This window comes from Mesorhizobium sp. M7A.F.Ca.MR.176.00.0.0, from assembly GCF_004023165.1.
GTDB lineage: Bacteria > Pseudomonadota > Alphaproteobacteria > Rhizobiales > Rhizobiaceae > Mesorhizobium.
In genome coordinates this window covers 1-41,051 of record NZ_RZTC01000058.1, presented here as the reverse complement: position 1 = coordinate 41,051, position 41,051 = coordinate 1, and the positions used below count along the sequence as shown (strand labels likewise).

At 59.2% G+C, this 41,051-nt stretch carries 46 protein-coding genes; 23 read left to right on the top strand and 23 right to left on the bottom strand.

Annotated features, from left to right (window positions below):
• Positions 1-1,103 (bottom strand): NAD-dependent epimerase/dehydratase family protein (locus EOB59_RS19865; protein WP_164895693.1); only part of this gene is annotated, 1,103 nt, incomplete at its 3' end.
• A gap of 573 nt (positions 1,104-1,676) precedes the next feature.
• Between EOB59_RS19865 and EOB59_RS36460 the strand changes: the two genes are divergently transcribed.
• The 4 genes from EOB59_RS36460 (at position 1,677) to EOB59_RS19845 (ending at position 4,602) form a co-directional block, all read left to right on the top strand.
• On the top strand, positions 1,677-2,237 hold the full coding sequence (locus tag EOB59_RS36460; RefSeq protein WP_245481778.1) for a hypothetical protein: 561 nt from the start codon (positions 1,677-1,679) through the stop codon (positions 2,235-2,237).
• Between the two features lie 223 nt (positions 2,238-2,460).
• A complete protein-coding gene (locus EOB59_RS19855) occupies positions 2,461-2,748 on the top strand; it encodes a hypothetical protein (RefSeq protein WP_127396515.1) in 288 nt (95 codons plus the stop codon).
• A complete protein-coding gene (locus EOB59_RS19850) occupies positions 2,745-3,992 on the top strand; it encodes a hypothetical protein (RefSeq protein WP_127396516.1) in 1,248 nt (415 codons plus the stop codon). Before EOB59_RS19855 ends, EOB59_RS19850 begins: the two co-directional genes overlap by 4 nt.
• A gap of 64 nt (positions 3,993-4,056) precedes the next feature.
• Positions 4,057-4,602: a hypothetical protein gene (locus EOB59_RS19845; RefSeq protein ID WP_245481777.1), complete on the top strand. Its 546-nt coding sequence runs from the start codon at positions 4,057-4,059 to the stop codon at positions 4,600-4,602.
• A 4-nt stretch (positions 4,603-4,606) separates the two neighbouring features.
• Here the strand turns inward: EOB59_RS19845 and EOB59_RS19840 are convergent, their stop codons facing one another.
• From EOB59_RS19840 to EOB59_RS19830, 3 genes are read right to left on the bottom strand one after another with little or no spacing between them, the layout of a single operon-like run.
• Positions 4,607-5,071, bottom strand: a complete 465-nt coding sequence (locus tag EOB59_RS19840; RefSeq protein ID WP_128289057.1) for a GtrA family protein — start codon at positions 5,069-5,071, stop codon at positions 4,607-4,609.
• The gene (locus EOB59_RS19835) at positions 5,049-5,741 is read right to left on the bottom strand and encodes a class I SAM-dependent methyltransferase (protein ID WP_127396519.1); all 693 of its coding nucleotides are present in this window, start codon (positions 5,739-5,741) and stop codon (positions 5,049-5,051) included. Before EOB59_RS19835 ends, EOB59_RS19840 begins: the two co-directional genes overlap by 23 nt.
• Positions 5,716-6,753, bottom strand: coding sequence for a glycosyltransferase family 2 protein (locus EOB59_RS19830; protein WP_164873906.1), 1,038 nt, complete (start codon positions 6,751-6,753; stop codon positions 5,716-5,718). Before EOB59_RS19830 ends, EOB59_RS19835 begins: the two co-directional genes overlap by 26 nt.
• Positions 6,754-7,038: 285 nt before the next feature.
• Here EOB59_RS19830 and EOB59_RS19825 point away from each other — a divergent pair, with 285 nt between their 5' ends.
• Positions 7,039-7,470 carry a hypothetical protein gene (locus EOB59_RS19825; RefSeq protein WP_127807737.1) on the top strand — a complete coding sequence of 144 codons (432 nt, stop codon included), beginning with the start codon at positions 7,039-7,041 and terminating at the stop codon, positions 7,468-7,470.
• 259 nt (positions 7,471-7,729) lie between these two features.
• On the opposite strand, the gene EOB59_RS19820 is transcribed toward EOB59_RS19825, so the two are convergent.
• Together EOB59_RS19820 and EOB59_RS19815 are read right to left on the bottom strand one after the other, a co-directional pair.
• Positions 7,730-8,227, bottom strand: coding sequence for a metallophosphoesterase family protein (locus EOB59_RS19820; protein WP_127266460.1), 498 nt, complete (start codon positions 8,225-8,227; stop codon positions 7,730-7,732).
• A gap of 39 nt (positions 8,228-8,266) precedes the next feature.
• Positions 8,267-8,440 carry a hypothetical protein gene (locus EOB59_RS19815; protein WP_127395634.1) on the bottom strand — a complete coding sequence of 58 codons (174 nt, stop codon included), beginning with the start codon at positions 8,438-8,440 and terminating at the stop codon, positions 8,267-8,269.
• 592 nt (positions 8,441-9,032) lie between these two features.
• Here EOB59_RS19815 and EOB59_RS19810 point away from each other — a divergent pair.
• Both EOB59_RS19810 and EOB59_RS19805 read left to right on the top strand, forming a co-directional pair.
• Complete coding sequence (locus EOB59_RS19810; protein WP_127266462.1) at positions 9,033-9,341, top strand: hypothetical protein; 309 nt, start codon at positions 9,033-9,035, stop codon at positions 9,339-9,341.
• Between the two features lie 41 nt (positions 9,342-9,382).
• Positions 9,383-10,228, top strand: a complete 846-nt coding sequence (locus tag EOB59_RS19805; protein WP_127266463.1) for an SIR2 family protein — start codon at positions 9,383-9,385, stop codon at positions 10,226-10,228.
• Between the two features lie 245 nt (positions 10,229-10,473).
• Here EOB59_RS19805 and EOB59_RS19800 read toward each other — a convergent pair whose 3' ends face one another.
• The gene (locus EOB59_RS19800; RefSeq protein WP_127395633.1) at positions 10,474-10,983 is read right to left on the bottom strand and encodes a DUF892 family protein; all 510 of its coding nucleotides are present in this window, start codon (positions 10,981-10,983) and stop codon (positions 10,474-10,476) included.
• A 723-nt stretch (positions 10,984-11,706) separates the two neighbouring features.
• On the opposite strand from EOB59_RS19800, the gene EOB59_RS19790 reads away from it, so the two are divergent.
• From EOB59_RS19790 to EOB59_RS19750, 7 genes are all read left to right on the top strand, one after another.
• A complete protein-coding gene (locus EOB59_RS19790) occupies positions 11,707-11,952 on the top strand; it encodes a hypothetical protein (protein WP_127331622.1) in 246 nt (81 codons plus the stop codon).
• An 84-nt stretch (positions 11,953-12,036) separates the two neighbouring features.
• Complete coding sequence (locus EOB59_RS36455) at positions 12,037-12,528, top strand: hypothetical protein (RefSeq protein ID WP_245463550.1); 492 nt, start codon at positions 12,037-12,039, stop codon at positions 12,526-12,528.
• 724 nt (positions 12,529-13,252) lie between these two features.
• On the top strand, positions 13,253-13,453 hold the full coding sequence (locus EOB59_RS19775; RefSeq protein ID WP_127395631.1) for a hypothetical protein: 201 nt from the start codon (positions 13,253-13,255) through the stop codon (positions 13,451-13,453).
• 484 nt (positions 13,454-13,937) lie between these two features.
• Complete coding sequence (locus tag EOB59_RS19765) at positions 13,938-14,171, top strand: hypothetical protein (protein ID WP_127395630.1); 234 nt, start codon at positions 13,938-13,940, stop codon at positions 14,169-14,171.
• Positions 14,172-14,469: 298 nt separating this feature from the next.
• Positions 14,470-14,754 (top strand): hypothetical protein, encoded by a 285-nt coding sequence (locus EOB59_RS19760; RefSeq protein WP_127395629.1) that lies wholly within the window; start codon positions 14,470-14,472, stop codon positions 14,752-14,754.
• A gap of 97 nt (positions 14,755-14,851) precedes the next feature.
• Positions 14,852-15,808 (top strand): NAD(P)/FAD-dependent oxidoreductase, encoded by a 957-nt coding sequence (locus EOB59_RS19755; protein WP_245486676.1) that lies wholly within the window; start codon positions 14,852-14,854, stop codon positions 15,806-15,808.
• Positions 15,809-16,410: 602 nt separating this feature from the next.
• On the top strand, positions 16,411-16,599 hold the full coding sequence (locus EOB59_RS19750; RefSeq protein ID WP_128289055.1) for a hypothetical protein: 189 nt from the start codon (positions 16,411-16,413) through the stop codon (positions 16,597-16,599).
• 3 nt (positions 16,600-16,602) lie between these two features.
• Here the strand turns inward: EOB59_RS19750 and EOB59_RS19745 are convergent, their stop codons facing one another.
• The 3 genes from EOB59_RS19745 to EOB59_RS19735 form a co-directional block, all read right to left on the bottom strand.
• A complete protein-coding gene (locus tag EOB59_RS19745; protein ID WP_164895691.1) occupies positions 16,603-16,845 on the bottom strand; it encodes a hypothetical protein in 243 nt (80 codons plus the stop codon).
• Positions 16,846-17,075: 230 nt separating this feature from the next.
• On the bottom strand, positions 17,076-17,312 hold the full coding sequence (locus tag EOB59_RS19740) for a hypothetical protein (protein WP_127395628.1): 237 nt from the start codon (positions 17,310-17,312) through the stop codon (positions 17,076-17,078).
• Between the two features lie 19 nt (positions 17,313-17,331).
• A complete protein-coding gene (locus tag EOB59_RS19735; RefSeq protein ID WP_127807734.1) occupies positions 17,332-18,066 on the bottom strand; it encodes a Crp/Fnr family transcriptional regulator in 735 nt (244 codons plus the stop codon).
• A 1,107-nt stretch (positions 18,067-19,173) separates the two neighbouring features.
• Here EOB59_RS19735 and EOB59_RS19730 point away from each other — a divergent pair.
• The 4 genes from EOB59_RS19730 (at position 19,174) to EOB59_RS19715 (ending at position 21,736) form a co-directional block, all read left to right on the top strand.
• Positions 19,174-19,479, top strand: coding sequence for a hypothetical protein (locus EOB59_RS19730; protein WP_128289054.1), 306 nt, complete (start codon positions 19,174-19,176; stop codon positions 19,477-19,479).
• A 340-nt stretch (positions 19,480-19,819) separates the two neighbouring features.
• Complete coding sequence (locus tag EOB59_RS19725; RefSeq protein ID WP_127266475.1) at positions 19,820-19,993, top strand: hypothetical protein; 174 nt, start codon at positions 19,820-19,822, stop codon at positions 19,991-19,993.
• Positions 19,994-20,132: 139 nt separating this feature from the next.
• On the top strand, positions 20,133-20,342 hold the full coding sequence (locus tag EOB59_RS19720; protein WP_127266476.1) for a hypothetical protein: 210 nt from the start codon (positions 20,133-20,135) through the stop codon (positions 20,340-20,342).
• Between the two features lie 569 nt (positions 20,343-20,911).
• Positions 20,912-21,736 (top strand): Ku protein, encoded by an 825-nt coding sequence (locus EOB59_RS19715; RefSeq protein WP_127397210.1) that lies wholly within the window; start codon positions 20,912-20,914, stop codon positions 21,734-21,736.
• Between the two features lie 152 nt (positions 21,737-21,888).
• Here EOB59_RS19715 and EOB59_RS19710 read toward each other — a convergent pair whose 3' ends face one another.
• Positions 21,889-22,269 carry a hypothetical protein gene (locus EOB59_RS19710; protein ID WP_164895692.1) on the bottom strand — a complete coding sequence of 127 codons (381 nt, stop codon included), beginning with the start codon at positions 22,267-22,269 and terminating at the stop codon, positions 21,889-21,891.
• Between the two features lie 466 nt (positions 22,270-22,735).
• Between EOB59_RS19710 and EOB59_RS19705 the strand changes: the two genes are divergently transcribed.
• Positions 22,736-23,902, top strand: coding sequence for a beta-glucosidase (locus tag EOB59_RS19705; RefSeq protein ID WP_127397211.1), 1,167 nt, complete (start codon positions 22,736-22,738; stop codon positions 23,900-23,902).
• 75 nt (positions 23,903-23,977) lie between these two features.
• Here EOB59_RS19705 and glf read toward each other — a convergent pair whose 3' ends face one another.
• Together glf and EOB59_RS19695 are read right to left on the bottom strand one after the other, a co-directional pair.
• Positions 23,978-25,120, bottom strand: coding sequence for a UDP-galactopyranose mutase (gene glf, locus EOB59_RS19700; RefSeq protein ID WP_127397212.1), 1,143 nt, complete (start codon positions 25,118-25,120; stop codon positions 23,978-23,980).
• A gap of 2 nt (positions 25,121-25,122) precedes the next feature.
• Positions 25,123-26,295: a glycosyltransferase gene (locus EOB59_RS19695; RefSeq protein WP_128289053.1), complete on the bottom strand. Its 1,173-nt coding sequence runs from the start codon at positions 26,293-26,295 to the stop codon at positions 25,123-25,125.
• Between the two features lie 356 nt (positions 26,296-26,651).
• Between EOB59_RS19695 and EOB59_RS19690 the strand changes: the two genes are divergently transcribed.
• The 4 genes from EOB59_RS19690 to EOB59_RS19675 all read left to right on the top strand — a co-directional run bounded on the left by EOB59_RS19690 (position 26,652) and on the right by EOB59_RS19675 (position 29,951).
• The gene (locus tag EOB59_RS19690) at positions 26,652-27,569 is read left to right on the top strand and encodes a hypothetical protein (protein ID WP_164873692.1); all 918 of its coding nucleotides are present in this window, start codon (positions 26,652-26,654) and stop codon (positions 27,567-27,569) included.
• Positions 27,570-28,117: 548 nt separating this feature from the next.
• Positions 28,118-28,726 (top strand): DUF1206 domain-containing protein, encoded by a 609-nt coding sequence (locus EOB59_RS19685; RefSeq protein WP_127396345.1) that lies wholly within the window; start codon positions 28,118-28,120, stop codon positions 28,724-28,726.
• Positions 28,723-29,115, top strand: coding sequence for a phage holin family protein (locus EOB59_RS19680; RefSeq protein ID WP_127396344.1), 393 nt, complete (start codon positions 28,723-28,725; stop codon positions 29,113-29,115). Before EOB59_RS19685 ends, EOB59_RS19680 begins: the two co-directional genes overlap by 4 nt.
• A complete protein-coding gene (locus EOB59_RS19675; RefSeq protein ID WP_128289052.1) occupies positions 29,112-29,951 on the top strand; it encodes a DUF3618 domain-containing protein in 840 nt (279 codons plus the stop codon). The genes EOB59_RS19680 and EOB59_RS19675 overlap by 4 nt, the downstream gene beginning before the upstream one ends.
• 78 nt (positions 29,952-30,029) lie before the next feature.
• Here EOB59_RS19675 and EOB59_RS19670 read toward each other — a convergent pair whose 3' ends face one another.
• From EOB59_RS19670 to EOB59_RS19625, 10 genes are read right to left on the bottom strand one after another with little or no spacing between them, the layout of a single operon-like run.
• A complete protein-coding gene (locus tag EOB59_RS19670) occupies positions 30,030-30,446 on the bottom strand; it encodes a c-type cytochrome (protein WP_127318947.1) in 417 nt (138 codons plus the stop codon).
• A complete protein-coding gene (locus EOB59_RS19665; RefSeq protein ID WP_127807726.1) occupies positions 30,427-31,305 on the bottom strand; it encodes a cytochrome c oxidase assembly protein in 879 nt (292 codons plus the stop codon). The genes EOB59_RS19670 and EOB59_RS19665 overlap by 20 nt, the downstream gene beginning before the upstream one ends.
• A complete protein-coding gene (locus EOB59_RS19660; protein WP_127396341.1) occupies positions 31,302-31,643 on the bottom strand; it encodes a hypothetical protein in 342 nt (113 codons plus the stop codon). Before EOB59_RS19660 ends, EOB59_RS19665 begins: the two co-directional genes overlap by 4 nt.
• A 1-nt stretch (position 31,644) precedes the next feature.
• Positions 31,645-32,250: a cytochrome c oxidase subunit 3 gene (locus EOB59_RS19655; RefSeq protein WP_127331648.1), complete on the bottom strand. Its 606-nt coding sequence runs from the start codon at positions 32,248-32,250 to the stop codon at positions 31,645-31,647.
• Positions 32,247-34,217, bottom strand: a complete 1,971-nt coding sequence (ctaD, locus tag EOB59_RS19650) for a cytochrome c oxidase subunit I (RefSeq protein ID WP_128289051.1) — start codon at positions 34,215-34,217, stop codon at positions 32,247-32,249. Before ctaD ends, EOB59_RS19655 begins: the two co-directional genes overlap by 4 nt.
• Positions 34,214-35,206, bottom strand: a complete 993-nt coding sequence (coxB, locus tag EOB59_RS19645; protein ID WP_128289050.1) for a cytochrome c oxidase subunit II — start codon at positions 35,204-35,206, stop codon at positions 34,214-34,216. The genes ctaD and coxB overlap by 4 nt, the downstream gene beginning before the upstream one ends.
• Positions 35,207-35,220: 14 nt before the next feature.
• The gene (locus EOB59_RS19640) at positions 35,221-35,754 is read right to left on the bottom strand and encodes a c-type cytochrome (RefSeq protein ID WP_127268117.1); all 534 of its coding nucleotides are present in this window, start codon (positions 35,752-35,754) and stop codon (positions 35,221-35,223) included.
• Positions 35,751-36,620 (bottom strand): substrate-binding domain-containing protein, encoded by an 870-nt coding sequence (locus tag EOB59_RS19635; RefSeq protein WP_128289049.1) that lies wholly within the window; start codon positions 36,618-36,620, stop codon positions 35,751-35,753. The genes EOB59_RS19640 and EOB59_RS19635 overlap by 4 nt, the downstream gene beginning before the upstream one ends.
• Positions 36,601-38,481 carry a methanol/ethanol family PQQ-dependent dehydrogenase gene (locus tag EOB59_RS19630; protein ID WP_128289048.1) on the bottom strand — a complete coding sequence of 627 codons (1,881 nt, stop codon included), beginning with the start codon at positions 38,479-38,481 and terminating at the stop codon, positions 36,601-36,603. Before EOB59_RS19630 ends, EOB59_RS19635 begins: the two co-directional genes overlap by 20 nt.
• A complete protein-coding gene (locus EOB59_RS19625; RefSeq protein ID WP_127811240.1) occupies positions 38,478-39,182 on the bottom strand; it encodes a heme-binding protein in 705 nt (234 codons plus the stop codon). Before EOB59_RS19625 ends, EOB59_RS19630 begins: the two co-directional genes overlap by 4 nt.
• Positions 39,183-41,051: the final 1,869 nt, after the last annotated feature.

Below are 41,051 nucleotides of genomic sequence, written 5' to 3'. Positions count from 1 at the left end.
TCGCAGAACCGCCGCGTTGTGTCTAATTTGCGCGATGAGAGGGACGAGTCGTAGGTGGCAGCAGTTTTGCTTGTCATCGGAGGCCGTAGGCAGCTTTGTCCCCGTAAAGCAGACATGCCGGCGATAGCACTTGCCGCAGGACTGACCAAAGCGAGAAGTCGCATCGCCCAGTTTGGCATCTCAAATCGCGGCGCTTTTGCTCCATGAGCACCCAGCCGCGACCTGAGCACCCGGGCTATCTCGTATATGCTCATTGTTTCACCCGCTATTGCAACGAACCGCTCGCCATTTGCTGCAGGATCGGTCATAGCGCGAATGTGTAGATCGGCGACGTCGCGGACGTCCACGATCCCGTAGGAAAGCTTCGGAGCTAACGGCAGATTTCCGTCCAGCATACGTTGGATGAGTGAAATTGACGGAGAATAGTCGGGGCACATGACCGGCCCCAATATCACCGTCGGGTTTACTGCTGTAAGCTCTGGCCCACCTTTTCGCCTCACAAAATCCCAGGCATCTTTTTCGGCTAACGTCTTCGATCTGACGTAGGCGGTAAGAGTGGGAATGCTCAAGTCACTCCAATCGGCCTCAGTGAATTCAGCGGTGTCCATTTCGCGAGCGTAACTCATGGTAACGAATGACGATGTGATCACCAGCCGTTTAACCTTCGCTTCATGTGCTGCTCGCAACCCTCGTAGTGTGCCAGATCTGGCGATGCCGATGGTGTCAATATTGCCATCCTTTTGTCCAACGGAAAATGGAGAGGCGACATGTAGCACGTAGGAGCTACCGGCGGCGGCATCATCCCAATCGGGATCGGCACTCAAATCTGCCTCGATGAAGGAAAGAGAAGCGCCAATTGATGATGCGCCCATCTGCTCGAGTGTACGACGAACTTCTGGTTCGCGTGTCAGCGAGCGTACAGTGCATCTAACCCGGTATCCAAGATCGAGCAGCTGCAAAATACAGTACATACCGAGGAAGCCGGAACCTCCCGTAACCAGCACTTGTTGGGATTGCGTAGAACGTTTGAGAGGTCTGATCATCGGCATCTGAAGTTGCGGGATCTCCATCGCAGTTTGAGCACTGATTCGATAGCCGACCACGCCCTTTCCCGATACCTTGGTCCTCTCCCCGGAAAAGTACAATCTCATATAGCTGGAAGACATGCTGCCCGACGACTATGCAGAGTGGGTCAAACCACGTCCACCTCCTCCCCATCTGAGAGCAAACCGACCGGCGCTACTTCCTCAAGCTGATCAAATGCAGGCGCGCCGAATCATCGCACCGCGCGCGGGCGCAAAGCGGCTGGAATGCTTGGACCGCTTCAAATGCCCGCACTCAATCGCTTTTCCGGACCTTCGCGTAACGACAGTTCGGTTCGAGCCATGATAGGCTTTGCGCCTCGAGAATGGTGGCGTCATTGCGCGGCGAACGGCCTTCTTGCGTATCCGGCGAAGGGGTGACAAACTGGGCAGTCGGACTTTTTGAGAGGGTGACGATGGCGTTGGGGGGGCCCGCGGATGGCAAGCGCAGGCGCTTTGCTCGACACAACACGGCCGCCCGTCAGGCGATGAATCTTAGTGCCAGCGGGGTAGTTGGAGCGTTAGCATGCCTGGTCATCGGGCAAGTTTCCGTTCACTTGAACCCGGCGGGTGCTCCCGCAATAGCGGTTGGCGATGCATATTCTCGCCATCGTGATTGTGTTCGCTGTGCGCGAACCGTTCCGTTTGCCATCTTGCAGCACTTCTCGCCCACTCGCCAAGATGATTGCCGTTGGCTGCGTCCTCGTTCTCGCAGCCGCTCTTTATGTCATCGCGCTGGCAGACTTCCCCCACAGGGTTGATGGAGATGCAGCGGCGCAGGCGAACAACGCTATGGAATTTTTGGTGGGAAACGGTCGTCACTACGGGGGCGGCAACGTGGTGGAAGAGACGGCCGAGATCGATGACGGACATCTCGATCTCTATAGCTTGGAAATGACGAACCTCTGGAAACTGGCGCTGATGCTCCGCTCCTTCCGTTCTGGAACGCATGGCGCCTGGCGAGAGGTTCGGACGGCTAGGTGCGTCGAGTTCGACATCGAGACGGAGAAGCCGATGCCGGTCAACACCGATGGTGAGATCGTCACCTCGACACCAGCTCATTTCAAGGTCCACGCAAAGGCGATCTCGGTCTTTGCGCCTCCGCCCGTGGGCATTCGACGTCGCACAGAAGGAGCATTCGGTACGGACCTTTGATTTGTCGGGCGACCATCCCGGTGTCAAGGCTGCGCAATAGCTCGTCCGGCCGCCGAGGCATGCATGATTATCGTGTTCTCGACGCGCTTCAAAGGCGCCTTCCACGCACCGCGGGTATTCTCCAAACGCTCGCTTAGAAGCAGGGCCAAAGATTTGTTGCCCTTCGCCGCTCGAATATTAGCAACCTCTTGACGATCGCCAGCCGCGCTCCAGAATCCCTCACATGGTGCGGGAACAGACTGGCATCGGCTTTGGCCACGAGGTGACGATAGGCGTCACCCATCTGGAACTGCTCGACGACCGTCGGGCCAGCGTCAGCGTTGCGACCTACAACTTCCTCTTCTCGATCGACACGCCGAAGAAGGCAAAGGCGCCGGACAAGTTGAACCTCATCGGCCACGCCACGGCGGTCGATTATGAAGCTGGCAAGGCCACGGTCGGCGGTTTGGTCACAGTCGAAGCGGGCTCCCATCAGGGGGTGGAAACTCGCCGCGCCGGTGCTCCGCGATGAGAAAATCCGGGACTGACAATCTCGTCCCGGCCATCAAGAGCCCCGGCGATGCGCCGTCGATGAAGGGCGCAGAGCAGTTCGAGATTTTCCCCGACTACGGCCCGACGATCAACAAGCGCCACATGGTAGCGGCAGCGGTCGTGACAGTCCCGCTCCTGTTCGGTTTCACTGGCCTTGCTATTCGTTATGCCGCTGTTGCTTCAACGTTGGCGGAACCAGGCTTCGAGTCTTATGCTCGTGCGCTCTGCCGATGGGATTGCCACTGGTATCTGGATATTTCCGAACGCGGCTACGAGCGCTTTCCCATCCCAAACCAAAGCAACGTCGGACGATGGGGCTTCTTTCCATTCTATCCGATGCTGGTAGCGGTGATCCGGGCGATTTTCCCCTTCGCCACGATACTGGTCGCGACGATCACTTCGATTGCATGCAGCTACACCGCGTGTCTGGTGGCATGGCCGCTGCTGGAGAAGAACATGCGGGCCTATGTACTGTACTGCGCTTTTCTGCTTAGCGGCCCGTTATCCTTCCACTTCACAACTTTCCTTTCCGAATCTCTTTTCGTGCTCCTGACCTCGATTGTCTTCCTGGCACTCAAACGTTCCAGCTATCCCGTCGCTGGCATCTCGTCAGCGCTCCTCTCGGCAACGAGGCTCGTTGGGGTCCTCGTCGTCTTTGCGACCGTCATTCAAATGTTCCAGCAGCATCGCGAACGGGGCGGCTCACCACTCTCCTTTCCGCGTTGGGTGCTCGGTCGACCGGATCTGCTCGTCGCTATCTTTATCTCGCCTGCCGGCTTGTTTGCCTACATCCTGTTTTTGTATGTCACTGTCGGCGACGGCTTTGCATTTCTGCACGTCCAACGCGCCTTTGGACGAGTGGCTGGGAACCCGCTCCTGTTTCTATGGGACGGACTCTCAGCATTTCCCAAGACCGGGTGGCTGCCCACGGCGCCGCAATGGAGTGCGCTCGCAGCGATCATCGGGCTGGCGCTATCAGTCGTGCTGGTGGCTCGCAAGCAATATGGCGCTGGGGTCTTCTGCGCGATCTGCATTCTCGTGCCATTGATAACGAATCTGGCCTCCATGGTCAGATACGTCATTGGGCTGGCGCCTCTGATAATGTTGATGGCCGTCCTGTTGTCGGCGTCGAAACTGACCTGGCTGGCCGCTTTGGTTCTCTTCCTGGTCGCCTGCTATTTCATGACGGTGGCATGGATTGGGGGCTACCTTGCTTTGGTCTGACACCCTCAACCCCCATGGACGCGCTATCTCGCTTGGCGCTTACGCGCTCGCCGCGGTTCTGGCCGTGTCCGAACTCGCCATCCTTGCGCTGGCCCTCCATCCGAATGTCCACGCCGACTATCGTGCCTATTACATCGACCGCACGACGACATGCCTCAACCGCGATGCTATTGGCAGCTACTCACTCGGCCAGACAGTGTCCTTCCGGTCCGATGGCGCCAAACGGGTAGCCGGCATGAAAGTTTGTGGCTGGTCGGGGCCGGTAGCCGACGGCACGCATTCGCTGGGCGAGACCTCGCGGCTTCGCCTGCAGATACCGCCACTTCGCGACGGCCTTAAGGCAACGCTACAAATGGCCGCTGTCATTCGTCCGCCACAGATGACGCAGAGGGTGATAATCTCGGTGCATGGCGTGTCCGTGCATAAGGTCACACTGTCGGGCAAGCAACCGATAACCGTCTCGTTCGTCATTCCGCACGCAGCTTTTTCGGACGCCAGCACGTTCGAAATGACCTTTGACTATCTTGACGGGATCCCGCCCAGCCAGGCCGCCAGCGACATTTATAAGCGCTCCATCAAATTGGTGTCGTTTCGACTGGACGCCATTTAGAGCATTATTGCCTCTGGCGGGAGCGATTGCCGTGCCGACCGGGAATGCGTCCGGCAAAAACCCACCGGTCAAGCACGAAGAAATTGATGCCGGGGACAAGCAAGCACGTAATCAGCACGGGAATGATGAGCGGCAAGCCCAGCTTTACCGTCAGCAACGCCGGCGCCCCATAGGCAATGGCCAAGCCTGTTGCCGCCAGCAGGAGAAAACGCGGAGCTTCAGTTCGATGCGATCGGCTCGACACGAACGTCAGGGATTTGTGAGCCAGATACGAAAACAGGGTGGCTGCGGCATATGCCCCAAGCGAGGCATGGATGGGCGTTAAACCGAGCCATTCCGATTTGGAAAAAACAGCAACCAAAGCGGCATACAGAAGTGTGGCAGCGATGCCGACCAGGCCGAAGCGTGCCAGTAGCTTCAGGGCGTCGTCGCCGGCAGGCCGATGCTCATGCATGCGCACTACACGCATACTGTGCCCCCAGCGGCAGGGGGGCGAGCGCGCGCTCGACTTTTCGGGCCAAGGGCCCGCCCGACGGCAGCAGCAGGAAGTGCTCGGATCGGATGTTGCTGAAGCCTGCTTCTTGAAGGAGGGACGCTGTTTTGGCTGCGCTGAGCAGCACCGCGTCATGGTCGAAGGGACACCGGAACACAGCCAGACGCGTCAGCGGATTATAGGGATTGTGCTCGATGATGCAGGCGGCACCGCCTGGGCGTACGACGCGCCGCATCTCGCGAACGAACCCGAGCCAGGAAGCGGGCGGAACATGATGGACGACGCAGCTGGCGAAGGCCAGATCGAAGACGCCATTGTCGTATGGCAGGTTCGGCGTGGTGCAGACCGTGTAGGTGACGCTCGGATTCTCCTGGCTGGCACGCAAGATGGATTCCTGCGAGATGTCACAGCCCTCCAGGCACTCGAAGGCGCCTTTGAGATAGGGATGGAGCACACCTACGCCGCAGCCGACATCAAGCACCCGCAAATCCGGGCCGGCATGACGAAGCCCCCGCTCGACCACAACGCGTCGCAGCAACTCGGCCTTCGCCATGAGAAAGAAGTCGTGCTTAAGCCCTGAAAAGCGGATCGATCCCTGGACCGTCTCACCATAATTGAATCTATAGCTGTCGAAGGGTTCGGACATTGGCCGGGACTCCAAGCCGGGATTTTCGAGGCGAGCGGCGGCTCTTGCCCGGGACGGCTGGCATCGGCCGGTCGAAGCCGGTGAGGCGATCGATCACGTAAAGCGGGCGCCGTTTTACTTCGGCGTGGATGCTGCCGACATACAATCCGACAACGCCGGTCATGAAGAGGTTGATGCCGCACAGGAGCGACACGATCATCACGGTGGATGTCCAGCCGGCAACAATGCCTGTTTCAAAGGCCCAGGCGTAGATGGCGTAGGCACCGAAGGCTACGGCCAGCGCAGAAATGGCCAAGCCACCCCAGAGCGCCAGGCGCAGCGGCTGTTCCGAGAAGCTGACGATGGCGTGCGCAGCAAGATGCACCATCTTCCAGAATGGGTATTTGGTCTGGCCATGGGTTCGTGCCGGGCGCTCGAAAGGCACCGACGCCTGCTTGAATCCCATCCAGCCAAACATGCCCCTGACGAAGCGATCGTGTTCGGGCATCTGCCTAAAAGTTCTCAGCGCTTTGGGACCGACCAACCGGAAATCTCCAACATCGCGCGGAATGTCAACGGTCGTCATCCTTTCCAGCAAGCGATAGAAGAGACTTGCCGTGAAGCGCTTGAACCAGGATTCGCCCTCGCGTTTGACGCGCCGGGCATAGACAATTTCGAAACCTTCTTTCCACTTCGCCACCAGATCGAGAACCACCTCGGGTGGGTCTTGGAGATCGGCATCCATGACGATGACGGCATCCCCCTGGGCGGCGTCCATACCGGCTGTGATTGCTATCTGGTGCCCAAAATTGCGGGAAAGCTCGATTAGCCGAAAACGAGGCTCGGCGGCGACCACACGCCGAAGGTAAGTGACGCTGCCATCGCTGCTTCCGTCATCGACGAAAATAGCCTCTGTCTCACCGTCCAGCTGGTGGATTAGCAACCTGATCCGCTCGATCAGACGAGGCAGCACTTGTTCCTCGTTGTATATCGGCAGAACCAGCGAGTAGCGCAGCGACACGTTCGCTCTCATCCCGGCACTTTGGATTACAGAGGCCTCCATGCCGATCAAATGAAACGCCAGCCTCAAAGTTCCATAAGGCATTACTAATTTAATTTGTTGTTGCAGGCGGGTGGCGAGCTGTTCGTTCTGAACGGCTTCGGTCTGATTTGGGATGAGATATCGTTTCGCGCGCCGGCGGAGCAATGCGCTGTTTCGCAATCATTGTCGGGCAAGTGGCCGCCTTGCCAGCTCTTGTCAGCGCGTCGGCGCGCGATAATTTTTGATGGGAAGGGACTTCGACCAAAGGAGCCGACGATGGAACACCAAACTTTAAGCCAACTGCAGACAATTGCAGAAGTAGAACCCCTGTCGACATACCCGATCATGACCCGGCAACAGCGCATTGAGCGCTGGGCAGAGTTGCTGGAACAACATCCCGAGCGACGCCTGACAGCGCTTACCGGCACTGAGTATCTGAAGCGGGAAGCTCGCGACGCAGCGCGCGGTGAGGGCTCGCCAATTACTGTGGCCTTCGAGGACCCGCTACTGCGTGCGTTAGGCCTGAAGGATGACACCTATGGGGCAGCAAAGCGCTTCTTCGAACTGTCTGACGGGGAGTTGCATGACATCGTCTGCAGTTGCCATGTCGGAACCACGTTCAGAGGGCAGTGGGCTGCCGCTAGAGTCCGCCGGGCAATCGGAGGGAACAGGTTTCTTAAGTGGCTTAGAGAGAGTGTGTGGCACTGAGGTCGCCAAGGACGGCGATTGAAGCTCGTTTCAAGCGAGGTGGATGAACGATTGGGGCGCCAGTGGAGCGCCGTGTTGACGACGGGGGTCGGCGCCTGTCCCACGGCTGTGCAGATGGGTGGGGCGCTCCTCGGTCCCAGTTTACTCGCGGTGCGTTCCAGCATGGCTGCAATACTCCAGGGGCAGGATTCTGGAATCCTGTTTGCGGCTAGCATCACCACGTGAAGACATCGATCGTTCGCCATCTGCTGCGCTAACCTCAATCTCGGCGGCGCCTGGCCTGTATGGCAGCAAAGGTGACTGGGCGAAAATCCCAGGCGTCGACGCCGACGTCGTGCTGGCGCGTCATTGGCTTCAGCCGGCCATGAGAATGGCCGTGCAGGTTTATCGATTTCTTGCCGATCTTGTTCCAGGTGCGGAACGGGTAGTGGCAAAGAACCAAGAAACTGCCCTCGACAGTTAGCTCCTTGTAGTGTTGCACGCTAGCCCAAGCCGAAGCGCGGAGCGTTACCATGCCGTCGTTGTTGCCGATGATCAGGTGTTTGGTGCCGTGGAGGCAGGACAGCAGCGAAGACACTGTCTCGGCCGATCCCTTGGCGAAGTCGCCGAGGTGCCAAACCTCGTCATTTGGAGCAACAGTCTCGTTCCAAAGTTCAGTCAGTGCCTGGTCGTGCGCCACCAATGAACTGAAGGGGCGGGGGTCGAGCCGCAGAATGCGGGGATCGTTGAAATGCGTGTCGGAGGTGAAGAAGATCATGCGCCGCCGCTGGCTGAGATGAGCGCTCAACGGACGCTTTTAAGTTCGGTTGCCGGAGCGGCTTTTGGGTCCATCATCGATCCTGATTTGGGCTTCCCTGAGCATCTTGAGTGCCTCTTCCTTGGTGAGGCCGCACTTGCGCGCAAAGTAGAGAGCTTCGATCGCCTTTTCACGATCTGTGGCTTCTGTGTGCTGTTTAAGCTTTTCACCCATCGTTCTCTATCACCTTTTGATGCCACCGAACCATCACGGTGCCGGGTTGTTCCCATCCATCGGATCTGCTGACCTGCGGAGCGCCGCTGCCTGATGTCGCCGATAAACGAGATCCCGAGACCTGTAGCAGGCATCAGCTTGGTCGTTTCTATGTGGCCCGTCTGGGAGGCACTGTCGGAGCTCTAAAGTTGCCGAACGCTTTGCGGCGGTTGCTTTTGGCTACGAGCGGGCGCGGCAGGCATCTACTGCCGAAGGCGGCTCGCGCTCGCGGAGGAACCATGCAACGCGCTTTTTGAATCGCAGTCTGAAGACCCAACCGCGATCACCTGGTGCGCCCGACGGTAGGACAGCGAGAAGCCTTGCCTATGCCTTTGCAAGGTTGCCATGGCGATCCGGAACCTCGAGGCATGTGGAGAGTTGTCCAGCAGCCCAGCGGAGATTCAAGCCATGGCGCCACCAGATGCCAATCCCGGCGTCGCCGCGCAGCCGAAACGCTCTAGCAAGCCGGCAACTCCATCACCGGCACGGCACAAGGCCTCCGGAGCAGGATTATCTATCGACGGGCTCCCAATGGTATGAAGGACAATGGCCCATGAACGTCGCCAACCTGCAATTGGAAGGTTTGCTTATGGCGGTCGCGGCCGTCAATAACGCCTTGGTCCGCAGAGGCCTTCTCTCGGTCGATGATATCGACACGGCGTTGAAAAACGCGGAAGCCTCCTTCACGGTTGATGAGCGCCTCTTCGAGGATATGTCGCCGGCTAACCGCGACGCAGTGTGTTTCCCTTTGCGGCTTTTGCGGCTGGCTAACACCGAGCAGTTCGAAGCGAGTGTGCCACCGTTTTCCGAGCTGGCCAGGCAGGTGGGGATCACCAAGGAGCCTAATAACGACCAGATGTGAGGGAGGAAGGTCGACCTGCGCGGGTGGCCTCGAAAGACGTGATGAACGATGACCCTGTAGATTCGCTCGCCAACGCAATTCGGCATCGCAGCGCAATTCTGTTTGTTGGGGCAGGGGTTTCGATCAGCGTTGGATTACCCTCCTGGGAGAAGCTGATAGAGCGAATGGCAAAGGAGCTCGGCGTCGACGACGAATTTTCCACGAGACGCGATCGTTTTCAAACCCTGGCCGAGTACTATCGCATCAAGCATGGCAGCATCGGGCCACTTCGCAGTTGGATGGACAGAAACTGGTCCGTCCCCAAGGACCGGATCGAGAAATCCGAGTTGCATCGTCTCATCGTGAGGCTCGACTTCCCTGTCATCTACACAACTAACTATGATCGGAATCTGGAACTGGCTTATGAGATATACGGTCGGGACTACGTGAAAGTGGCCAATGCACGCGATGTGGCGCAGGCCCGCCAAGGCATTACCCACATCGTCAAGTTCCATGGTGATTTCGACGAGGATTCGTCCCTCGTCCTCACCGAAACGGACTACCTCGATCGTCTCTCCTTCAATTCTCCGCTGGACGTGCGTTTTCGCTCGGATGCGCTCGGCAGCACGATCCTCTTCATTGGCTATAGCCTTTCCGACCCAAACATTCGGTTGTTGCTGCACCGTCTCTGGCAGACGTGGCATCGGTCCGGCTATGAGAAAGATCGCCCGCCCTCGTTCATCTTCATGACCAGCCGAAACCCTGTGGAGGAGGCCGTGCTTGGACGTTGGGGCATTTCGGTCGTGGTCGGCGAAATCGACGAGCCGCAAGCTGCTTTGGTGGACTTCCTCAGCCGGCTGGCGGAGATGGTTGGGGATGGGGAACTGTCGCCAAAAAGTGGGCGATAGCAACATCCGTATGATGGGCAGTTCGGCGGGCTCTCAAGGAGCGGCACATGGCAGAGAATTCCGTCCGGAATTTCAAGTTCAATTGGCGTCAAGGATACTATCGCGGCACGGAGAGCTAATCGGAAACTTACTCACGCACTGCCTACTTTGAAGTGCCTTTCAGCGGTAACGGCTCAACCTCGATGCGCCTTGCGCCGAGCTTCGGCGCAAGGGGCGAGCTTGTTTAGCGATACGCTACCGGCTGATCAACGCTTGGCGTTTTCACTCTCCGAGTCGGCCCGCGCCAGGAACTGCTCGGTTGTCGTTGGAATATGGCTTTTCAACCAGTCCGCCATTGCGACTTCCTCACGCAGGTTCTCTTCGCAGACCTGGGCGACCTCTGCTTCACCCAGCGATTTGGCAGCGGCGATAAGGATTGTGTAGGAGGCGATTTCCATGTGCTCGAACGTGTAGCTTGCAAGCGATCCTTTCATCACTTCGTCACCGGCGAAGACACCGCTGAGCGACTGCGCCATTGCCGTCAGCTTGCCGCCGGCATCCTTCAGTGTGGAAGATCCTTGTCCGATGCGGTCGAGACAGGTTTTCAGCCGAGCAGCCTGCTGCCTGGTCTCCTGGACGTGCTGGCGAATCCGTTCGCTGAGCTCAGGATAGTTCTCAATTCGGTTCAACTGCCCATTCAACATGGTCTCGGCCTGCTCTTCCATGGCGTGAGCATCCCTGAGCCATTGGACAAGCCATTCGCGCGATTCTGACATTTCATATCTCCTTCATGGGTCGGCCAGAACTTTCAAAGGGAGATATTGTTCCTCATAGTTTGACCTGCGGAGTCAGCCTGTGTCGCAGGCTTTTCCCAGTCGGCGCTGCAATCAGGCTCTCGGCACCAGGAGAGAATAGCGCGGTACGGGCACTGCCGCTGTGTCCAAGCTGGCAAACGCATTTCTGCAGAAATGACCGAACCTGCTGCCTGTCGCGGGTTCGGCGACGGATGGACCTCTGTTTCGCCTCGGCTCGTATTCCGATGCCCGCGCTGCCATGTAGGGCTAAGCTGTATCTCGCCGGAGCGGCTTCGCATTTTACCGTTCGCTTGCGAAATCAACCCCTACCTGATGCGCGTCCAGGGACGAGGCATGTTCACCTGCGGAGATCTTATCTCACGAAGGGATCGCAATGGAACGTCAGGGCATTTCGGAGGTTGGTAAGGAAGTTTCGCAGCTAAGGAAACGAGCCATGACTTCTTCAGACAATTCTTCAACTGGCATATCACCACGCCCCGAAAAATCGGGCGGCAGGACCTCGTCTAAGCCGGCGACACCGTCACCGGCCGCAGAGAAAGTCTCCGGAGCAGGCCCTGCGATGGCCGAGCATTCGAAAGACGCCAAGGCGCCCAGAGGCGGTCGTCAGCCTGGGGCTTATGTCAAGGATTAGACGGCCGAGCTGGGTTGAGTTTCGGCTGCCCGCTGCAGTCGAAGGAGGTTCTTATGCAGATGATGGGAATTGTCGTCAGCCGAGACCAGGCTCCGATCGTGGAATTCCGCGGAGAGGGAGGCGAGTGTATTACAGTCACCCTGCAGGCCGGGCATACTCTTCCCGACGACCAACTCATTGCAAAGGCCAAGGCTATGATGATTCAGGTCGCTCAGTTCGGGATGGACCAGACCAACAGTGCAGCGATGTCCGACCGGTTGTCAGCCGATGAGGTGATTCAATCCGGAATGTCGGGATAGAATAGCGGGAAGGCGAACAACCACCGCCGGGGCAGCCTTGCGCAACCGAGCGGGCAATAGTTCCATGCAGACCGATCGAAGAGCATGCGGATCGACGAGCGCTCGGTGGGCGTGAACTCATCCGGCGGCCTTGCTCCCGGTACGGAGCCAGCACCGCGCAGACGAATTTTCGGGATTATCAGCCAAGCCCACCATGAGCATATCCCCTTGCTGATTGGGAAAGTGACGGCATTGCGGAACTTCGGATCGCCGCCGCGCTTAATCCGGCGAAGGAGTGATCCGATGAACGCGACCAAAGAGTTTTTTGAAACCTGGCTGCAGGAGAATGTCGGCACTCTTGCTGGCAAAGAGGAAGTGAGCTTCGCCGTGCTGGTCCAGCAATTCGAGCAGGATGCCGAAGCGGCCGGTTATGGTCGCGAGGTGCGTGAGGACGAGCTCGGAAACATTGAAGATGCGATCGAGCAAGCGCTAAAGAACGCCCGGACTGGCGTGCATGGTGACGCCGATGGCGAACCCACCGACGTGGCAGCCCTCATGGATGCGCTGGAGGTCGAAGATGCCAAAAGCGGGCCGTAGGCCTTACCAGATTAGCTCTATTCGTTTGTCGAAGTTGCCGGGGTAGCCCTATGGAGCAGTTTCGCAAGGACATGGCCGCCTTGGCAGAGCCAGCTTTCTGGGTGACGATAGGTTTGCTTCTGGTCCCGTATGCGCTTGGAACGGTGCTGCTCGTTTGGACCTGCGGCTGTCTGTAAGTTTGCTACTGACACACCCGTAGCGGTTCAACGGCCCTAACGCCCGAATTCCCTACAATACCGAGCTGATGCGCTTGCGGGGGCCCTGTGCTGCAGCAAAGTCTGAACGATCTCGTCGCGAGAAAAGTTCTCGTCGACACCAGGCTCCTTTGCTCCTGGTAACAATATCGCGCTGACAGCTTTTTGCGAGAGGGGGGGAAGGCCGCCGTTCATGTTCAGGCGACCACGCTATCTGCGCTCTCATAGTTCCAGCTACGGCCCTCCAACACAATGCTCCGATCACGCGCCTGAGCATCCGCGCGTGCCCCTACATCGAAAATAGCCCTGCAGCTTGCGAGTTGCCTTGGAACACTTGTGTCATATCGAAGTTCGGCCTCGTAGGAGAACAAAGATGGCCATCACACAAGCTGCCAACGACAACCACCAGCCGGGCGAGAAACCGGAACATGCAACCGAATTCTCACTCAAAGCGGCAATAGACCAGTTCAGGGCGGGACGCAGGTGCAAAATGGCACTATGGGCGACAAGAATCGGGGCGAGGCACTGAGATGCCGCGGATCAATGATGACGGTCGCAACGAGAATACCACATCAGCTGCAGCAATCATTATCGACAAGGAACGTGCTGAGCGCGCCGCCAAGACGGCGCGGTTGAAGGAGGCTCGCCTCGCACAAGCCATCACGCCCGGTCCCAGCCAACGCAAGCCGCGTGTCACCAAAAAGGTTCGCAGGATTTTTGTTGCTGGCTAGGAGGTGTCCGTGACTCGCAATCACGACTAGGAAAGATACGACCGCGCCAAACGTATCAGCCAAGAGATGCTGGACGCTGAACGAGCCGAACGCGCTGAGAAGACGGCGCGGCTGAGACAAGCAAGGCTTGCACAGCATCCGGTGAAGTCACCGCCGGCGCAGCCGCAAATGCATCGCGAACCCATCCCGGCTCTCAAAAAGAGAAGCCGTAAGGTGAGTGAATTCTTTTAGGCTCTCTCGCTCGCCTACAGCACCATGCAGGAACACCGTCGGGACTTAACAGGCCTAGCGGCAGGGGCTTTCACGACTTGCCCAGCTCGATCCGTGCACATGCTCCCTTTGTTGTACATCCCCCTGCAGTTGGTGAATCCGGCGCCCTGTTCGAACTTGCATAGGTTAATGACCTCTTCCCTGAAACGAGTCATGCATGGGCTTGCCGCCCAGCATCTGCGGCCTTGAATTAAGTCGAGTCAAAGGGGCGTACATGACCTACGACACCGCCGGTGATCAACCTATCTATCCTGAAGGGTTGAGATTGCTGGAATCGGTCCTCAAGAAGCTTTGCAAGGAAGCGGAGATTCAACTGATCTCTTACAACGCCGAGCAGATTGCGGCCGAGCTTATAAAATTATTCCAGAGTGGCATGAAAGACGAAACGGTTCTGCTTGTCATCATGCGGGCGCGGCTGCGAAAGAGGCCGGTCTTGGCGGTCGGCTAGTCCTTCTTACCGTCAGTCCACGATCCACGGCGCGGCGTTCAACGGCGACTTGCGAGCGTCTTCAGCGTACGATGCCGCACGATCTCGCGGAGACTTCTGCATCTCCGCCACCTCGCCATCGTCAGAGCTGCGAGCGTAGCGTGCTGGCAAAGTAGCACGAGTGGGAGATGGGAGGTAGCAACGCTGCCTGAGGTTTGATGGTCACGCGCACACCCGCTGCATCCTTTTCGACACCGCCGCGTTGAGGTCAAACCTGCCAGAAATGTTTGATCCGCTGGCACAATGACTGGAGCGGCTAATGCCGAAATTTCGCTTCGAGTTTATCGAGGGCATGTCGCAGCCTGCAATCTTTGCCGATATGGCTGATCGAGATGAGGCTGTCAGAGAGGCGAAGCGCACCGCCAAGGAGGCCATGCTCGACGGAATTGTCGAGGGCGTGGACCCGACCAGTTGGGTGACGAAGGTTTATGATGAGGCAGGCTATCTCGTCGCTACTCTCGGATTCCAGGATCTGGTCTCCGCGCCCAAGGATACGGAAGAGCTCAAGGAAACAGAGGAGCCTGGCGTCCTGCGATCGGGTTGAAGCCTGGTTTCTACGCTGTTGCCATCGAGCAGATGTCCCGAAGACCGCCCTTTGAACATTGCACGAACCAAATCGTTCGCCGGTGATGCGTCGCACCATGCACGACAGCCACGTCAGCCGACCGACCGCCGAGACCGAAGATGTCCTGATCGTCGGAGGCGGGCCGGCGGGATTGACCGCCGCTCAATATCTCGCCCGTTTTCGCCATCGCGTGCTGGTGATCGATGCCGGCGATCCTCGTGCCGCCTTGATCCCAACGAGCCATAACTGTCCTGGCTTTCCCGAAGGGATAAGTGGAGCCGATATTCTGGATCGCCTTCGACGTCACGCCACCTTGTATGGAGCCACTCTGGTTGGAGGGCAGGTCCATTCCCTCGCCGCTGCCTATCGGGGGTTCGTCGCTGAGACCTCGATCGGCGCAATCCGGACACGCAAGGTGTTTTTGGCGACAGGGATCATCGATACGACACCTGTCATTCCGCGTCTGCGCGAGGCAATTGCCGCAGGTGTCGTTCGACTCTGCCCTGTATGCGACGGGTATGAGGCGATCGACCAGAAGATTGCGGTCGTCGGGCACGACGAGAGAGCCTTTAAAGAGGCCATTTTCCTCAGTCGGTTTACATCGCTCATAACGATGCTTGGGAGCGACGCATCCGACTTTTCGCCCAGCACTCGTCGTGCGGCGAGGGCAAGAGGCATAGTCATCGGTGACGCTCTCGATACGCTCTGCCCGACAGCAGACGGTTGCGAGGCGATTTTGAAAGATGGGACGTCATCCCGCTTCGATGCCATTTATCTGGCACTGGGATGCAAGGTACGTTCTCAACTCGCCGAGGCGGTAGGCGCAAGATGTTGTGAAGAGGGCTATGTCACAGTCGACGAGCATCAGCAGACTTCCATCCAGGGCATGTACGCCATTGGTGACGTTGTCAAAGCGTTGAACCAGATAGCCGTCGCTTTTGGACAGGCTGCCATTGCCGCGTCGCATGCCCATAGAGAGCTTGAGAGCGCCGAGCGGACTGGATTTGCAGATCAGCCTTCTCAACGGACATGAAGATCACGGGGCTGATCGAGCTCTTGGCTGCCTTGATGGCGCCTGTGAACGTCTTACCCGGCCGACAAAGGAATTGCCGCAACTGGCCGAGAATGTCGATCGCGAAAGGTCCTGATACTCCCACCGACAGTTTGCAGCCGCGGAACATTCACTGCGGTACGAGGTTTGGTTGCCGGCCTACAATCCTCCCTCATTGTCTGGGCCTTGAGGCTGCCGAAGCAGCTTCGGCCCGTCTCGGCTTGTCCGGGGCGGGCTTTCGTGGCTGTCGCAACTCGGCTTGCCAAGCCATTGTTTCTGTCCAAGATCATAACTGCCAGCCTCAACTTTAAACGTACAGCAAGCCCAGAAATTCCCGTTAAGGAAGAGGCTTTCCGGATATGGTTGAAGGAGATCACACGTAGACCGGTAAAAGGCCGTTGCTGGCTCGGGCCGGATGGGCCTTTTTGTTCAGTGTCCGAAAAACGCGCGGAACATTCTTTCTGGTCCAGCGTTAGCGCGCGCCGGACGACCCGTTCTGCGATCTCTTGCTGGCCGGCGCTGCAATCAAGCTTCAGCGCGCCTCGGCCCCTCCAGAGACGGTGACGCACGGGAGTTGAGATGCGATGCATAGAGACGCCTTCACCCCATCAGAACTTGCCCTGCTCACCCGCGTCTTCGCACGCAGCAAAATTAAAAACGAAACCGCAACCGAGAGGGAACGGCGCGCATCACGTATTCTGGCTTACTACCAGGCGGGAATCACGGATGAGGATGAGCTGGAACAGCTTTCTCGCCAACCGCTGGGAAGGTGACGACTAGTCTTCCTTCTTCAGAGCTTCAGCCTCGTCTTTGAGCTTCGGCCAATCGGCTCCATGCTTGCGAAGCAGCGTTCGGGCCTGCTCGGGGTCAATTTCCGTGACCTCGACAAGATGTTCGACCTCAAGCTCCTGGCCTTTCGCAACCCGGCTTGCTTTGTTCGCTTTTCTTTGCACGTCGACACCCACTGCTGAGACAACATGAACGAGCGCTGAGAATGCGCGTTCCAGAACTTCATACAAAAATACGCGACATCGATTAAAAATCGGTCGGATGGGACATGTATGAGACTGGCCATGACCTGCTGCTGTGCCTTACCGTTTTTTTTCCATGTGGGGGAACCCGAGCTTGTTCGCCGGTCGAATGGCGGCGGCATCTTCGGGCGATAGTCCGATCACGCGGCGTTCCTCGCCGCTCATGCCATTCGATGTGCCGGCACTCGGCAGCATTCTGACGCAGCAAGTCAGGCACGTTATCTCATCAACTTGATCTGAAGCGAGATGCTCAGCCTCAGAATCCTGTCGCCGTTTTCGTTCCGCACTTCAACAAATACTTGCTGCCCGTCCACCTCAGTAAGCACATCTCTCGTAAGGTCGATAAGGCCCTCGAAGCCCGCGCGGCGCACCTCCTCCAGATCGGCACATTCGATGCCGATTACGTCCTCGACGACCACGTCGTGATCGCCACTATCAAAGAAAAATCGTGCCATCCGAGAGCTTCCGTCACCACTAAGCTGCGGGGTTCCTTTGGTGCAGGTAGGTCGTGTCGAAATCACCTGCACGAGTGAGGCCGGGCCAATCAAGAACATGCACTCTTGACCCCGTCGTGGCGATGAGGCCCCTGCGTCGAAGTTCCTGAAGCATTCGGTTGACGTGGACTGTAGACAAGCCCAATGCATCGCCAAGTGCTGCCTGGGTAATCGGAAGATCCGCGACGTGATCCTGGATGCGTCCAACCGAGCGCAAGCGAAAGATCAGTTCGCACAAGATGTGAGCCATGCGCGTGTATGCCTCGCGTCTTCCCACATTCGTTACCCATTCTCTGTAAATCGCTGCATCGATCAGCGTCGACCGCCAAAAAGCCGTCGCGATTCGAGGATGCTGTTCGCAAATGGTGCGAAGAGCGTCATGTCGCATGAAGCCCAGTCTGGCTGCTGTCAGGGTCGTAAAATTGCAATCCATGACCGACAGATGCAGTCCGTGCAGATCGGGAATATCCCCAGCCACAAAGAAGGATGTAATCTGCCGTTTGCCGTCGCCGGTAAGTTTGGTGGAACCGAGCAGGCCATCCAAAACCACGAACGAATTGACAGGGCGGTCACCCTCACGCACCAGGTCGTAGTTGGCCAAAAAATCCTTCTCCTGAATTTGGATGCCTTTCAAAACCTCGACATCGGCCTCTCGGAGATCCGAGATGCTCTGGAGCTTGCGAATAAGGACATCCAAGGATGAGGTGGGTGACAAATTGGCTACCTAGCTGATGTTGATTATCGAACTTGCATTCGCTTCAAAAGTTCCGGGTAGCCGTAAAGAGGCGCCGGACTGATGGGTCGGCAGTTGGGAAAGACGCGAACGCACCCAGGACCCCTGGTTGGGACCTCAGTGCCCAGCGGTAGAAGAGGCCACGTTGGGTTGCTCGCTTGGGGTGCGGCAACGCTCCCGACGTGAATAAGCCGCACCCTTAAGGGAGCCGCCTAGGCCGTGCAGCAACCTATGACATAGGCTGGGTTCGAATTTTGACGTCACATCAGGGGCTCAAGCTCCGTTGAGCCCGCCCGAATTCCGCACAAGCCGCAAGAAAGAAAGCGGCAGGCCAGAAAGGGGTGATAATCCCTTGGCCATCGCGTTTGGCATGCGATTGACGCGCACCCAAGCCGAGGCGACGCGGTATGTGATTATGCGATAGCCGAAGGGAGATATCGAATGAAAGAAGACCTATCAGGAGGCTCATTTTGACAAGCGTGAGCGACTGTCGGCGGCGAGGGCTTCGCCCAGCTCATCGCCCCTCAGCTCGGGGCCGACTGACTAAAGGCCGTACTGATTGGAACTACAAAAGGAAGCTTGTTGGGGCCGGCCCTTCTCCAAGTTGCCTGTCTCTCAAGGCCCCTGGCTCTCGGTAGCGGGCTTTTGCATTGCTGGTTCCCCGGAAGGGCCGGGAAGTCCGCCACATTGCGTGGAACATGCCGTATCGCGGGGAACATTTTAGCAAACTGTAAATTCAACGGTCTTCTGGTAGGAGGCCAATGTGTCCCGGCGAAGCGTCGACAAAGACCGATTGGAGCGCGCAGACCGTGAGGCAAAGATTGCTAACGCGGCCGAGAGAGAGGCGCGAGATACAAAAACTGCGCGACTTCGAGAACAACGCCTTGCTGCCGAAGCCAAGGCTTCGCAATCATTCAAGAAAGGTCGATCCAAGGGCTAGGTCGCTTACCCGCTGACGCTCGCCCCGACGCGCGCAAGTGGTGCGGGCCCGTCCAAACGTGAGGTGCATGCGATTGCGAATTTTTTCTTGGAACCGTCTTTTCGCAGCGAAGTTCGGTACCGAAGGGACATTCCAATATGGAGTTGATCATGAAACAGGTTCTTTTGGCTTCAGCCATTATGGTACTGTCAACTGGCCTCGCTGTTGCGCAATCGACCACCACGACCACAGGCGGATCGTCGACCTCGACGACCCAGACAACGCCGAGCACTACGACCGATCAGGGAACGGATTCGACCACCACGAGTGGAACGAACTCTAACTCGAACTCCGCCAAGGACTGCGCTCCAGGTCAACAAACTGGCAGCGCCAAGCAGGCCGCGCCAGGTCAACAGGATACCGATGCTAACTCGGCTGCTCCTGGCCAGATGAAAAAGACCACGGAAGGCTGCTGACGTGTCTTGGAACTGTTGCCCTGTTCCAGATTGATGCAAAGGGGTCGACTCTCAGGGTGTAGCCGCTCTCGAACGCCCGTCGTGCTAGGTCGGCACGGCGGGTCGATACCAGACCAAGGTCTTGTCGTTTCGCGGCGAGTCGCACGCGAGGTGTGCCGTGTTGGTTCACCCTAGGTGGCACCTGCTTTGCACCGCCCGCGACAGCAGGGGAAACCAACACCCCAGCGAGTCCCGTTATCCCAGGGACGGCCCGCCGCTGCCGCTAATGGGACGGCGGGCTTTTTTCTTATTCCATGAAACGAAAGGTCATTCCGTAAGTTGGCTTCCCAGGGAGGAACCAATGAAAAAGGATGGCGACGGCCGTGTGAAGAAGGGCAATGAGCAATTGCTTGCCCGACGTTTGTCTGAAGAAGTCGGCATTTCGGAGCCGGATGCGCGCGGTCTGATCAAGCTTATCGGCACGGATTGGAATTCGCTGCTTCGTGAAGCCCGTTTTTTGAAAGAGCGGCATTAGAATGCTCCTGCCTGTCGTGACTAAATTATTATTCAATCGACTCTCGCCAATATGAGCGTAGTCTACTCTCATCGGCGGTAGTTTCAGGGCACCGCCGGCTGTGAGCGAAGAACATGCTTCCGCCCCAACGGAGGAAGCCATGACCGCTCCCGCTACCATCGGCGTTGCAAATCCCGAAGAACTCGCCCTCCTACAGCAGGTGTTTCAGCGGGCCTGCAAAGAGCGTGCGCTAGCAGAAGGCAGCGTCGAGGCCGAGGCACTGAGCGCCCGTCTGATGTGGCTGTTCCAGCACTCCGGAGCCTACTTCGATGAAGCTACTTTCGAAGAGATGCTGCGGGGTGAAGGCTGATGAGCCGCGCACCTTATCTGGACCGCCTGGATGATCTTATTCGCCAGCACAAGGAGCTTTCTGCCCAAGGGGAGATCCTGCGGGCGGAATGTCGACTGAGTTGCTATGTCTTGGAGGAATCGGCCGATGGCCTACGGGGAATAGTTGGCAGGGCTTGGGACGCCAGAGTAGCACGGCTTCGCCGTGATACTATTCGGTCCGGAACGTGATTACCGTTGCAACTCGGGTATAGCGCCATGTTCACAACAAGTCCTCCAGTCTTAATTGTAGCATTTCCCTTGTGCCGGTAGCGTATGCGTCAGGTCATTCGGCCCACGCTTGTGTCCAGTTAAGGTCGGCACGGTCACTCAACCCGAGCTTGGTCCGCTTGATCCTGCCGACTCCCTTACGCGAACGCTTTTTGTCGCACTGAGCCAGAGCTCCGATGCATTTGAAGCACCCTTAAGCACCTCGTGTGCTTGCGAAAGCGACGTCTGCTCCTGCGATCGGGTGGAAAGATGCCGGCGCACGTCGCGGAACAGAACCGTGTGCCTGACGTTGTGCCGAGATCGAGGTCTAGGAGAAATGGCATGGTTGCGCCACGCGCGGTGTGGAAGGGCTTTCTGAGGGTCGGTTCCGTGTCATGCGGGGTGAAGATAGTTGGTGCCACAAGTGAGGCATCCAAGATCCACTTCAAGATTTTGAACCGCAAGGACGGTTTACCCGTCAAAAGCGCCTATGTCGATGAAGAGACCGGCGATGTTGTCGAAGCCGAGGATCAGATCAAAGGGTATGAGGCGGACAAGGGTGATTTCATTCACGTCGAGCCGGACGAGATAAAGAAACTGAAACTGACGTCGCAGCATACACTTGACGTCGATTCCTTCGTTCCGGTTGCCGAGATCGACACACGTTTTCTGGAGAAACCATACTATTTGATCCCGGCAGACGGTGCCTCTCTGGAGGCCTTTGCCGTCCTGCGCGATGCGATGGCCAAGAAGCGCGTTGCGGCACGCTCCTGCGTCGTACTCTATCAGCGCGGGCGCGAAGTGTTGATACAGCCCCTTGGAAAAGGGATGTTGCTGACCGAGCTACGGACCCACAATGAGATGACATCGGAAGACACCGTCTTCAATGACGTGAAAAGCCCAAAGTATGATGCGGATCTGCTCGAAATCGCGGGGCTTCTCATCGACAAGAAGGTGACAAAGTTCGATCCTTCGAAATTCGAGGATACCTACGAGGATGCGCTGATTGCCATGATCGACGCCAAGCGCAAGGGCAAAAAACCCCCGAAACCGGCGCCGAAGCCCAAGGAGAACGTGGTCGACCTGGCCTCGGTTCTTCGAAAGAGCCTCGCCAAGGAAGGCATCGGCCAAGACCGGCCAAAGGCCAAGAGCCGCAAATCAGCATAGTCAAAGATAGCGATCACCATCGCTGCGGTGCTCAAAAGAACCAGTGCAATTGCAGTGCTAGGTTAGGCGGCGGAACTGGCTGTGAGCAAAGTCGATGCCGGCGCCGAAGCAATGCGCGATGAACTGGCGCAGGGGCCAACGGCCGCTGATCTTCAGGCCGTGAGCCCAGCCTCACGCCTCAAACGTTGAAGCCGTTCACACGGCACTCGACGCCGTGCATGCTGCCCGTCGGAGGCGTGAGCCTTGACCGTGCCTTCATCTACAGTGACTGGCAAAGGTACGATCATCACAGCCGGAGGCATATCCCTCCATACAGCTTGCGGCTTGCTCGGGACTGCGACTGATTCATGCCGATCGTCGGTGCGTTGCGATGGCACTTGGTAGGTAGGGTCTGCCCGGATCACCGGCTCCAGATCGTGGGGGAAGTTCGGCGCATGGACGGGCAGTGCTTCGGCCGAGTTTTCGCCCTTTTGAGTGATGGCCGGAAGCATTTCAGCGATCTCGATCAGGATATCTTTGACCAGATGTCTCATCTGTGCGCCCGCCCGCTGCGGCCCATTGCTATGGCGATCAAACTTGTTGAGGCAACCAATGTTCCCGCTTGAAGCGAATGGCGGGCTTTACCGGGAAAGATCGGCGGAGCGGCTCATGCAATACTCCAGGCGACGTCGCTGCGATCCTCTCGCCTTGCATGATCGATGTCGGAAAGTCGAATTTGAACGTACTGTTCCCTGCCTTCGTCGGAGCGGTGGATGATCCGATGACGGCTGTGTGCCTCGCCCCCGACTTGCCTTGCGCAGCTTCTTCCCTGGCTGCTGTCTGCCCTCCGGTGGGTTCGATCGGGAACAAAGGCTCGACCATCCGGTTTGGAACCATCCCGTTAAGCACAGGACCAATGTGCAGCCTGGCGGATGAGAGACGGCTGCCGGATTGCTATGGCTGTTCCCGATCTGCATTCGGCAGCCGAGATTGAGCCCAAATGCCCTAAGGAGACTTCGCATGAGCGAAGCAGGACACAGCGCAGGCAATGAGGTGACTTCGATTGCGGGCACGTCGCCGTTCGCCAGTTTTTTCATGGCTGGCTTCGAGTGCTCGTCGCACCGGCGCAAGGACGGCGTTCGCCTCGATCTTATCCGCGCGACGTCGCATTATTTGCATGCCCTGGGCGACTACCGCAGTTGCGCCGAACTCGGTCTTCGTACCATCCGCGACGGCTTGCGCTGGCACCTCATCGAAACCGCTCCTGGAACCTATGACTGGTCAAGCTGGACGCCGATGGTCGAAGCAGCGCAATCGGCAGGTGTCCGGATCATCTGGGACATCTTCCACTACGGATCTCCCGACCATGTTGATCAGGGATCGATGCATTTCATCGATGCCTATGCCTCGTTCGCCGCGGAAGCTGTGAGGGTTCATCGTTCAATCGCCGGTACAGCGCCTCTGTTGTGCCCGATCAACGAAATTTCGTTTTTCGCCTGGGCTGTTGAGGTCGGCTATTTCCCGCGCGTCGGCCCGAAGAAGCGGGGATGGTTCAAGCGGCACCTCGTGAAAGCAGCAATAGCCGGCGTTCGCGCGATGCGGGAGGTCGATCCCGCTTGCAGATTTGTCTGGGCCGAGCCGCTTATCCACATCGCTCCTCGCGACCGGACCCGCACCGAACGGCGCCGGGCCGAAAATGCCCGTCAGGGACAGTTCGAAGCTTACGACATGCTGCTGGGCCGGGCCGAACCTGAGCTGGGTGGGAGCGAAGATGTCGTCGACGTCGTTGGCTTGAATTTTTATCCACACAATCAGTGGTACCTAAACGGGCCGACGATTCCGATGGGGCATCACGAGTACCGTGCCCTATCGGAGATGCTGATCGAAGTCGCGCATCGATACAGCAAGCCTATGTTCATCGCCGAGACCGGCTCCGAGGGGTCTGGCGGGCCGGCTTGGCTCCACTATGTCTGCGACGAGGTGCGTGCCGCAGAAAGCCTCAAAGCCCCGATCGAAGGTATTTGCCTTTACCCGGTAACCGCCTATCCGGGCTGGGACAATTCGCGGCATGCGGAGGTGGGATTGTTTTCAGTCGTCCAGGCGGACGGCAGCCGACACGTCCACAAGCCCGTCGCGGACGAATTGGCCCGCCAGCAAGCTTTGTTCGCGGCGAACCCGACGCGTTAAATACATGAGCTGCACGAGGGACTGCGCGAGCGCCTGTCGGCCCCGCGCCGATGCTCCCGGGTCCAGGTGGGGGAGCTACAGCGCCCCTTCGGCCAACGACGCATTCCCCACGCCCGCCCATTCCGGGACGCTCTTTTGAATGCGTGCGAAGGTTGCCAGGGCCTGCCCGACCACCTGATCCATGTTGTAGTAGCGGTAGGTTGCCAGGCGGCCGACAAACCACACGTCGGGACAGGTTGCGGCGAGCGCTTCGTAGCGCTTGTAGAGCTCTTCGTTTTCGGCCCGCGGCACCGGATAGTACGGGTCCCCGATATCGGTGGGATATTCGTATGTCAGGCTGGTCCGCACGCTCCGTTGGCCGGTCAAATGTTTGTATTCGGTGATGCGGGTGTAATCTTCCGTCTGGGGGTAGTTGACGACGGCAACCGGCTGAAACTGCTCTTGGTCGAGGGTGACGTGCTCGAAACGGAGCGAACGATAAGGAAGACACCCTAGCTGCCAGCCGAAATATTCGTCGATCGGGCCGGTATAGATCAGGCGGTTGAATGGTATCTTGTCACGAATTTCGCGGAAGTCGGTCTGCAGCATGACCTTGATGTTCGGGTGATCGAGCATGCGCTCGAACATCCTCGTGTATCCGCCGGCAGGCATCTTCTGGAAGCTGTCGCTGAAATAGCGGTCATCGCGGTTGGTCCTGGTCGGCACTCGTGCCGTCACTGATTTGCTCAGCTGGTTCGGATCGACGCCCCATTGCTTCCTTGTATAGCCACGGAAGAACTTCTCGTAGAGCTCGCGTCCCACGGTGCTGACGACAACATCCTCGGCCGTTCGCACGTCCTCTACCGTCTCGCGCCGCGATGCGAAGAACTCCTCCAACTGTGCGGAATTCAACTCAAGGCCATAAAGGCGGTTTATCGTGTCGAGATTGATCGGGATGGGAAGCAGTTTCCCGTCGACCGCCGCCAGAACCCTGTGCTCGTATGTGCGCCATTGGGTGAACTGCGAGAGGTAGTCCACGATCGACTGGCTGTTGGTGTGAAAAATATGAGGCCCGTAACGATGGATGAGGATGCCGGCTTCATTGTAGCAATCGTAGGCGTTGCCGCCGACATGGCTGCGGCGGTCGACCAGGAGAACGCTTTCATGACGCTGGGAGGCTATCCTTTCAGCAAGAACGCTGCCGGCAAACCCCGCGCCCACGATCAGCCAATCGAACATGGCTATGCGCTCCTGCGGAGCGGGACGACCTTCTTGCGTCGGTAGGCGCCCTCAATGTGAGCGGCCATGGCCTTCCATGTTCTTTCCCACGACATGTCAGCCAGATAGGCATCGACTTGCGGCAGCAGCATCTCGCGCGGTCGCAAAAGCAGGGAGCGCAGCTTGCTGTCCAAGTCGTCACCGTCGGCGATCTCCACCAGCCCAGCAGCGCCGTAGCTGCGCACAACGTCGACGATTGCCGTCGAGATCACCGGCAGGCCCGCCGCCAGAAACTCTGGCGTCTTGGTTGGGCTGATGAACCGGGTCGCTTCGTTGAGCGCAAACGGCATCCACCCGGCATCCCAATGGCGCAGATAATCGGGCAGGTCGCAGTAGGCCTTCGCGCCCAACCAATGAAGGTTGTCGGCCTTCGGCAGGATTGCAGGATCGATTTTGACAACGGGGCCGATCATGACGAAATGCACGTCCGGCATGGTCCGCGCCGCTAGCGCCACGAGGTCGACGTCCAGCCGCTCGTCGATGACGCCGAAATACCCCACCCTCGGGTGAGGAATGCCGGCCTGATCGATGGGGTCCTTTCCTGGCAGCCTTGCCTTGTGAAAGTGTTTCACATCGATGCTGCTCGGAAAGGGGTAAATGGCCTGATGCAGGCGGCGCTTGGTCTCGAACAGGCTCAGGCCACCGGTGAAAACGAGATCGGCGCGGCGCAGAAGTTCCTTTTCCATCTGCGCCAGTTCGGGCGGTGCATTCTTGAAGGCGGAGAGTTCGTCCATGCAGTCGTAGACGCATATGTCTGGGTCAAGGAACTCCGTGAAGCGAAGAGCCATCGGCGTGTAGTACCAGGCGATCAGCCGGCTGTGCCGCATAGAAGCTATGATCTGTTGAACAAATCTCCGCTGGACGGCATCTGATTTCGCGGCCGCCGCGCCGAGCGGAAGCACTGGTGTCACAATTAGAATGTTTGGCGATGCCTCGCTCGTCCGCATCAGCGGCTGTGGCAGTTCTTCAAAAACAGGCTCTTCAAAGTAGATCACTCTCTGCTGCATGGATGCAAGAGTGAGAATATGCTGCGGGCGTTGATGGACGAAATTCCAACGCAAGTGGGAGAAGCAAACCAGTAGATTTTCCCTGCCAGCGTGTTTACTGGCGGATACCCTGCCCAAGGCTGCTTCCATTGAGATGTTCCTTCTCGTAATCTTTGGTTTATGTTACGACTAACATTTGTTAATAGCGGGTCGAGGAGAAATAGACTTCGATGCCAGCTCCTAACTTTCCCGCGCGTGAGTTGTTCCAAGGTGAAGTGAAGTGCTCTCAGTCACCGCTCGGATGACGAATGCGACGACATTTCCGCGGAGCTGAGAACGGCCACCACGCGTCGCCGGGCTTTGAAAGCGTGAGCGACGGGGGAATGTCGGTGGAGAACTGACCTGCCGTATTTGCGTTTAAGTCGCTGGTTATAAAATGTGCAGGACATCAAGTTGATTCGCCCGCATCACTGGCGAGTCCGTGCCAGGCGAATTCCGGGGCTGATATGAAGATCGACTTTTCAACCAATGTTTTTCCGCTGTTTCATCCGCAAAGCGTGGATGATCTCAAAGACCCTTGCCCCGTCTTTGATGGCAGCCTGTGGCACGTCTTCGGCTCGAGCGGCACGGTGACCAGCGAGACGTGGAGGATCCTGCATGCCACGGCGCCGGAACTTTATGGGCCGTGGACCGAGCATCAGTCGATCGAGCTTCCTATCAATGGGAGTGGTGTTGCGGCTCCGGGGGTCATTCACGAAAGTGGCGTCTTTCACATGTTCATCCAGACCGAGTTCATGAAGTCTGGTGGCCGCTGCGAGCATGCGGTTTCCAATGACGGGTTCCATTGGGTGGTTCTTAGCCCGGCAATCCTCGCCATCCCGGACACGGAGGAAGATGGCATTTACGATCCGCATCCCGCAGTTATTGGCGGCAGGCGCTACCTCGTCTATTCCGCCATGCCAAAATTCACCAGGGTGCCACAGCCCGACATCTATCTCGCGCGTAGCCAATCCGATTCATGGTTCGGTCCCTGGAAGCGGATCGGCAAGATCCTCGACCATAATGAAGTTCCTCACCACAACACGAGAGAGGATCCCGACTACGAATGGGGGATAGAGGGCGCACAACTGGTCGAATTGCCGGATGGCCGCGTGCTTCTCAATGCCACTTGCTTTCTCCCGAATGGCCTTCGGGGAAACCGGCAACGCGTGTTTTTTGCCATCGCCGATGATGTTGCTGGACCTTATGTGTCGATGGGACCGGTGCTGGAACCAGGCCAGCCGGGAGAGAACGGCCACTCGACCGTGATGATCGAAGGGGGCCAACTTTCGCTGTTTTACCAAAGCCGGGTCGCCACGACCGATCATCGGTGGCGCTACGGCTTGGCCAGATGCGACGTCGCCCTGTTTTCCAAGGTTGCATGAATTAGGTGTTGCTCGGACGGAACAATCCGTCGGAGCGCGTGCACACGACACCATGCAGCAGTCGCGGCGTTCGAAGACATGGGCGAACTGAATATCTCTGCTCCTTCCCGCAGGAGAATGAAGCATCAGCACGTATTCTATGCCTTCATCCTCGCTTCGTTGAAGGCGTCCAACAGCGCAGGGACGTGCCGGGCGTCCAGAGCGAGCAGATGATCGACAGGCGGACAGCCGAATAGACAAAGGTCAGCCAAAGCCGAGGCAACCGGCGGCCTTCCGCTCGACCCGTGCGCAGTCGGGAGCACAAGGTTTGTACTCGAGCCACTGAAGCTCCGCACGAGGGGCAGCTCAGCTCATTCGTGATTGTTGCGTCCCGGACGAGCTCTCCGTTTCAGCCTGATCATAAATGCTTTCACCTAGTGGAACATCGGAGGTTCCACGAAGTTGGGAAGCCACGGAGGACGTGCACATGAACAGTGTCATCTATCTTATCGGCCTTATCGTTGTCGTGCTCGCGGTCCTCTCCTTCCTCGGTCTTCACTAGGTGGCCCATGCAGCATGAGAACGATCAGGGCGGACAGCCCACCGATTTCGACAAGGCGAAAAGCGACGTTTCCGACAGGCTTCGCCAGGAACAAGAACGTGCCAGCGAGTTGCTTCACGACGCGCGTGACACGGTGACCCGTAAGGCTGGCGATTATGCATCTGAAGCCAAGGAGGTCATTTCCGACAAGGCGGAGGAAGCTCAGCGCGACATCGGATCGAGTCTGGCGGCGCTGGGCGGCGCACTGCGCGCGGCCAGTGACCATCTGGCCAACAACGATGAAAGGAACGCATCGAAGTTCGCATTGGATGCCGCCGGTGGCTTGGAGCGGCTTTCATCGTCATTGAAACAGAAACCGTTCGGCCAGGTCCTTGAGGACGTGCAGTCCTTTGGCCGGCAAAATCCCGGTGTCTTGCTTGCCGGGTCGGTATTGGCCGGATTGGCTCTCGGGCGATTCATCAAGGCTTCTCCGCCGACAAGGCCCGAATTTCAGGATGATCCTGGAGACTTCAGATCACACACCGATCAGGCACAGGGTTGGTCCGTTGATCGTTCGCAGGATTCGGGCCTCGTCGGCGATGATGGGGCCACGCAGAACGCGGAGCAGGACAGATGAACACCCAGGACAATCCCAGCCTTACCGGACTGATCACCGACTTGGCCCAGAATGTCACCACACTGGTGCAAACCGAAGCCAGGCTGTTTCGGGCCGAGCTATCTGAAAAGCTCACCAAAGCCGGAGCAGGTGCCGCTGAAGTGCTCGGCGGCGCGATCTGCCTGCTCGCGGCATTATTGGTGTTGCTGCAGGCACTCGTTATCGCACTGACGCGGGCAGGGCTCGGCGCGGGGTGGTCTTCCCTGCTGGTCGGTGTGGTCGTGGCGATCCTCGGCGTCATCCTGCTGCGGACCGGGATGGCCAGCATGGCGCCTTCGGAACTTACCCCCGACCGGACCCAGGAACAGCTCAAGCGCGACGCGAGCGTGATCAAGGAACAAGTGAGATGACTGAGAAATCCGCAGCCGAACTTGAACGCGAGGCCGAGGCAGCCCGCGCCCGGGTGATGGAGACCGCCGAATCCATTCGAGGCAAGATGACGCCCGGACAATTGCTTGATGAGTTCACCGGGCTGTTCTCGGGAGGGGAGAGCTCGGCCATGCTCAGCAATCTCAGAACGCAGGTCCGAGACAATCCTTTGCCGGTCACCATGGTCGGCGCGGGTCTTGCTTGGCTGATGTTCGGCAGCGGTACCTCAAACACGGCCCACGGTTCGGCTGGCTACCCATTGCCTTCAGCGCCGGGAAGACATGATGAAGGGGAGCGCGGCGGCTTCGGCGGCACGCTCTCCGATGCCGCCTCATCGCTGTCGTCGGCTGCTACCAGCGTCAGCGGTACCGTTTCGAGCGCGGTAAGCAACGCCGCCGAGGGTTTGACGGGCAGCACGGCCACTGCAAGATCGGTGACCGGCGACATGGCGGCGAAAACCGCCCGCTCTGCCCAAGAACTGTTTGAGAACCAACCTTTGGCCGTAGCGGCCGCCGGTCTCGCCATCGGCGCCGCCATAGGTGCAATGCTGCCCCATACCGCAACGGAGGATGAGCAACTAGGCGCCTATGGCGACAAGCTTCGCAACACCGCCGGAACCATGCTCGACAGGGGTCTGGATGAAGCCAAGCAGGTCGCCGCCGACGCCTATGAGACCATCAAGCAGGAAGCTGGCCGGCAACATATGGAAGCAGGCACGATGGCCGATCAACTCGGCGAGGTCGTGAAGTCCACAGCAGACAAGACCGAGCATGCAGTGCGCGACCGGATTTCCGATTCGTCTCAGCGTCAAACCTAGCTTGAATGATCCTGGATCAACGATAGTCGGTCTCTTCAGAAGGGCCGGCGTTGTTGTTCAGACGATGGACCGCTAAAATCATTTTAGAGCGTAGAGGTAGGCCGCGATATCGCGCGCCTGCTGCTCCGTGATCCGTGTCGATGGCATGGCCGTGTGCGGATCGACTTCCCTGGCCGATCGTATCCAGCGGATCAGGTTCTCTGGATTGTTGGCCAGCCCGCCACCGATAAAGATGCGGCCAGCAAGACTGGCATCCAGGCGAGGACCGACCTGCCCTTGAGCGCCCGGCACGCCCGTAATCGTATGGCAGCCGGAACAGCCATTCGCAGTCATGATCGGCAAGGCCCTCGCAGTGTCACCGCCCGTGGCCGCCTCCGCCTCGTGGCGGACGCGCGCGGCCCGATCGGACCACCAGGTCATTCCGGCCACGGCCGCGACGAGCAGCACCAGCGCGGCGATGACGGCGGCAAGCAGTTTAGACAAGCTCGTACGCATGCGCCGCCTCCCTCCTTCCGCTCGCCTTGATCCACAACGCGACCAGCAGCAGCGCTGCGCCGCCATATATCAATCCAGCCGGAACCCACATCACCAGTCCGGCAAGTTGCTGGTCCTCCAGGGGGCTCAAATTCCACAGTGCCGCTCCCACGGCGTTCTCCGGGTACCAGAGGCGTGGCGAGAGCAACAGGAGAACGCCGAGCAGCCCGGTATGCAGCGAGGTGACAAAGAGGTGCATCACTGCGCTCCCATAAGCATGCTGGCGGCCGGGACGCGGCAAGAGGACCCACCAGAACAGCAGCCCTGTTCCGAAGAAGCTCGCGTGCTGTGCATAGTGCAGTACGCCGCGTTCGAGCGCGGCCTCGAACAACACCGGAATGTGCCAAATCCATATAGCAATGCCGTGGATAATGGTCGCGCTGATCGGCCGCGTTGCGAAGGCCCAGACCACCCTCAGCCAATTGACGTGTCCGGCAATTCCCAGGATGCGCCGGAACCGGATGGGTAGGCCCCACATCAAGGCCGCAGCCGGGCAGGCAGAGACCAACAGCGGCGCCGCCACGGCCATCAGCAGTTCATGCTCGATCATATGCGCCGCAAAGACCTGCTCGCCGAGCACATGAATCGGGCTGACCAATGCGGCTGTCAACACGCTCCATCCGGCCGTGAACAGCAGAGCCTGGCGCATCCGCAACGTCCTGCCGCGGCTGCTGCGCCGCCAAAGCCGGCCAGCACCAACGACATATATCAGGGCAACCACGGCGAGTGGCAGGGTGATGGGCAGCGCGAGCGTCCACCCGGCCCCGGGCGCGCCGGCGCCGTAGCAGATGGAAGTAGGGAACAGCGCGTCCAGGTTCATCGCAGGCACTCATCCAGGATCAGCGCCGCGCTGCCTTGCATGAGGATCACAAGCGCAAACAGCAACGCCGACAACATCCCGAGATTGGCGACGAAGCGCTCTGTGCGGCGCGTACGCTCCGGCTTGAATGCGGCACCGCCTCGCCGCTTCGCCCGCCACGACAGCGCCCCGCCGAGCAGCGACAACAAGACGAGCAGCAGCGCCACGGGAAGCACGACCGGCACCTGGCGGTTGCATTGCCAAGGCACCAGCGCATAATTCAGCTGTGTCGAGACCGCCCAGGCCAGCGGACCTGACAGAAGACCACCCCAAGACGTTCCCAACCGCAGCGCTCGCATCTCAGCCTAGCCTCGGCGCCCAATAGATGAGCACGTAGATCGGGATCCAGGTCAGGACCACGAAATCCCAGTAGAAGACATTGTCGCCGACATCGCCGAAGCGCCGGCCGCTATAGCCGTGGCGCGTGAACATCAGCACTGTCAGCACGATGGTGTCGCCGACATCGGTTATGAGGTGCGTGGTGTGCAGGCCAAGCAGCACCCAGAGCATCGATCCGTAGGCGTTGGTGTCCCAATAGATGTTGAGGGCGGGGAATTCGAACCAGCGCACGACGAGCGGAGCGATGCCGAGCAGCGACATGACCACCAGGCCGATCCGCACCGGAACCATGGAGCATTGCTTGGCGTGGCGGTGGAGGACGTGGTTGGGCACAAGGCTGACGACAAACAAAATCGTCACGATCGTTCCGGGCCAATGGTTCGGCTGCGGTGCGCTAAGCCGCCATGCTGGCCACGACAGCGCAAGGTAGAGATATGCGCCCGCTGCCAGCGCAAAACCCGTACCTTCCAACGCCATGAAGCCGAGCGTGCCCCACCAGGTGGGGCTGCGCGGACCGTGCCCGAAGGTCGGCAGGCCAGAAAGATCGGCGGCGGCGCGCTGCTTCATTCCTGGTCCTCCGGATGGCCCTTCGGCCAGAACCAACCGATCAACGTGATGGCGATCGGCGCGGCGCCCCAGACGATCGCCCAGGGCGTGAAGATCGAATAGAGAAACGTGCCGCCTACGGCGAGCGCCGCAAAAAGCGGCCAGATCGACGGTGTGGCCGATTTCTCGCGAATATCGGGATAAGCTTCGGCCACGGTAGAGATGAGGAGTTCGCGCGCATCGACGCGGAGCCCGGTCGCTACAAGTAGCGCCTCGCGCTCGGCCCAGAGCGGCTCGATATGGGTAACCATGGGAATGCGTGCGAAATTATAGCTCGGCGGTGGCGAGGACGTTGCCCACTCCAAGGTTCCTGCGTCCCACGGATTGTTGCCGGCCGAGGTGCCTTTCAACGCGCCATGCACCAGATTGAAAGTGAACAGGACAAAGCTCAGGAAGAAGAGCAGCGCCCCGGCAGAGATGAAAAGGTTGATGTTGCCCCAGCCAAGCTCGGCCGGATAGGTGTAGACCCGTCGTGGCATGCCCCATAGGCCGACGAGATGCATCGGGAAAAAGGCCGCATTGAACCCGATGAAGGCCAGCCAGAAATGCCACCGCCCAAGGCGTTCGCTCATCATGCGGCCGGTGATCTTCGGGAACCAGAAATAAGCCGCGCCAAGCAGCGGGAACACCGAGCCGCCGATCAGCACGTAATGGAAATGCGCGACGACGAAATAGGTGTCGTGCACCTGAAGATCCAATGGCACCGAGGCGAGCATGACGCCGGTTAGCCCGCCGATGACGAAGATGAAGAAGAAGCCGAAGACGAACAGCAATGGCGTCCGGATCACCGGCCGGCCGTCCCAAAGTGTTGCAAGCCAGCAGAAGATCTGCACGCCGTTTGGAATGGCGATCAGCATGCTGGATGCGGTGAAGAAACTGGCGCCGAGCTTAGGCAATCCCGTGGCGAACATGTGGTGAACCCAGAGCCCGAACGACAGGAAGCCGACTGCGATCAGCGACAGGACCAGCCCGAGATGACCGAATGTCGGTCGCCTGGCGAAAACAGGAATGATCGAGGACACCATGCCCGTCGCCGGCAGGAAGATGATGTAAACTTCCGGATGGCCGAAGAACCAGAAGAGATGTTGGAACAGCAGAGCATCCCCACCTTCCGCCGGGTTGAAGATGTGCGTGCCGACCAGGCGGTCAAGGATCAGGAAAGTCGAGGTGATCATCACCGCCGGCATCGCGAAGATGACGACGAAAGAAGTGACCAGCATCGCCCAGACATAGAGCGGGATCTTGTCCAGCGACATGCCGGGGGCCCGCTGCTTGAACACCGTGACGATGGTCGCAACCGCGACGGCCAGTGACGACACTTCGGTATAGGTGATCATCTGCGCCCAGACATCGGCGCGCTTGCCCGGTGCGAATTCGGGGCCGGACAGCGGCACGTAAGCGAACCAGCCCACATCAGGAGCCATGTTGAGGGCAAAGGACACCCAGGCGAAAGCGCCGCCCGAGACGTAGATCCAATAGCTGAACGCGTTCAGGCGCGGAAACGCGATGTTGCGGGTGCCCACCATCAGCGGCACCAGGTAGATCCCGGTCGCCTGCACGATGGGCACGGCGAACAGAAACATCATCGTAACGCCATGCATGGTGAACAGCTGGTTGTAGAGGTCGGGCCCGATCAGGCCGCGTTGCGGTCCCGAAAGCTGGATACGCATGGCGACAGCGTTGAGACCGCCAAGACCAAGGAAGACGAAAGCGGTGATCAAATAGCGTCGTGCGATCACCTTGTGGTCGACGCTCGAGAGCGCTCCGACGATGCCGGACGGCGTCCGCCAGGTGCGCTCGAGCCAGCGATGCAGGCTGGCATCATCCATGCCCGTATCGCGGGGGCCGTCACGTTCGGGAGCAAGGTCGCCTTTGGCGGGGTCTGGTTCCGGGATGTGGCGGTCGCCTGTGACATCGGCGCTGCTCATTTCAGACCCTCGAGATAAGCGACGATTGCGTTGAGCTCGTCGCCGTTGAGATCTACCACTGGCATGTGGGAACCCGGCTTGATGCCTTGCGGGTCGGCTATCCAGGCGGCGAGATTGCCGCGGCTCATCGTCAGCGTTCCGGCCGCCAATGTTTTCCGGCTGGCGATGTGGGTGAGGTCGGGAGCCACCGTTCCGCCGGCCGGCGTTCCCCCGATCCTGTGGCACATCACGCAGGGGCGTTTGAGGAACAGGTCTGCGCCGGCCTTGGCTTCGCCGCTCGCCGGCGCGCCGGCCGGCTGCAACTGGTCGTTCAGCCACGCATCGAATTTCGGGCGCGGCTCGGCGATGATGAAGGTGCCCATATTGGCGTGCTGCGCACCGCAGAATTCAGCGCATTGACCACGGTAGACGCCCGGCTTGTCCGCCTTGATGTCCAGCACGTTCATGTGGCCGGGGATAAGATCGAGTTTGCCGGCCAAGCTTGGGATCCAGAAGGAATGGATCACATCGGTCGAGGTCAATAGCAGCCGCACCGGCTCGCCGGCAGGGATATGAATCTCGTTTGCCGTCGTCAGGATGCGGCTCGGCGTAGCATCCTCGTAGCGCAACTCCCACCACCACTGGTGCCCGGTCACCCTGATTGTCAGCACAGCCTCCGAGCCGATCGCAGCCAGCGTCCTGTTGGCGAAAAAGCTTAGCAGCGTCAGTCCGATCAGGATGATGGCGGTCAGTCCGACGGCGGACGCGACCACGCGCATCTTGCGGCGTTCGGCCGCTTCGTCGAGTAAGAGGGGTTCATCGCCGGGACGCGATCGCATAACCAGCGGTGCTGCGAGCGCGATCATCACCAGCACCCACACAACCGCGCAAAGCGCGGTGAAGAACCAGATCAGCCAAGCCAACTCGCCGGCTGCGGGGCCTTTCGGATCCAGCGCCGACTGCCAGCCTGCGCATCCCTGCAGAAGCAGGACACAGAGAGCGAAGGTCATCGAAGCCGGGCGCCTCACGGTGATTTGCCCAGTGTCGCGGCATCCGGCAGGCGGTTTTCCGAGGGATGCACCATCATGCCGTCATTGCGTTGCGGCGCGGCGGAGGAGGGCGCGTTGCCGCCCAGTGCACGCACATATGCCGCCAGCTCCCATATCTGGTCGTCGGGTATCTTCTGGCCGAAGCTCGGCATCCCGTTCGGCCTGCCGTCGCGGATCGTGGCGTGGATGCTTTCGATCGAGCTGCCGTAGAGCCACTTCTCGTCCATCAGCGCCGGGCCCATGCCGCCACCGCCATTGGCATGGCAGCCCGAGCAGTTGAACCAGCCGAACAGGCGTTTGCCCTCGCTCATGTGGAAGGCGTTGGCCTCGAAGCTCGCCGCCTTGTTATCGGTGGGGGAGGGTCGCTGTCCGCCCGGCTCCAACGTGGTCACGGGCGTCGGCTGCTCACCTGAGCCGAGCGCCGATTGCGGTCGCGTGTCGCGCTCCTCGCGCTGGCAGGCGACCAGGGCCAGCGTCAAGGGCAGTAACATCGCCAGAGCCTGCCTCATCGCGCCGGACTCCCGGCCATGTCCAGACGCGGTACGCCGTATTGCGCCAGAACCGCGTCGATCTCGGCCTTGTGTCTGGCAAGCGCGCTATTCACATCGCCACGCAGCGCATCGTCCTCGCGCCGAACACCCATCGAGATGTCGTACATTAGCGGCAGTTGCGGTCCGTCGATGCGAGGCGTGACCGGCGTGATCCGGAGCGACACCTTTTGCCTCTTGGCGAAATAGCCGGCGAGCGGACCCCAAACCACGGCAAGATCGATCTCGCCGTTCGCAACAGCTTCGACGATGCGCGCCGGAGGGTTGGGAGCGGAGTAGTCGCCATAGACGGGGTAGCCGATCAGGTGCCCGACGATGCCGCGGCGGCCGAGCGCCTGGACAGGCGGCGAGTTGGCGCCGTCGTCGCCGATGAGCTGAACACCGATACGCAATTCTGGCAACCGCGGGTCGTTGAAGGAGGCCACGTCCGGGCCGTCCTGGCGGGTCACGAAGACATAGGACGAACGGTAGTAAGGCGTCGTCGTGCGCAGCATTTCGAGATTGGCAGGCGTGCCGGGCACGAGATCGCAAAGGCCTGCCTTCAGCGTGTTGCGGATGAAGCCACGGCGCTGCGCCCACCAAGTATACGTCAGCTTGGCGCCGAGATCAGTGGCGATAATTTCCGCGATCCTGTTCTCGAAGCCTTGACCGGCCGCGTTGGAAAACGGCATGTTGTTCGGGTCGGCGCACACTCTCAACTCACGTGGACTGGCAATAGCCGGCAAGAGCAACAAGGCGAGCCCGGCCATGCCGATCGCCACCCGTTGGAACGCCTTTCGCGCCGGACGTACGGTCAAGTCCAATCCATCAAGGCAGCCGGAACACATAAAGCGTGCCTCCCACCGTGGTAGCGTTCTTTAGATCCTTCATCGCGTTGACGAAGCCAAGTGCCGCGGTGGCATCGCGTGGGTCGAGGTCGCCGGAAACGATGGCACCGGCCCAGCCACCGACGCCTGACAGAATTGCGACATATTGGTGCCCATCGGGGCCGCGATAGGTTATCGGCTGGCCGATGATGCCGGACGATGTCTTGAATTGCCAAAGGAGATCGCCAGTCCTGGCGCTGACCGCCTTGAACCAGCCTTCCATGGTGCCGTAAAAGACGACATCGCCGGCAGTGACGACGGTGCCGCTCCACACCGGAAAGTTCTCCTTCAGGACCCAGGCCGGCTTGGCGGCGGCAACATCCCAGGCGGTGAAGGCACCACGATTGCCGCCCGGCCCGGGGATCATGCGTACGTTCATGCCGACATAGGGCGTGCCTGCGATGTAGTTTACCTCAACGCCTTCTTCATCCATGCAGAGATTGTTGTGGGGGATGTAGAGCAGGCCGGTCCTCGGCGAAAAGGCCGATGGCTGCCAGTCCTTGAGGCCGGACGCTGTCGGGCAAATGTCTCGCACCACCTTGCCGGTGCCGGTTCTCTTGTCGGGGTTTGCAATCAGGCGGCCGGTCTTCAGGTCGACGCCCTTGCTGGAATTGACCGGGCCATAGGCTGTGGCCGACAGCACCTCGCCAGTGGTCCGATCGAGGATATAGAGGTAGCCGTTGCGTTCCGGTCGGACGAGGACCTTGCGCGGCTTGCCTTGCCAGGTCATGTCCAGAAGGATCTGCTCGTTGATCCCGTCATAGTCATGGAGGTCATGCGGGCTCCACTGATAGAACCACTTCGCCGCTCCGGTATCGGGATCACGCGCGAAAATACCGGACGTCCATTTGTTGTCGCCGGGCCGCAAATCCGGATTCCACGGTCCTGGATTGCCTGTGCCGTGGAAGATCAAGTTCAAGTCCGGATCGTAGGAGATCCAGCCCCACATATTGCCGCCGCCGATCTTCCAGGCTTCGGGCGGCCATGTCGTCACGCCAAGGTCTGTGCCCTTGTCCATGTCATAGTGGGGCTTGAAGTCCGGGCCGATCAGCACATCCTTGTCGGGTCCAGTGCCATAAGCCGTCCAGACAACATGCCCGTCTCCGGCATCCAGCGCCTTGACCCAGCCGCGGACGCCCATTTCGCCGCCGGAATTGCCGACCAAAACTTTGCCCTTCACCACCAGCGGAGCCATGGTGATGGTCTCGCCGATGTTGATGTTGCCGATATGAGCGTTCCAGATCGGTTTGCCTGTGTTGGCGTCGAGGGCGATCGTGTGGCCGTCCAGCGTGTTGAAGAAGATGCGCCCGTCGGCGAAGGCCGCGCCGCGGTTGACGACATCGCAGCAGGCCACCCCTTGTGCCGCCGGCTCGGGGTTGGGCTCGTACTTCCACTTCATCGGCGCGCCGGGCCTGGAAAGGTCGAGCGCGTAGACGATGTTGGGAAAGGGCGTGACGATATACATGGTGTTGCCGACAACCAGCGGCGCTGCTTCCTGGCCCTTGTTCACGCCGGTGGAGAAGGTGAAGGCGACCTGCAGGTTCTTGACGTTGCCTTCGTTGATCTCGGTCAGGTCGCTGAAGCGGGTCGACGCGTAGTTCTTGGCCGGCATTGTCCATTGCCCGTCATCGGGTGGCGCGGCGGCGGCGGGCGGCGCAATAGCCGCCGCCGATGGCGGCTCCGAGGCACCGCTCAGGAATGGGCCGCATGCCAGCAGCATCACCGAGACTATGCAAGTGCGAAAAGAATTCTCGGTCGCCGATGCGCGGGCGCCTCGTCCTTCGTTAACGCGCGCCTGTGCCGGGTGCAGCATGCCTTTCATTTGTGGATCGAGCCTCCCACGCCGGCGCCGAGCTCCGCCGCGATGTCAGCCTCGGTGCCGGCACAAAGCGGATGGCCCCAGCCCGAGGCGCTTTTGCCGCCGGGATCCAGATCGTAGACGATGGCGTCCTTGCGATTGGGATTGACTCCGGCGGGAACCTTGTCGAGGCCGAGCGCCGCGCGAACACGCCAGGCGACATTGTGATCGGCGCATGAGGAATCTCCGGAGACCCCGATGCCTCCGACGATGCTCTTTCCGTCATAGAGGGCAAGCCCGCCGCCAAACACAACGACGCCTCCAATCGGCTTGCCGACGAGCGGATCGCTGGCGCTTCCGAACGTTTTGGGATCGCCCGCATAGGCTGCGGCCTGGTTGACCGGATTGGTCTCCTGCAAGCCGAAAAGCGGCCCGCCAGGTTGCGCCCCCGCGTAGAGATTGGCCGTCGATAGGGCCATTTGCGCCAAGCTGAGCCCATTGGCCGTATTGGCCTTCTCTGCCGCGACGAGGCGACTGCCTGGCCATTGGGAATCGGCGGTCGGACCGCTGAAAGCGATCGCGCACACGGCGCCGTCGCGGGCAACGACAGCCGCCCATTCGTTGGTCTCAAAGCCTCCGTTGGCAGGTCCGCCGCTCGCTTTCACATTGGCCTTGAGGACAGCGAGCAGCTTATCGTGGTGGGCCGGGCAGGGCGCCTGTGCCATGGCTTGGCCCTGTGGGGACAGGCCACCCGCCAACACCAAGCCAAAGGCAGATAAGAAAAGCTGACAGCGGTACATTGTCCTGCCCATTGGTTCGAGCATCAAAGAATCATGGAGCACTCTGTCAGACTGGAGAATGCGAGAAAGAATCCGTGATCCAATGCCGTCGATGTCTAACTTGGGCGATGCAGGTATGTTCCTGCTTTTGGAAAAAATGCACAGTTCCCGTCCGGTGAATGGCAAGGTTGCCGTCTGTCCCGCCGGCTCATCGCATCTAGTAAGCACTTGGCATTATCGGAGAAGCGGAGCGGTTGCGGGACCATACGGACGATCCACCCGGACTCGCGACAACGTTCATTTTGCGATGAAAAATGCCTTAGTTGAGAAGGCGACGGTACTTTTTGAGGCGACTTGGGCACGCTGGTGGACGCCATAAAATTCGAAAATTGCCCGGATGGTCCCGATAGTTGGTGGAACCTCGAAATATTTTTTTTGGCGATTTTCCCTTTAAAATCAAAAGCGTAAATTTTTGACGGTTCTAGTGTCGGAATTTTAGCAGTTCTGGAAAATATTTGACAGCGATTTCAACGGGTTATACGCTGTTCGAACAATCGAGTGGGAGTGAGGGAAGCTACGGCGATAAAGTCATTCGGCGGACTAGCCGGTGACGCACGCAATAGACCCCATCCCCGCTCCGCGAACTGCGCCCGCGAGCGCGACCTTATACGCCTCATCGAAGTTGGAGTGCCCGAGCAGCGGCAGCCTTATCGGCCGCGTGAAGACCTTCAAGCGCGAGGACAAACTACGCCATGCGACCTTGCGAGCGATCCGAGAGGCGAGGCCACGAGCCCTCGACGCGACGACGCATCCACTCAACACTGCACATCTCGGAGGCGACCGAGGCGAGGGTGGCCGGCGCCTGTGGCGGGTTTGTTGGGACGTTAGGCGCCGGCCGGGCGGGCGGAGGTGGGCCGCCGCAAGCTCAAGCTAATATATCCCCGACTCTCATGCCTATGGTGCTATCGCGGAATGGCCTGACGGGCAGTCTAGGCCAACAGGATTAATTGCTGCGCTTTCATTCTGCCAGTAGCTTGCAGGCCTGGTCATTTAGCCCCAGATGAGGTCGGCACGCTCACCGTTACCGGTGCGTGGTAACTTGATCGTGCCGACCTCACCTTTGACACATGGAACCGATGCCCCTGTGGCAACCGAGCGAAGCTCTGGCCAACGCGATCATTGAGACCGTCGAGCGTCTGACGAAGGAAGCCCGCCGCTGAAGGACACGGACAGCGACGGGCCTTGCACCAGAGCTTGGACTTGAGGAGGGGACATCTCAACCAAGCACATTTCCAACTTCAATTGCGGATGCTTGTTCCAGCCCTACGAGAAAGATTTAGCGCTAGCCGACGTCTGACGAAGTAGGCCCGTCACTGGACTTCAGGGAAATCAGTGACGGGCCTCTGCTAGGGTGTTTCCACGAGTTATCCTTGCACTTGGATGAGACTGCAAGGAGCCTGTTCCGCATTCTCCGTGGGCAGTTGCTTGCCTTCTCAGGGCGCGCCAGAGCTGAGTTCCAGATACGGACGGCAAAAGTCAAGCCGCTCGGGAAAGACACAGCTTGGCACATGGCCGCGCGGGCGGCGGAATGCGATGCCGAGGCGAGAGTCATCGAAGGGATCATCCATCGCCAAAGATCATGACGAACAGCATCGTTAAGTCGGCAGAGATAGAGGCCGCTTAAGGCAGCGCAGTTTCCGGCCTATCCTTGCATGCGTTAGCGTCTCGAAACACACGCCGGCGCCTCCAAAGAAATTTGTACGATTTTTACCAAGCGCCTCCTTGTACGCAAATGATAATGACCGTTGCTGGCTT

Excerpts from the sequence above, each read along its gene's own strand:
- EOB59_RS36460 (WP_245481778.1), top strand. The coding sequence starts at position 1,677 with ATGCATATTCTCGCCATCGTGATTGTGTTCGCTGTGCGCGAACCGTTC.
- EOB59_RS19855 (WP_127396515.1), top strand. The coding sequence starts at position 2,461 with ATGGTGCGGGAACAGACTGGCATCGGCTTTGGCCACGAGGTGACGATA.
- EOB59_RS19850 (WP_127396516.1), top strand. The coding sequence starts at position 2,745 with ATGAGAAAATCCGGGACTGACAATCTCGTCCCGGCCATCAAGAGCCCC.
- EOB59_RS19840 (WP_128289057.1), bottom strand. The coding sequence starts at position 5,071 with ATGCGTGTAGTGCGCATGCATGAGCATCGGCCTGCCGGCGACGACGCC.
- EOB59_RS19835 (WP_127396519.1), bottom strand. The coding sequence starts at position 5,741 with ATGTCCGAACCCTTCGACAGCTATAGATTCAATTATGGTGAGACGGTC.
- EOB59_RS19830 (WP_164873906.1), bottom strand. The coding sequence starts at position 6,753 with ATGAGAGCGAACGTGTCGCTGCGCTACTCGCTGGTTCTGCCGATATAC.
- EOB59_RS19825 (WP_127807737.1), top strand. The coding sequence starts at position 7,039 with ATGGAACACCAAACTTTAAGCCAACTGCAGACAATTGCAGAAGTAGAA.
- EOB59_RS19820 (WP_127266460.1), bottom strand. The coding sequence starts at position 8,227 with ATGATCTTCTTCACCTCCGACACGCATTTCAACGATCCCCGCATTCTG.
- EOB59_RS19815 (WP_127395634.1), bottom strand. The coding sequence starts at position 8,440 with ATGGGTGAAAAGCTTAAACAGCACACAGAAGCCACAGATCGTGAAAAG.
- EOB59_RS19810 (WP_127266462.1), top strand. The coding sequence starts at position 9,033 with ATGAACGTCGCCAACCTGCAATTGGAAGGTTTGCTTATGGCGGTCGCG.
- EOB59_RS19805 (WP_127266463.1), top strand. The coding sequence starts at position 9,383 with ATGAACGATGACCCTGTAGATTCGCTCGCCAACGCAATTCGGCATCGC.
- EOB59_RS19800 (WP_127395633.1), bottom strand. The coding sequence starts at position 10,983 with ATGTCAGAATCGCGCGAATGGCTTGTCCAATGGCTCAGGGATGCTCAC.
- EOB59_RS19790 (WP_127331622.1), top strand. The coding sequence starts at position 11,707 with ATGCAGATGATGGGAATTGTCGTCAGCCGAGACCAGGCTCCGATCGTG.
- EOB59_RS36455 (WP_245463550.1), top strand. The coding sequence starts at position 12,037 with ATGCGGATCGACGAGCGCTCGGTGGGCGTGAACTCATCCGGCGGCCTT.
- EOB59_RS19775 (WP_127395631.1), top strand. The coding sequence starts at position 13,253 with ATGCCGCGGATCAATGATGACGGTCGCAACGAGAATACCACATCAGCT.
- EOB59_RS19765 (WP_127395630.1), top strand. The coding sequence starts at position 13,938 with ATGACCTACGACACCGCCGGTGATCAACCTATCTATCCTGAAGGGTTG.
- EOB59_RS19760 (WP_127395629.1), top strand. The coding sequence starts at position 14,470 with ATGCCGAAATTTCGCTTCGAGTTTATCGAGGGCATGTCGCAGCCTGCA.
- EOB59_RS19755 (WP_245486676.1), top strand. The coding sequence starts at position 14,852 with ATGCACGACAGCCACGTCAGCCGACCGACCGCCGAGACCGAAGATGTC.
- EOB59_RS19750 (WP_128289055.1), top strand. The coding sequence starts at position 16,411 with ATGCATAGAGACGCCTTCACCCCATCAGAACTTGCCCTGCTCACCCGC.
- EOB59_RS19740 (WP_127395628.1), bottom strand. The coding sequence starts at position 17,312 with ATGGCACGATTTTTCTTTGATAGTGGCGATCACGACGTGGTCGTCGAG.
- EOB59_RS19730 (WP_128289054.1), top strand. The coding sequence starts at position 19,174 with ATGAAACAGGTTCTTTTGGCTTCAGCCATTATGGTACTGTCAACTGGC.
- EOB59_RS19725 (WP_127266475.1), top strand. The coding sequence starts at position 19,820 with ATGAAAAAGGATGGCGACGGCCGTGTGAAGAAGGGCAATGAGCAATTG.
- EOB59_RS19720 (WP_127266476.1), top strand. The coding sequence starts at position 20,133 with ATGACCGCTCCCGCTACCATCGGCGTTGCAAATCCCGAAGAACTCGCC.
- EOB59_RS19715 (WP_127397210.1), top strand. The coding sequence starts at position 20,912 with ATGGTTGCGCCACGCGCGGTGTGGAAGGGCTTTCTGAGGGTCGGTTCC.
- EOB59_RS19710 (WP_164895692.1), bottom strand. The coding sequence starts at position 22,269 with ATGAGACATCTGGTCAAAGATATCCTGATCGAGATCGCTGAAATGCTT.
- EOB59_RS19705 (WP_127397211.1), top strand. The coding sequence starts at position 22,736 with ATGAGCGAAGCAGGACACAGCGCAGGCAATGAGGTGACTTCGATTGCG.
- glf (WP_127397212.1), bottom strand. The coding sequence starts at position 25,120 with ATGTTCGATTGGCTGATCGTGGGCGCGGGGTTTGCCGGCAGCGTTCTT.
- EOB59_RS19695 (WP_128289053.1), bottom strand. The coding sequence starts at position 26,295 with ATGGAAGCAGCCTTGGGCAGGGTATCCGCCAGTAAACACGCTGGCAGG.
- EOB59_RS19690 (WP_164873692.1), top strand. The coding sequence starts at position 26,652 with ATGAAGATCGACTTTTCAACCAATGTTTTTCCGCTGTTTCATCCGCAA.
- EOB59_RS19685 (WP_127396345.1), top strand. The coding sequence starts at position 28,118 with ATGCAGCATGAGAACGATCAGGGCGGACAGCCCACCGATTTCGACAAG.
- EOB59_RS19680 (WP_127396344.1), top strand. The coding sequence starts at position 28,723 with ATGAACACCCAGGACAATCCCAGCCTTACCGGACTGATCACCGACTTG.
- EOB59_RS19675 (WP_128289052.1), top strand. The coding sequence starts at position 29,112 with ATGACTGAGAAATCCGCAGCCGAACTTGAACGCGAGGCCGAGGCAGCC.
- EOB59_RS19670 (WP_127318947.1), bottom strand. The coding sequence starts at position 30,446 with ATGCGTACGAGCTTGTCTAAACTGCTTGCCGCCGTCATCGCCGCGCTG.
- EOB59_RS19665 (WP_127807726.1), bottom strand. The coding sequence starts at position 31,305 with ATGAACCTGGACGCGCTGTTCCCTACTTCCATCTGCTACGGCGCCGGC.
- EOB59_RS19660 (WP_127396341.1), bottom strand. The coding sequence starts at position 31,643 with ATGCGAGCGCTGCGGTTGGGAACGTCTTGGGGTGGTCTTCTGTCAGGT.
- EOB59_RS19655 (WP_127331648.1), bottom strand. The coding sequence starts at position 32,250 with ATGAAGCAGCGCGCCGCCGCCGATCTTTCTGGCCTGCCGACCTTCGGG.
- ctaD (WP_128289051.1), bottom strand. The coding sequence starts at position 34,217 with ATGAGCAGCGCCGATGTCACAGGCGACCGCCACATCCCGGAACCAGAC.
- coxB (WP_128289050.1), bottom strand. The coding sequence starts at position 35,206 with ATGACCTTCGCTCTCTGTGTCCTGCTTCTGCAGGGATGCGCAGGCTGG.
- EOB59_RS19640 (WP_127268117.1), bottom strand. The coding sequence starts at position 35,754 with ATGAGGCAGGCTCTGGCGATGTTACTGCCCTTGACGCTGGCCCTGGTC.
- EOB59_RS19635 (WP_128289049.1), bottom strand. The coding sequence starts at position 36,620 with ATGTGTTCCGGCTGCCTTGATGGATTGGACTTGACCGTACGTCCGGCG.
- EOB59_RS19630 (WP_128289048.1), bottom strand. The coding sequence starts at position 38,481 with ATGAAAGGCATGCTGCACCCGGCACAGGCGCGCGTTAACGAAGGACGA.
- EOB59_RS19625 (WP_127811240.1), bottom strand. The coding sequence starts at position 39,182 with ATGGCACAGGCGCCCTGCCCGGCCCACCACGATAAGCTGCTCGCTGTC.